Annotated in this window: 36 protein-coding genes, 1 pseudogene and 1 riboswitch (1 of these 38 running past the window's edge); of the genes and pseudogenes, 23 read left to right on the top strand and 14 right to left on the bottom strand. The window is 62.4% G+C overall.

Going from position 1 to position 42,634, the window contains the following annotated elements:
* The 8 genes from EE36_RS08480 to EE36_RS08515 form a co-directional block, all read left to right on the top strand.
* Window positions 1–595: the 3' portion of a carbon-phosphorus lyase complex subunit PhnI gene (locus EE36_RS08480; protein ID WP_005851306.1), read on the top strand. The gene continues 554 nt to the left of window position 1, outside the view; 595 of the gene's 1,149 nt are visible here — the last part of the coding sequence; its start codon lies off the left edge, out of view; the stop codon is at window positions 593–595.
* Complete coding sequence (locus tag EE36_RS08485) at window positions 592–1,461, top strand: alpha-D-ribose 1-methylphosphonate 5-phosphate C-P-lyase PhnJ (RefSeq protein ID WP_005851308.1); 870 nt, start codon at window positions 592–594, stop codon at window positions 1,459–1,461. The genes EE36_RS08480 and EE36_RS08485 overlap by 4 nt, the downstream gene beginning before the upstream one ends.
* Complete coding sequence (phnK, locus tag EE36_RS08490) at window positions 1,458–2,228, top strand: phosphonate C-P lyase system protein PhnK (protein WP_005851310.1); 771 nt, start codon at window positions 1,458–1,460, stop codon at window positions 2,226–2,228. The genes EE36_RS08485 and phnK overlap by 4 nt, the downstream gene beginning before the upstream one ends.
* Window positions 2,229–2,233: 5 nt before the next feature.
* Window positions 2,234–2,917, top strand: a complete 684-nt coding sequence (gene phnL, locus EE36_RS08495; protein WP_005851312.1) for a phosphonate C-P lyase system protein PhnL — start codon at window positions 2,234–2,236, stop codon at window positions 2,915–2,917.
* Window positions 2,914–3,489, top strand: coding sequence for a phosphonate metabolism protein/1,5-bisphosphokinase (PRPP-forming) PhnN (gene phnN / locus EE36_RS08500; protein ID WP_005851314.1), 576 nt, complete (start codon window positions 2,914–2,916; stop codon window positions 3,487–3,489). Before phnL ends, phnN begins: the two co-directional genes overlap by 4 nt.
* Complete coding sequence (locus tag EE36_RS08505; protein WP_005851316.1) at window positions 3,486–4,628, top strand: alpha-D-ribose 1-methylphosphonate 5-triphosphate diphosphatase; 1,143 nt, start codon at window positions 3,486–3,488, stop codon at window positions 4,626–4,628. Before phnN ends, EE36_RS08505 begins: the two co-directional genes overlap by 4 nt.
* A gap of 181 nt (window positions 4,629–4,809) precedes the next feature.
* A complete protein-coding gene (locus EE36_RS08510) occupies window positions 4,810–5,859 on the top strand; it encodes a molybdopterin-synthase adenylyltransferase MoeB (RefSeq protein WP_005851318.1) in 1,050 nt (349 codons plus the stop codon).
* An 87-nt stretch (window positions 5,860–5,946) separates the two neighbouring features.
* The gene (locus tag EE36_RS08515; RefSeq protein ID WP_005851320.1) at window positions 5,947–7,962 is read left to right on the top strand and encodes a M3 family metallopeptidase; all 2,016 of its coding nucleotides are present in this window, start codon (window positions 5,947–5,949) and stop codon (window positions 7,960–7,962) included.
* 114 nt (window positions 7,963–8,076) lie between these two features.
* Here EE36_RS08515 and EE36_RS08520 read toward each other — a convergent pair whose 3' ends face one another.
* The 6 genes from EE36_RS08520 to EE36_RS08545 all read right to left on the bottom strand — a co-directional run bounded on the left by EE36_RS08520 (window position 8,077) and on the right by EE36_RS08545 (window position 14,760).
* The gene (locus EE36_RS08520) at window positions 8,077–9,009 is read right to left on the bottom strand and encodes a glyoxylate/hydroxypyruvate reductase A (RefSeq protein WP_005851322.1); all 933 of its coding nucleotides are present in this window, start codon (window positions 9,007–9,009) and stop codon (window positions 8,077–8,079) included.
* A 7-nt stretch (window positions 9,010–9,016) separates the two neighbouring features.
* Entirely contained in the window at window positions 9,017–10,156 is a 1,140-nt protein-coding gene (gene rodA, locus EE36_RS08525) for a rod shape-determining protein RodA (RefSeq protein ID WP_005851324.1), read from the bottom strand.
* A complete protein-coding gene (gene mrdA, locus EE36_RS08530; protein ID WP_005851326.1) occupies window positions 10,153–12,096 on the bottom strand; it encodes a penicillin-binding protein 2 in 1,944 nt (647 codons plus the stop codon). Before mrdA ends, rodA begins: the two co-directional genes overlap by 4 nt.
* Window positions 12,097–12,106: 10 nt before the next feature.
* Window positions 12,107–12,742, bottom strand: coding sequence for a hypothetical protein (locus EE36_RS08535; protein ID WP_005851327.1), 636 nt, complete (start codon window positions 12,740–12,742; stop codon window positions 12,107–12,109).
* Window positions 12,739–13,644, bottom strand: coding sequence for a rod shape-determining protein MreC (gene mreC / locus EE36_RS08540; RefSeq protein ID WP_005851329.1), 906 nt, complete (start codon window positions 13,642–13,644; stop codon window positions 12,739–12,741). The genes EE36_RS08535 and mreC overlap by 4 nt, the downstream gene beginning before the upstream one ends.
* Before the next feature lie 69 nt (window positions 13,645–13,713).
* On the bottom strand, window positions 13,714–14,760 hold the full coding sequence (locus tag EE36_RS08545; protein WP_037944896.1) for a rod shape-determining protein: 1,047 nt from the start codon (window positions 14,758–14,760) through the stop codon (window positions 13,714–13,716).
* Window positions 14,761–14,934: 174 nt separating this feature from the next.
* Between EE36_RS08545 and EE36_RS08550 the strand changes: the two genes are divergently transcribed.
* Window positions 14,935–15,519 (top strand): VOC family protein, encoded by a 585-nt coding sequence (locus tag EE36_RS08550; protein WP_005851333.1) that lies wholly within the window; start codon window positions 14,935–14,937, stop codon window positions 15,517–15,519.
* 145 nt (window positions 15,520–15,664) lie between these two features.
* The gene (locus tag EE36_RS08555; protein ID WP_005851335.1) at window positions 15,665–16,528 is read left to right on the top strand and encodes a porin; all 864 of its coding nucleotides are present in this window, start codon (window positions 15,665–15,667) and stop codon (window positions 16,526–16,528) included.
* A gap of 82 nt (window positions 16,529–16,610) precedes the next feature.
* On the opposite strand, the gene EE36_RS08560 is transcribed toward EE36_RS08555, so the two are convergent.
* Window positions 16,611–18,182: a 2-isopropylmalate synthase gene (locus EE36_RS08560; RefSeq protein ID WP_005851337.1), complete on the bottom strand. Its 1,572-nt coding sequence runs from the start codon at window positions 18,180–18,182 to the stop codon at window positions 16,611–16,613.
* A 265-nt stretch (window positions 18,183–18,447) separates the two neighbouring features.
* Here EE36_RS08560 and EE36_RS08565 point away from each other — a divergent pair, with 265 nt between their 5' ends.
* Entirely contained in the window at window positions 18,448–19,113 is a 666-nt protein-coding gene (locus tag EE36_RS08565; protein ID WP_039912212.1) for an SDR family NAD(P)-dependent oxidoreductase, read from the top strand.
* The gene (locus EE36_RS08570) at window positions 19,107–20,636 is read left to right on the top strand and encodes a cryptochrome/photolyase family protein (protein ID WP_005851341.1); all 1,530 of its coding nucleotides are present in this window, start codon (window positions 19,107–19,109) and stop codon (window positions 20,634–20,636) included. Before EE36_RS08565 ends, EE36_RS08570 begins: the two co-directional genes overlap by 7 nt.
* Here EE36_RS08570 and EE36_RS08575 read toward each other — a convergent pair.
* A complete protein-coding gene (locus EE36_RS08575) occupies window positions 20,633–22,156 on the bottom strand; it encodes a 2-isopropylmalate synthase (protein WP_005851343.1) in 1,524 nt (507 codons plus the stop codon). The two genes, EE36_RS08570 and EE36_RS08575, sit on opposite strands and share 4 nt — an antisense overlap.
* Window positions 22,157–22,329: 173 nt before the next feature.
* Here EE36_RS08575 and EE36_RS08580 point away from each other — a divergent pair, with 173 nt between their 5' ends.
* The 3 genes from EE36_RS08580 (at window position 22,330) to EE36_RS08590 (ending at window position 26,885) form a co-directional block, all read left to right on the top strand.
* A complete protein-coding gene (locus EE36_RS08580) occupies window positions 22,330–23,988 on the top strand; it encodes an NAD+ synthase (protein WP_005851345.1) in 1,659 nt (552 codons plus the stop codon).
* 77 nt (window positions 23,989–24,065) lie between these two features.
* Window positions 24,066–25,391, top strand: coding sequence for a glutamate--tRNA ligase (gene gltX / locus EE36_RS08585; protein WP_005851347.1), 1,326 nt, complete (start codon window positions 24,066–24,068; stop codon window positions 25,389–25,391).
* Between the two features lie 96 nt (window positions 25,392–25,487).
* Window positions 25,488–26,885 (top strand): MATE family efflux transporter, encoded by a 1,398-nt coding sequence (locus EE36_RS08590; protein WP_005851349.1) that lies wholly within the window; start codon window positions 25,488–25,490, stop codon window positions 26,883–26,885.
* Here EE36_RS08590 and EE36_RS08595 read toward each other — a convergent pair.
* Window positions 26,865–27,464 (bottom strand): gamma-glutamylcyclotransferase family protein, encoded by a 600-nt coding sequence (locus tag EE36_RS08595; RefSeq protein WP_340237532.1) that lies wholly within the window; start codon window positions 27,462–27,464, stop codon window positions 26,865–26,867. The genes EE36_RS08590 and EE36_RS08595 overlap by 21 nt on opposite strands.
* Before the next feature lie 107 nt (window positions 27,465–27,571).
* A riboswitch (glycine riboswitch) is annotated at window positions 27,572–27,658 on the top strand.
* A 153-nt stretch (window positions 27,659–27,811) separates the two neighbouring features.
* On the opposite strand from EE36_RS08595, the gene gcvT reads away from it, so the two are divergent.
* The 3 genes from gcvT (at window position 27,812) to gcvP (ending at window position 32,226) form a co-directional block, all read left to right on the top strand.
* Window positions 27,812–28,936 carry a glycine cleavage system aminomethyltransferase GcvT gene (gcvT, locus tag EE36_RS08600; protein WP_005851352.1) on the top strand — a complete coding sequence of 375 codons (1,125 nt, stop codon included), beginning with the start codon at window positions 27,812–27,814 and terminating at the stop codon, window positions 28,934–28,936.
* A gap of 19 nt (window positions 28,937–28,955) precedes the next feature.
* Window positions 28,956–29,315: a glycine cleavage system protein GcvH gene (gene gcvH, locus EE36_RS08605; RefSeq protein WP_005851355.1), complete on the top strand. Its 360-nt coding sequence runs from the start codon at window positions 28,956–28,958 to the stop codon at window positions 29,313–29,315.
* A gap of 67 nt (window positions 29,316–29,382) precedes the next feature.
* On the top strand, window positions 29,383–32,226 hold the full coding sequence (gcvP, locus tag EE36_RS08610) for an aminomethyl-transferring glycine dehydrogenase (protein WP_005851357.1): 2,844 nt from the start codon (window positions 29,383–29,385) through the stop codon (window positions 32,224–32,226).
* A 66-nt stretch (window positions 32,227–32,292) separates the two neighbouring features.
* Here gcvP and EE36_RS08615 read toward each other — a convergent pair whose 3' ends face one another.
* The 3 genes from EE36_RS08615 to EE36_RS08625 are packed head-to-tail and all read right to left on the bottom strand — an operon-like array spanning window position 32,293 to window position 36,410.
* The gene (locus EE36_RS08615; protein ID WP_005851359.1) at window positions 32,293–33,168 is read right to left on the bottom strand and encodes an inositol monophosphatase; all 876 of its coding nucleotides are present in this window, start codon (window positions 33,166–33,168) and stop codon (window positions 32,293–32,295) included.
* A gap of 33 nt (window positions 33,169–33,201) precedes the next feature.
* Window positions 33,202–35,730, bottom strand: coding sequence for an ABC transporter permease (locus EE36_RS08620; protein WP_005851361.1), 2,529 nt, complete (start codon window positions 35,728–35,730; stop codon window positions 33,202–33,204).
* Complete coding sequence (locus EE36_RS08625) at window positions 35,727–36,410, bottom strand: ABC transporter ATP-binding protein (RefSeq protein ID WP_005851363.1); 684 nt, start codon at window positions 36,408–36,410, stop codon at window positions 35,727–35,729. The genes EE36_RS08620 and EE36_RS08625 overlap by 4 nt, the downstream gene beginning before the upstream one ends.
* A 48-nt stretch (window positions 36,411–36,458) precedes the next feature.
* Here EE36_RS08625 and EE36_RS08630 point away from each other — a divergent pair, with 48 nt between their 5' ends.
* Window positions 36,459–37,109 carry an arylesterase gene (locus EE36_RS08630; RefSeq protein ID WP_005851366.1) on the top strand — a complete coding sequence of 217 codons (651 nt, stop codon included), beginning with the start codon at window positions 36,459–36,461 and terminating at the stop codon, window positions 37,107–37,109.
* 66 nt (window positions 37,110–37,175) lie between these two features.
* On the opposite strand, the gene EE36_RS08635 is transcribed toward EE36_RS08630, so the two are convergent.
* Entirely contained in the window at window positions 37,176–37,382 is a 207-nt protein-coding gene (locus EE36_RS08635; protein WP_005851368.1) for a cold-shock protein, read from the bottom strand.
* 284 nt (window positions 37,383–37,666) lie between these two features.
* Here EE36_RS08635 and EE36_RS08640 point away from each other — a divergent pair, with 284 nt between their 5' ends.
* Window positions 37,667–38,989: an NAD(P)-dependent oxidoreductase gene (locus EE36_RS08640; RefSeq protein ID WP_005851370.1), complete on the top strand. Its 1,323-nt coding sequence runs from the start codon at window positions 37,667–37,669 to the stop codon at window positions 38,987–38,989.
* A 20-nt stretch (window positions 38,990–39,009) separates the two neighbouring features.
* On the top strand, window positions 39,010–40,314 hold the full coding sequence (gene preA / locus EE36_RS08645; RefSeq protein ID WP_005851372.1) for an NAD-dependent dihydropyrimidine dehydrogenase subunit PreA: 1,305 nt from the start codon (window positions 39,010–39,012) through the stop codon (window positions 40,312–40,314).
* Between the two features lie 15 nt (window positions 40,315–40,329).
* On the opposite strand, the gene EE36_RS08650 is transcribed toward preA, so the two are convergent.
* Window positions 40,330–40,965 carry a TetR family transcriptional regulator C-terminal domain-containing protein gene (locus EE36_RS08650; RefSeq protein WP_005851374.1) on the bottom strand — a complete coding sequence of 212 codons (636 nt, stop codon included), beginning with the start codon at window positions 40,963–40,965 and terminating at the stop codon, window positions 40,330–40,332.
* Window positions 40,966–41,134: 169 nt separating this feature from the next.
* Here EE36_RS08650 and EE36_RS08655 point away from each other — a divergent pair, with 169 nt between their 5' ends.
* Complete coding sequence (locus tag EE36_RS08655; protein WP_005851376.1) at window positions 41,135–42,385, top strand: Zn-dependent hydrolase; 1,251 nt, start codon at window positions 41,135–41,137, stop codon at window positions 42,383–42,385.
* 93 nt (window positions 42,386–42,478) lie between these two features.
* Window positions 42,479–42,634, top strand: a pseudogene (locus tag EE36_RS17700) (dihydropyrimidinase); the annotation flags it as partial.

Consider the following 42,634-nt stretch of genomic DNA (forward strand, 5'->3'; position numbering starts at 1 on the left):
TCCGGCGAGCCGTTCCCTGCGTTTGCAGGCTCTAACACGGGGGGATGAGGGGTTTATCCTTGGCATGGCCTATTCCACCCAACGGGGCTATGCGCGCAACCACGCCTTTGTGGCAGAGCTGCGCATCGGTGCGGTCGCCGTGGAAATGGACATTCCGGAGTTGGGATTTGCGATTGAGATCGGCGAGATCACCCTGACCGAATGCGAAACCGTCAACCAGTTCAAGGGCTCGAAAACCGAACCGCCGCAATTCACGCGCGGCTACGGGCTGGTCTTCGGGATGACGGAGCGCAAGGCGATCTCTATGGCGCTGGTCGACCGCGCGTTGCGCTGGAAAGAACTGGGCGAGGATAACCTAGGCGCGCCCGCGCAGGACGAGGAATTCGTGCTGTATCACGCCGACAACATCCAGGCGACGGGGTTTCTGGAGCATATCAAACTGCCTCACTACGTCGACTTCCAATCCGAACTGGAGCTGATCCGCAAACTGCGCCGCGAGGCGCAGGCATCAGAGCAAGCGGCGGGACAGGCCGAGGGGGAGGACCCCTCCGGGGGGAGTTTAAAGGGCAAAATGAAGGAAGGGGTGGCGTCATGAGCGACTATAACTTCGCCTATCTGGACGAGCAGACCAAGCGCATGATCCGCCGCGCTATACTGAAAGGATTGGCGATACCGGGGTATCAGGTGCCTTTTGCCAGCCGCGAGATGCCGATGCCCTACGGCTGGGGCACGGGCGGTGTGCAGGTTTCGGCAGCGGTACTGACGCCCGAGGACCGGTTCAAGGTGATCGATCAGGGCGCCGATGATACGACTAATGCAGTCTCTATCAGGCGGTTTTTCGAGAAAACGGCGGGTGTCGCCGTGACCGAGGCCACCACAGAGGCCAGCGTCATACAGACCCGTCACCGCATCCCCGAAACACCCCTGCGCGAAGACCAGATCCTTGTCTATCAGGTGCCGATCCCCGAACCCCTGCGGTTTCTTGAACCGTCAGAGGTCGAGACACGCAAGATGCACAGCCTTGAGGAATACGGATTGATGCACGTGAAACTTTACGAAGACATCAGCCAGCACGGCGCGATTGCCACGGCCTATGCCTATCCGGTGAAGGTCGAGGGGCGCTATGTCATGGACCCGTCCCCGATCCCCAAGTTCGATAACCCCAAGCTCGAGATGGCCGGTATCCAACTGTTCGGCGCAGGCCGCGAACAGCGCATCTATGCGGTGCCGCCCTATACGCAGGTGGTCAGTCTGGACTTTGACGATTATCCGTTCGAGCCGACCAAGGCGGATCATGCCTGTGACCTATGCGGCGCGACGGACAGCTATCTGGACGAGCTGATCATGGATGACGCCGGCGGGCGGATGTTCATGTGTTCGGATACGGATTACTGCGGCGCGCGGCGTGCGGCGGGGCATCTGGGGGCGCAGGGCGCCCCCTTGGCGGAGGACGCGGCATGACCCCTTTGTTGCAAGTGGAAGGCATCGCCAAGATGTATGGCGCGCGGATCGGCTGCACCGACGTGTCGTTTGATCTTTATCCGGGCGAGGTGATGGGCATCGTCGGGGAAAGCGGGTCGGGCAAGTCGACGCTTCTGAACTGTTTGGCAGGGCATTTGCAGCCCGACGCCGGGGCCGTCCGTTTCGACACCCGCGCCGAGGGCTTGCGCGATACGGTCACGATGAGCGAGCCTGAACGCCGCATGTTGTCGCGCACCGACTGGGCCTTTGTGCATCAGCACGCCCGCGACGGCTTGCGCATGAATGTCAGCGCAGGCGGCAATGTGGGCGAGCGGCTGATGGCCGTGAACGCCCGCCACTATGGCGACATCCGCGACAAGGCGATCGACTGGCTGGGCCGCGTCGAGATCAGCGCCGACCGGATTGATGACCGGCCCACGGCGTTCTCTGGCGGGATGCAACAGCGCTTGCAGATCGCGCGCAATCTGGTGACAGGCCCGCGGTTGGTGTTCATGGATGAACCCACCGGCGGTCTGGATGTCAGCGTGCAGGCGCGATTGCTGGATCTGCTGAGGGGGCTCGTGCGCGAGATGGGGTTGAGCGCCATAATCGTCACCCATGATCTGGCTGTGGTGCGTTTGCTGGCCGACCGGCTGATGGTCATGAAAGACGGCCATGTGATCGAAAGCGGGCTGACCGATCAGGTGCTCGACGATCCGCAGCATGCCTATACGCAGCTTCTTGTTTCCTCTGTCCTACAGGTATGAACCCGATGATTACTGTTGAAAACGTGTCGAAATCTTTTGTGTTGCACAATCAGGGGGCTGCCGAAATCTCTGTTATGGCGGGGGCGTCGCTGTCGGTGGCACAGGGGGAGTGTATTGCTTTGGTCGGGGCGTCAGGCGCAGGTAAATCGACCCTGATGCGGATGATTTACGGCAATTACCTGACCCAGTCGGGGCGCATTATGGTGGGCGATCTGGATGTCGTGACCGCGGCACCAAGGCAGATGATCCAGCTGCGCCGCACCACATTGGGCTATGTCAGCCAGTTCTTGCGGGTTGTGCCACGGGTATCGACGCTGGACGTGGTGGCAGAGCCGCTGATGGCCACCGGATCTGATCGCGCCAGTGCCGAAGCGCAGGCGAAAACCCTTTTGCAGAGACTGAATATACCTGAACGTCTGTGGCAGCTGAGCCCCACGACCTTCTCGGGCGGCGAGCAGCAGCGCGTCAATATCGCACGCGGTTTTGCCTATCCCTATCCCGCGCTATTGCTGGATGAACCGACCGCCAGCCTTGATCCCGTGAACCGCGCCACCGTGTTAAAGATGATCGCCGAGGCGAAGGCGCGTGGCGCTGCCATCATCGGGATTTTCCACGACCACGCCGCGCGCGACGAAATTTGCGACCGGCAGTTTGACGTGACCCGGTTCACCCCGGGGATGGGCGCATGATGGGGCGGTTTATTGCAGTCGTCGGGCCTTCTGGTGTGGGGAAAGACAGCGTGATGGAGGGGCTGGCCGCGGCGGACCCGTCGCTTTGCCTTGCGCGGCGCGTGATCTCGCGGCCCGCAACCCTTGGCGGAGAAGCATTCGACGGCGTGTCGGAACGTGCCTTCAGGAAGGCAGAGGATGACGGTGCGTTTATCCTCAGCTGGCATGCGCATGGTTGGCACTACGGCATCCCGCAGTCCGTCGCGCTTGAGGTGGCGCAGGGGCGTGATGTGCTGGTGAACCTGTCGCGGGCCGTCCTGCCACAGGCACAGGCCCTCTTTGCGCGGTTTTGCGTGATTTTGCTGCGAGCGGATCATGACATCCTCGCCGCCCGTCTGACGGCGCGCAACCGCGAGGACGCCGCCGAGATAGAGCGCCGCCTGGCCCGTGCGGACTTCGCCATGCCCCTCGGTATGCCCCATCAGGTGATCGACAACAGCGGCCCCTTGGCGCAGACCATTGCCACGATACGCCAGCACCTTTCCCAGACAGCCTGCGACGCTGGCCAGTCCAATCAGAAGATGATGCCATGACCCAAGAGACAATTTTCGCCAACGCCCGGCTGATCCTGCGGGATCGCGTCGAAACCGGAACGCTCCGCATCGCAGACGGGGTAATCACCGACATCGATTTCGGCACCGCCGTGCCCAAAGGCGCGCAGGACATGCAGGGTGACTACATCGCGCCCGGTCTGGTCGAACTGCACACCGATAATCTGGAACGGCATATGTCGCCGCGCCCCAAGGTCGACTGGCCGCACCGCGCGGCCATCCTCGCCCATGACCGTGAACTGGCGGGCACCGGCATCACCACCGTGTTCGATGCGATCCGCGTCGGGTCGATGATCTCGGCCGAGCACCAGTACCAGAGATATGCGCGCGGCATGGTCGATACCATTCTGGCGATGCGCGCCGCCGGAGCCCTGCGGATCAGCCACCACATCCACCTGCGGGCCGAGATCTGTTCGGAAACGCTGGCCGAAGAACTGGCCGAATTCGGCCCAGAGGATCGCGTTGGCATCGTCTCGATGATGGACCACACGCCGGGTCAGCGTCAGTTCCGCGATCTGTCGAAATTCGAGGCCTATGTGCGCGGCAAACACAGCTTTGATGCCGCCGCCTTCCAGCGCCATGTGGACACTCTGTACGATGTGCAAAAGCAGTATGGCAAAACCCACGAGGCCGCGACCGTTGCGGCAGCCACCCGATATGGCGCAGCGCTTGCCAGCCACGACGATACCACCGCAGAACAGGTCGAGACGAGCCACCGCTACGGCGTCCGGCTTGCCGAGTTTCCCACCACGATCGAGGCGGCGCATAGCTGTCATGCCAATGGGATCGCGACCATCATGGGCGCGCCCAACGTCATTCGCGGCGGGTCGCATTCGGGCAATGTCGCCGCCCTTGATCTGGCGAAGGCGGACCGGCTGGATATCCTGTCGTCCGACTACGTGCCCGCGGGCCTGTTGATCGCGGCATTGCAACTGGGGGATCTGTGGGGGGATCTGGCGCGCGGGCTCGCGACGGTCACCCACGCGCCTGCACAAAGCGTGGGGCTGACGGACCGCGGCACGATAGAGGTCGGCGCACGCGGCGATGTGATCCGGTTTGCGCGGCTCGATGGCTTGCCGATCCTGCGCGAGACATGGGTCGAAGGGCAGCGCGTCTTTTGACCTGATGCAGCGGCGCGACGCTTGCGGCGCTCTGGCGGGCGGGGCGTAGCTTTGGGGTTGGTGTCGGCGGAAAAATGCTTAGGTTGCCGCTTTAGGGTCTGAACACCCGGAAACAAAGCGGGGGCCTTATGCGCCAATCATTCATGCAACCACATCACTATGTCACCGGCGGAGGCGTCTGATGCTGTTGGTGCTGGGACTGGCCGCGTTGATCTGGGGCGCGGGGGCTGCGTTCGGCCAGCCGCGCGAACGGCGCGTCGTGGTGTTGGGTATGCTGTTTGGTCTGGTGATCGGGTTGAACCTCTTGCTGCCCGAAGCGCACCCCTTGCGCGTAGCGACGGGTGGCGCGGCAGCCCCGTGGCTGCTGCTGACGGGATTTCTGCTGCTGATCTTTGGCTATAGCTGGGTGTTGAACCGCCTGCGCGCCCGCGCCGAACCGGTGGCCGCACCCACGCCCGCCGCGCAAACTGGCACTTTCTCGGAAACGGAGCTGAACCGCTATGCCCGCCACATCGTGCTGCGCGAGGTCGGCGGACCGGGGCAGAAGGCGTTGAAGCAGGCGCGGGTGCTGGTCATTGGCGCGGGTGGGCTTGGCGCGCCGGTGCTGCAATACCTGACGGCGGCCGGTGTCGGCACGATTGGGGTGATCGATGACGATGTGGTCGAGAATGCCAATCTGCAACGGCAAGTGATCCACAAAGACAGCGCCATCGGCACGCCCAAGGTCTTTTCAGCGCAGGCCGAGATGGAGGCGCAGAACCCTTTTGTCTCCGTGCGCCCCTATCACCGCCGCCTGACGGAAGACATCGCGGCAGAGCTTTTCGCCGATTACGATCTGGTGCTGGACGGGACGGATAATTTCGACACGCGCTATCTGGTGAACCGCACCTGTGTCGCGGCCGGTTTGCCGCTGATCTCGGGGGCGCTGTCGCAATGGGAAGGACAGCTGAGCATCTTTGACCCCTCCAAGGGCGCGCCGTGCTACCAGTGCATCTTCCCGCAGGCCCCGGCGGCCCATCTTGCCCCCAGCTGTGCGCAGGCCGGGGTGATCGGGCCCTTGCCCGGCGTGATCGGCGCGATGATGGCATCCGAGGCGATCAAGCTGATCACCGGTGCCGGTGCGCCGCTGCGTGGGCAAATGCTGATGTATGATGCGCTCTACGGCGAGAACCGCGTGATCGGCGTCTCCAAACGGGACGACTGTCCGATCTGCGGGAACGCGGGCGAATAGACGACCCGTCATGGTGGCTTGGTGCGCGGGTATTGCGATTGTATTGCCCCGCCGCAGTGCATAGCTTGATCCTTAAAGGAGACCGCCATGACAAACCCTTTGCTACAGGATTGGGACACCCCGTTTCAGATCGCCCCTTTCGACAAGATTTCCGACGATGATTTCGCCCCCGCACTGGACGAGGCCCTGCAGACGCACCGGATGGAGATCGACGCCATCGCCGACTGCGAATATGATCCGACGTTTTCCAACACGATCGAGGCGCTCGAGGAAGCAGGCAGCCAGCTGGACCGCGTGTTGGGCGTGTTCTTCACCGTCGCAGGGGCCGACAGCAACCCCACGCGCGAAGATCTGCAGCGCAAATTCTCGCCGCTGCTGTCTGCGCATTTCTCTGACATCTCAAGCAACAAGGCGCTGTTTGCGCGCGTGGCCTCCGTCTGGGAAAATCGCGACAGCTTTGATCTGACGCCCGAGCAGGCACGGGTGTTGATGCTGACCCGCCGCGGCTTTGTGCGCGCAGGCGCGGCGCTGGAGGGTGCGGATGATGCGCGGATGAAAGAGATCAAGAACCGGCTGGCGGTGCTGGGGACACAGTTCACCCAGAACCTGCTGGCGGATGAACGCAGCTGGTTCATGCCGTTGGAGGAATCCGATCTGGAAGGGCTACCCGACTTTGTCATCGATGCCGCCCGTGCGGCGGGCGAGGAGAAAGAGGCAGGCGGGCCGGTCATTACCCTTTCGCGGTCTTTGATCACACCGTTCCTGCAATTCTCGCCGCGCCGCGATCTGCGCGAAAAGGCGTTTCTCGCCTGGCAGTCCCGTGGGGCCAATGGCGGCGAGACCGATAACCGCGCCATCGCTGCCGAGATCCTCGCCCTGCGCGAGGAACGGGCCAAGCTTCTGGGCTATGACAATTTCGCGGCTTACAAGCTGGAAACAGAGATGGCGAAAACGCCCAAAGCGGTGCGCCAGCTGCTGATGGATGTCTGGACCCCGGCAAAACGCCAAGCGCAGGCGGACGCCGAGGTGCTGACCCGTATGATGCATGACGATGGCGTGAACGCCGACCTGGCCCCGTGGGACTGGCGCTACTATGCGCAGAAACGGCGCGTGGCAGAGCATGATCTGGATGAAGCCGCGTTGAAACCGTATTTCCAGCTGGATCGGATGATCGACGCGGCCTTTGACTGCGCCACGCGATTGTTCGCTCTCGAATTCAAGCCCCTCGACGTGCCGCTCTATCACCCCGATTGTCGCGCGTGGGAAGTGACCCGCAACGGCGAACATGTGGCCGTGTTCATCGGTGACTACTTTGCACGCGGATCGAAACGGTCGGGCGCGTGGTGCAGCGCCATGCGGTCTCAGGCGAAATTCCCCGACGTGCAGTCGCCCGTCGTGATCAACGTGTGCAACTTTGCCAAAGCCGCGCCTGCGCTGCTGTCCTATGACGATGCGCGCACGCTGTTTCACGAATTTGGCCATGCGCTGCACCAGATGCTGTCAGACGTGACCTACGAATCCGTGAGCGGCACATCGGTCGCGCGTGATTTTGTCGAACTACCGAGCCAGTTGTTCGAACATTGGCTCGAAGTGCCCGACGTGCTCAGCCAATTTGCCACCCATGCCAAAACAGGCGACCCCATGCCGCCCGAGATGCTGGAAAAGGTGCTGGGGGCCGCGAATTTCGACATGGGGTTCTCCACGGTCGAATATGTCGCCTCTGCGCTGGTCGACCTCGAGTTCCACGACGGTGCGGCGCCTGCCGATCCGATGGAGAAACAGGCGCAGGTGCTGGCCGATCTGGGCATGCCGCCGGCAATTACCATGCGCCACGCCACGCCGCAGTTTGCCCATGTCTTTTCCGGCGACGGCTATTCCAGCGGCTACTACAGCTACATGTGGTCCGAGGTGATGGACGCAGACGCCTTCGCCGCCTTTGAAGAGGCCGGCAGCGCCTTTGATCCCGACCGCGCCGCCGCGCTAGAGCAGCACATCCTGTCCACCGGCGGCAGTCAGGACGCGGCGGAACTGTACAAGGCGTTCCGTGGCCGGTTGCCGGGGGTAGAGGCTTTGTTGAAGGGGCGCGGCCTGACAGCAGGCTGAGCGCCCGCGGCCGGCCTGCCTTCGGCGAGAGTTTAAGAGGCAAAATGAAGTGGCGCGCCGCTGCAGCTTCATTTTGCCAAATAAACTCAAATCCCGCCCTCGATACGGGACGGGTCAGTAGCCTTTGGCGCGGTCCACCAGATGCAGGAAATCCTCGCCTGCTTCGCCGCGGCAGATGTTTTCGACGATGGCCTGCGCAGCGGTTGTCGCGCGGGTCTCTGCGGCGATGTGGGGTGTGACGGTCACCTTGGGATGCGCCCAATAGGGGTGGTCTGCGGGCAGGGGCTCGACACGGAACACATCCAGCGTGGCATGGGCGATCTGGCCGCTGTCGAGCGCCGCCAGCAGCGCGTCGTCGTCGATCAGCGCGCCGCGGCCCGGGTTGATGATACAGGCACCAGCGGGCATTTGCGCCAGCGTCTCGGCATTCAGCGTGTTTTCGGTATCGGGCGTGTTGGGCAGCAGCAGCACCGCGATCTCGGCACGGCGCAGGGCATCTGCGCGCCCGGCGTCCCCATGTAAGCAGGTGACGCCCGTGATGTCCTTGGCGCTGCGCGACCAGCCGGTGACGTTGAACCCCAGATAGACCAGAGTTTCCGCCACCGCCGCGCCCAAGGCCCCCAGACCCAGAATAGTGACCTGTCGTTCCTGTGCCAGCGGTGGGGTGCGCGGGGTCCAATCGGTGTCCGTTTTGCGAATATCCGTGTCCAGCCCCAGATGATAGCGCATCACATGGCCCGTGACCCATTCCACCATCCCCTTGGTCAGCCCCGGGTCCACCATCCGCGCCAGAGGGATCTTCAGCGTCGCGTTATTGGTGGTGTTTTCCACCCCCGCCCAGAGGTTCAGCACCGCCTTGGCCCGCGTGTAGGGCGTGAAATCCTGCAAGGGGCTGTTGGGGGCATAGACGATGTAGTCCACGTCCTGCGGGGCGATATCCGTTGATAGGTGAGCCGCGATCCCCGCGGCATCAAGCGCTTGGCGCAGCGGCGTTTCATACGTCACCCAGCGTTCGGGGCGCGCGGCGAAAAGGATATTGAGAGGCATGGGCTTCCTATCTGGGGCGGTGGACATGGGCCGATTGTACAAGGCCAAAAGCCAGCAGCAACACCAGCATCGCCGACCCGCCGTAGCTGACCAGCGGCAAGGGGACACCGACAACGGGTGCCAGCCCCATCACCATCGACATGTTCACCGCGAAGAACAAAAAGAAGTTCAGCGCGATGCCAAGGGTCAGCAGCGACGAGAAACGGTCCTTGTTGATCAGCGCTGCCGCGACACAGAATACGATGATCAGCGCATAGAGACCCAGCAGGGAGAACCCGCCGACAAAGCCGAACTCCTCGGCCAGGGTGGTAAAGATGAAGTCGGTGTGTTTCTCGGGCAGGAAGTTCAGGCGCGACTGGGTGCCTTGCATGAACCCGCGCCCCGTCCAGCCGCCGGAGCCGAGCGCGATCTTGGATTGCGTGATGTGATACCCTGCGCCCAACGGGTCGGTGCTGGGATCGATAAACGTGTCGATGCGCCGGAACTGGTAATCCTTGATCAGCTGCCACGGCGTGCCGCGGGACTGGAACACCGCCGTCACCAGTCCGACGGCGCCGGTGATGACCACGGCGAAATAGCCCCAGTGGACACCGGCCAGAAACATCAGCCCGCCGCCCGCTGCCATCAGCAGGATCGCGGTGCCCAGGTCGGGCTGTTTCAGCACCAGTGCTGTGGGGATCAGGATCAGCAGCACCGGCAGCAACACCCAAAGCGGGCGCGAGGTTTTCTTGGGCGGGAGCCAGTCGTAATAGGCGGCCAGCATCATCACCAGCGTGATCTTCATCAGTTCGGAGGGTTGCAGGCGAAACGATCCGATCTCGATCCAGCGCTGCGCGCCCATGCCGACAGCGCCGAAAAGCTCTACCCCGATCAGCAGGATCACGGTCCCGAAATAGGCCACGCCTGCAAGGTTTCGCCAAAGCCAGATCGGCACCATCCCCGCGGCGATCATCAGCGCGATGCCAAGGGCAAAGCGTTTCATCTGCGGTTCGGCCCAGGGGGTAAAGCTGCCACCGGCCACGGAGTAGAGCATCAGGAACCCCACCCCCGAAACAGCGGCCAGCAGGATGGTCAGCGGCCAGTTCAGGTGCAGGATCTTAGCAAAGCCCGTGGGGACATGTTTGACCGTATATTCAAGGTAGCTCATGCTTGGTCTTTCCCGCTGAAGTCCGCTTGGGGCTGGATCGCGCGCAGGGCTTTTTGCTGCTCGGCGATGCGGCCGCGGTCGGCGGTGGGGTAGGCCTCTAGCGGCGGTTCGCCGCCATAGATCGCTTGCAGTATGACATCGCGGGCGATGGGGGCCGCTGCGGTCGATCCGCCGCCGCCGTGTTCCACCAGCACCGATACCGCATAGCGTGGCTTGTCATAGGGGGCGAAGGCGACAAACAGCGCGTGGTCGCGGCGTTCCCAGGGCAGGTCCTCGTTGCGGCTGACACCGCGCGCGCGTTCGGCCGCGGTGATGTTGCGCACCTGGCTGGTGCCGCTTTTGCCGGCCATGCGCACACCCTCGGCGATGACGCGCGACCGGTAGCCGGTGCCGCGTCGGTCGTTTACCACCGAATACATGCCTTTGCGCACCTGCCGCATGTTGTTTTCGTTCATGCCCAAAGGCTCGCCCGCGCCGCTGGGTTGTTCGACACCGTCAATCGATTTGATCAGCCGCGGGACCACGGCGCGGTTGGTGGCGATCCGCGCGGTCATCACCGCCAGTTGCAGCGGCGAACTGAGGGTGAAGCCTTGCCCGATAGAGGCATTAACCGTGTCGCCGATCACCCATGAATCACCCTTGGTCGCTTGCTTCCATTCTTTCGTGGGGGCCAGACCGGCAGCGACCGAGGACAGCGGCAGGTCGTGTTTCCAGCCCAGACCAAAGCGGTTCGCCATGGCCGAGATTTTCTCGATCCCGACTTTCATCGCCAGATCATAGTAATAGACGTCGCAGGATTGCTTGAGCGAGTTCTCGAGGTCGATCCAGCCGTGACCTGCGCGCTTCCAGCAGTGGAAACGGCGACCACCGACCTCTAGGTGGCCGGGGCAATAGACGGTTTCTTCGGGGCCGACGATGCCCTCTTCGAGGGCGGCCATGGCCACGACCATCTTGTAGGTCGATCCGGGCGGGTAGGTGCCCTGCACGGTCTTGTTGACCAGCGGGCGGTATTCCGATTGCAGCAGCGGGTTATAATCGGCCGAGGATATCCCCCCGATGAACAGGTTCGGGTCGTAGCTGGGCGAAGACGCATTGGCGACCAGATCGCCGTTCTCGCAATCCATGATCACGACGGCGGCGCTTTCACTTCCCAGACGGGCCTGCACAAAGTTCTGCAGCTTGGAATCGATGGTAAGCTGCAGATCCGCCCCCGATTGCCCTTCGCGGCGGGCCAGTTCGCGCATCACACGGCCGGTGGCGTTGACCTCGACCTGTTTAGTGCCGGCAGAGCCGCGCAACAGGGATTCCTGTCGGGCCTCTACGTTGATCTTGCCGATCTGGAATCGGGGGATGCGCAGCACCGCATCGGGGTTTTCCAGCGCATCCAGATCTGCCTGGCTCACGCGGCCCACACGGCCGACGATATGCGCAAAGTCCGACCCGCGGGGATAGACACGGGTCAGGCCGACCTCGGGGCTGACGCCGGGCAGGGCGGGGGCGTTGACCGACACGCGGCTTACCTCGTCCCATGTGACATCATCGGCGACGGTCACCGGCAGGAACGGGGCGGAGCGTTTGATTTCGGCCATCGCGCGGTCGCGCATTTCGGGATCAAGGTCGATGACCTTGCCCAGCCGGTCCATCACCGCATCCACATCATCGGCATCCTCGCGCACGATCACGATCCGGTACGACGGCACGTTTTGCGCCAACCGCACGCCGTTGCGGTCAAAGATTTCGCCTCGTGCAGGCGGGATCAACCGGATGTTGATCCGGTTCTCTTCGGCCAGCAGGCGGAACTGGTCAGCCTGATCGACCTGCAAGTAATTCATCCGCGCGGCCAGACCGCCCATGAACAGCAGTTGCGCGCTGCCCAGCAAAACAGCGCGGCGGCTGAGCTTGGAGTGGCTGGCTTCGCTATCGGCCCTGCTGCGTCTCATCTTGGTCTCCTCATGAGCGGTTGCCCATACTGTCCAGATCGCCGGGGGCGGATTTGCGCACGCCCATCAGCGCATGGGTCACAAACACCACAGCCGGGTAGGTCAGGATCGTGACGGCCAGTTCAAACAGGCTCAGCGACCATTGTGGCGGTGGGACCAGCAGCAACGATAGCACGATCCGGTTCAGCATCAAAATAGCGATCAGCCATACCGAGACCGCCAGCCATTCCGCGCCAAAGGTGCTGTCACGCAGGGTGCGGCCACGGGTTTTCATATTCTCGCATGCCAGCAACGCCAGCAGCGCCCAGAGGCCGGGCGGGCGTTGCAGCAACAGGTCCGTCAGCAGGAAGGCGACGGCAAGCAGCAGGGCGGGGACATAGTCGGGCCGCCGCACAGACCACGCCAGCGCAAAGGCGATCAGCAGGTCGGGGGCGATCCAGATGCGATCGCTACCTTGGTCCAGCAGGGCACGAAGGCGCGCCTCTGCGGGGTCGATGGTGGCCAGCGGGGGCGACAGCTCGGGCGCGAACAGCGCGATCGGCTGGGTATCAAGTGGCAGCAGATGGAAAAACAGCAGGACCACCGTCAGCGCCAGAAACGCCGCGCGCATCAGCCACAATCGCAGGGGCGACAGTTCGTCCATCATTCGGTCGCAGGATCAAAGGGCAGGGGCGCGATCATGCCCGTGGCGTCATCCCGCACCACGGCCGCATCCTCGTTCACTTTTTCGGAGCCGTGGTGGCGCAGCACGCGCAGGAATTCGAGCCGCTCGAAATCCGCCGCAAGACGCACGCGCAGCCGCCCGCCGGGGTCGGCGGCGACCTGACCGATCAGGATACCCGCAGGAAACACCCCGCCATCGCCAGAGCTGCTGACCCGATCACCGGGACGCACGAGGTCGGGGTTCTCGAGAAAATCAATCGGTGGCGCGGCAGAGTTGTCGCCCGCAATAATCGCCCGCTGTCCCGACGGCTGGATCACCGCCGGTATGCGGCTAGAGGTATCGGTCACCAGAATGACGCGCGCGGTGTTTTCGCCCACGCCGGAAATACGCCCGACCAGCCCGATGCCGTCCACCGTGGCCCAGCCATCGACAATGCCGTCACGGGCCCCGACGTTCAGCAGCACAGATTGGCGGAAGGGCGAACCGGAGTCTGCCTGCACCACACCGGTAATATGGGTCAAACGCGGATCAAGCCGCACCTTGTTCAGGTCCAGCAAACGGGCGTTTTCCTGTTCAAGCTGTAGCGCGGCCTCTTTCCAGGTCTGCATCTTGCGCAGCTCGGACCGCAGTTCTTGGTTCTGCACGGTCAGACGTTGATAGCTTTGGAAATCGCGGAACAGGTTTACCGTGCCGGTAACAGGAGCCATCGCCCAATCCAGATTGGGGACGATCCGGTCGGTGATCTGCGCGCGAAACCGTTCGACACGGGGGCTGTCGATCCGCCACAGCAGAAAGATGCCCGCCAGCACCAGCACGATGACGGCCAGCAGCAAGCGGCGCAGCGGGCGCCCAAAATCGTTCGAAGAGGATCGGTCGATGGCCATGCGTTATACGTTTCCCACCGCGAGGGCAGCGCCGTCCTGCCGCATCACGGGCTGTTATAGCTGCGCTGATTAGCTGTCGTAGTCGATGGCGTGGCGCAGCTGCTTTTCATACTCCAGCGCTTTGCCGGTGCCCAAGGCCACGCAGTTCAACGGTTCATCCGCCACGGAAATGGCCAGCCCGGTCTGTTCGCGCAGCGCCAGATCCAGATCGCCCAGCAAAGCACCGCCACCGGTCAGCATGACGCCACGGTCCACGATGTCAGCCGCCAGATCGGGCGGGGTGGTCTCCAACGCGGTCATCACCGCCTCGCAGATCTGCTGCACAGGCTCGGCCAGCGCTTCGGCGATCTGCGCCTGGGTCACTTCGATCTCTTTGGGGACACCGTTCAGCAGGTCGCGCCCGCGGATCTGCATCGAGGTGCCGCGCCCGTCGTCGGGCATCCGTGCGGTCCCGATAGAGGTTTTCACCCGCTCGGCGGTTGTTTCACCGATCAGCAGGTTCTGCTGGCGACGCAGGTAGCTGATGATCGCCTCGTCCATACGGTCGCCGCCCACACGGACAGAGCGCGCATAGACGATATCGCCCAAGGACAGCACCGCGACCTCGGTTGTGCCACCCCCTATATCGACAACCATGTTCCCGGTCGGATCGGTGATCGGCATGCCCGCCCCGATGGCCGCTGCAATCGGTTCGGCAATCAGGCCGGCGCGGCGTGCGCCCGCAGACAGCACCGACTGACGGATCGCGCGTTTTTCAACAGGCGTCGCCCCATGCGGCACGCAGACGATGATCTTGGGCTTCGAGAAGGTCGACCGTTTGTGCACCTTGCGGATGAAATGCTTGATCATCTCTTCGGCGGTGTCAAAGTCGGCAATCACGCCCTCGCGCATGGGGCGGATCGCTTCGATGCTGCCGGGGGTCCGGCCCAGCATCAACTTTGCGTCTTCGCCCACGGCCAGCACCTTTTTGACGCCGTCCTTGACGTGATAGGCGACAACCGAAGGTTCGGACAGGACGATGCCCTTGCCTTTGACATAAACCAAGGTGTTCGCGGTCCCGAGGTCGATGGCCATATCGGACGAGAACAAACCACGGAATTGATCAAAAACGGACATGGGCAGCAGGACCTTGCAAAAATTCATTTTGGCCCGTCGACTCTGACAAGTCACGGGCTAAACGGCTTATAGGCCGATGAGGTCAAAGACGAAAGGGGGGTTGACCTTTGTGGTGGCATGATGCCGCCACCGCGCTATGGTTTGCGGCAAGCCGGACAATAGAGGGAGAGAGAAATGCAGAAGATTCAAGTTATTGGTGTGCATCACATTACGCTGATGGGCGCGGACCGTCAGACCAGTATCGACTTCTGGGAGGGTCTGCTGGGCATGCCGTTCATCTTCGACCAGCCAAATCTGGACGATCCCGACGAAGGGCACCTGTATTTCGATCCCGGCGACGGCCGGTTGATCACCATCTTTACCAATGAAAACCGCAAACCCGTCTACAGTCGCACGCCGATGGACGCGGGCTGCGTGCACCATCTTGCGTTCGAGGTCGACCGCGCCATGTTTGATCAAGTGCTCGACCGGCTCAAGGAGCGGGGGATCGGCAATTCGGGCGTGAAGGATCGCGGTTTCATGCATTCGATCTACTTCAAGGATCCGCTGGGATTCCTGATCGAACTGGCCTGCTACACCTTTATCCCGCCGCGCGGATCGTCCCACGCGGAAGTGATGCTAGAGGCGCATAAGCTGCGCGTCGCACGCGGAGATCACCATATCGAACGCCAACATCTGGCCGATGCCACAGTGATGATCGTCGAACGCTCGCAACGGTCGCTGTCAGAGGATCGCAGCCCCAAGGACCCCTATCGCTAAGGGGCGGCGGGCACCGGTTCAGGCGGGTCAAAAATACCACAAGTAAACGGATCGTAACGGCGGTTTCGCTTGGGTGTTGCGGGCGGATTCCGCTGCGCCTAAGAGCCATGGTACGAGCAACCGTAAATTGTGCGAAGGAACCAGCATGATCCGTAATATTTTTGTCGCCTCGCTTCTGAGCGTGACCGCAACCGCAGCTGCTGCCGAACTGACCTATGGCACGGCTTTCGCGAAATTCCACGACTTCGACGTTGACGGCGCAGGCACGATCGACGTGAAATCCTTTGGCGGCGGCATCGAATACCGCTACGACAACTTCATCTTCTCGGGTGAGCTGTCGAACATCTCTATCGAGGGCGTCGATATCGATCTGGGCACAGTGGGCGTTGAATACGCTCTGGCCAACGGCTTTAACATCGGCCTCGACTATTCGCGTTTTGACATCGAAGGCTTCGACGCGGATGTCACCAGCCTGTTCGGGTCCTATCAGTCCGGCGCGCATACTTTTGGTGCCGCGATCGGTGATTCCTCCGATCTGGACGACATGACCTTCAGCATCTTCGCCGCTTGGGATGTTACCCCAACTGGCACCGTCGGTCTGGACCTCGTTCACATCGAAGACGAGACGCTTTACGCCGCTTATGCCGATTATGATGTCGCGCAATACAACGTACAGGCAGACCTGCTAAAACTGGATGATCTGAGCGTTGTCGCTGTCGCAGGCGGCTATGAATTCGCCAACGGCTTCTCTGCTATCGGTTCTGTCGGGTTCCTGGATCTGGGGCCCGAAGACGTCCGGTCGATCACCATCGGCGGTAAGTATGAATTCACCCCCGGTGCGAACGTAGAGCTGGCCTTGGGCCGTCTGGACTTTGACAGTGGCGAGGACGTGGACCAGCTGACTTTCGGCGTGAACTATGAACTGGGTCGCCGTACCTCTAAGCGTCGTTCGCTGGGTAACATCTTTTCAAGCGCGACCGGTACTTTTGCGGGTCTGACCGATTTTTAATCTGCGCTGACAGAACACTAGATACAGAAAAGGCCCCCGACTTCGGGGGCCTTTTTGCGTTCGTTGGAGAAGAGCGGGCGGGTTAGCCCACCACATCCTTATAGCTGATCTCGCGCTTGTCGGTGCCGCCCTTCTCGCGGCGCACCAACAGACGGTTGAGCGCGTGGATATAGGCGCGGACCGATGCGACCACGGTGTCTGTATCCGCCGACTGACCGGTCACGATGCGCCCGTCTTCCTCAAGCCGGACAGAAACGGTGGCCTGCGCGTCGGTGCCTTCGGTCACGGCGTGCACCTGATACAATTGCAAGCGCGCGCTGTGATCGACCAGTGCCTTGATGCAGTTGAACGCGGCATCCACAGGCCCGTCACCGGTTTGCGAGGTAGAGGTTTCCGCACCATCCACCGTCAGCGACATCTCTGCCTTCTGCGGGCCTTCGGTGCCGCAGACGACGGTCATGCTACCCAGCACAATGCGGTCGCTTTCAGGATCGGTGGCGGTGCGCATCAGGGCGATCAGATCGTCGTCGTAGATCTCTTTCTTGCGGTCGGCCAGTTCCTTGAAGCGGACAAACACATCCTTGAGCTGGTTATCCCCCAATTCATAGCCGAGGTTTTCCAGCTTCGAGCGCAACGCCGCACGGCCCGAGTGTTTGCCCATGACGATGTTGGTCTCGGTCAGGCCCACGTCTTCGGGGCGCATGATCTCGAATGTTTCGGCGTTCTTCAGCATGCCGTCCTGATGGATGCCGCTTTCATGCGCAAAGGCGTTCTTGCCGACGATGGCCTTGTTGAACTGCACGGCGAAGCCCGAAACAGCGGCAACGCGGCGCGAGATATTCATGATCTTGGTGCTGTCGATCTTGGTCTGGAACGGCATGATGTCATTGCGCACTTTCAGCGCCATCACGACCTCTTCCAACGCGGTGTTGCCCGCGCGTTCGCCCAAGCCGTTGATCGTACATTCGATCTGGCGCGCACCCGCTTCGACGGCGGCAAGGCTGTTGGCTGTCGCCATGCCAAGGTCGTTGTGACAATGCGTGGCAAAGACGATCTCGTCCGCGCCGGGCACGTTTTCCAAGAGCTTGCGGATCAGATCGGCGCTTTCGCGGGGGGCGGTATAGCCGACGGTATCGGGGATGTTGATCGTGGTCGCACCCGCCTTGATCGCGATTTCGACGACACGGTAGAGGTAGTCAAGCTCGGTCCGCGTGGCGTCCATCGGCGACCATTGCACATTGTCGCACAGGTTGCGCGCATGGGTCACCGTTTCGTGGATGCGGTCGGCCATTTCGTCCATCGTGAGGTTCGGAATGGCACGGTGCAGCGGCGAGGTGCCGATAAACGTGTGAATGCGGGGCTGGGCCGCGTGTTTGATCGCCTCGTAACAACGATCGATGTCGCCGAATTGGGCGCGGGCCAGCCCGCAGATGACCGAGTTCTTCGACAGCTTCGCGATTTCGCTGACGGCGGCGAAATCCCCTTCGGACGCGATAGGGAAACCGGCCTCGATAATGTCGACGCCCATCTCGTCCAGCAGGCCCGCGATCTCGATCTTTTCGGCGTGGGTCATGGTGGCGCCGGGGGATTGTTCGCCGTCGCGCAATGTCGTGTCGAAAATCAAGACGCGGTCTTGTTGTGTGGTATCTGTCATCGTTTGGGTTCTTTCATTCTGCTGTATAAATCCGTGGCGCGCGGCACATCCCTCTGAGCGGGCGCGCCGGATGGCACGCTCAGAGGCGGATTAGCAGCAGTAGGTTGGCACGCAGGAAAGTCGCGCAGCGGCGCGGCAGGATCGCAATATGATCGGCGTGTGTCATGGCGACAAGTTATACCCGTGCATTCGCAAATGGGAAGGGTTTTTCTGCGCCCTTTTTTCCGCGCTTGAACGGGGGCTGTTTCCCGCTACTTCCCCTTGCATGAAACAGGTTTTGATCATCGGGGCGTCGGGCGGTGTGGGTGCCGCCCTGGCCGCCGCTTACGAGGCGCGGGGCGACGCGGTCACGCGGCTGTCACGGTCGGTGGACGGGTTCGACATCACGGACGAACGCAGTGTGGACCAGCACTTGACCGCGCTGAATGGGCCGTTTGATGTGGTGCTGGTGGCCACAGGCGCGCTTGAGATTGACGGGGCGGTGCCGGAAAAGACGATCAAATCCATCAGCCAAAAGGCGATGTTGGACCAATTCGCGTTGAATGCCGTGGGTCCTGCACTGGTGCTGCGCCACGCGGGCGACCTGCTGCGGCGGGACGCGCCTTGTGTCTTTGCCGTATTCTCTGCGCGGGTGGGGTCGACCGGTGACAATCGGATCGGCGGCTGGATCAGCTATCGCAGCGCCAAGGCGGCGGTGAACCAGATCGTGCACACCGCCGCGATCGAACTGACGCGCAGTCACAAGAACAGCATCTGCGTCGCCCTGCACCCCGGCACGGTCAAGACCGCGTTTACCGCGAAATACCTTGCCCGCCATCCCGCTGTCGCACCGTCGGAGGCGGCGGAAAATCTGCTGGCTGTGATCGACGGGCTGACGCCTGCGGACACGGGGCAGTTCTTTGACTGGGCCGGAAAGCCGGTGCCATGGTAGGGCGCTTGGTGCTGGTTCTGGGCGACCAACTGACAGAAACGCTCAGCGCCTTGGCGCAGGCGGATAAGGCGCGCGATACCGTCGTGATGGCCGAGGTCGCGGACGAGGCGGCTTATGTCCGGCATCACCCCAAGAAAATCGCCCTGATCTTTGCCGCGATGCGCAAGTTTGCCCATGCGTTGGAACAGGACGGCTGGACGGTCGCCTATACGCAACTGGACGATACGGATAACGCGGGCTCTATCGTGGGGGAATTGCTGCGCCGGGCCGCGCAGACGGGGGCAAGCCAGGTGCTGGCGACAGAGCCGGGGGAGTGGCGCTTGATCGACAAGCTGAAATACGCGCCGCTGAAGGTGCATCTGCTGCCCGACGACCGATTTCTTGCCACTCATGCCGAATTCGAGGCATGGGCCGAAGGCCGCAATGCGCTGCGGATGGAGTATTTCTACCGCGAGATGCGCCGCAAGACCGGCCTACTGATGGAAGGGGACCAACCCGCTGGCGGCAAGTGGAACTTCGACCATGACAACCGCAAAGCCGCGCCCGAGGATGTCACCGTAGATGGCCCCCTGCGGTTCGACCCCGATGCCACGACGCGCGAAGTGCTGGAGCTGGTTCAAGCGCGTTTCGGCGATAATTTCGGCGCGTTAGAGCCGTTCTGGTTCGCCACCACCCGCGCCGAGGCGCTGCAGGCGCTGGACCATTTCATCGCGAATGCCCTGCCGCGGTTTGGGGACTATCAAGACGCGATGCTGAACGAGAATGAATTCCTGTATCACGCGATCCTGTCGCCCTACCTCAACATCGGGTTGCTGAACGTGACCGAGATTTGCGAGGCCGCCGCCGACGCCTATGCCGCAGGACACGCGCCGATCAATGCCGCCGAAGGGTTCATCCGGCAGATCATCGGCTGGCGCGAGTATGTGCGGGGCATCTATTTCATCGAGGGGCCGGACTATACCGCCCGCAATATTCTGGGGCACGACCGCGACCTGCCGTGGTTCTACTGGGGTGGCGAAACGCGGATGAACTGTGTGGCCAAGGCCGTGGGGCAGACTAGGACCCAAGCCTATGCGCATCATATCCAACGGCTGATGGTGACGGGCAACTTTGCCCTGTTGGCCGGGATTGATCCGGCGCAGGTGCATGAATGGTATCTGGCGGTCTATGCCGACGCCTTTGAATGGGTAGAGGCCCCCAATACCATCGGCATGAGCCAATTCGCCGACGGCGGCGTCATCGCGTCCAAGCCCTATGTCTCGTCCGGGGCCTATATCAACCGTATGTCGGATCACTGCAAAAGCTGCCACTATTCAGTCAGCGCAAAGACGGGTGATACCGCCTGCCCGTTCAACCTGCTTTACTGGCACTTTCTGGACCGCCATCGCGACCGGTTCTCGAACAATCCGCGCATGGGCAATATGTACCGCACGTGGGACCGGATGGACGCCGACAAACGCAAGACAGTTCTGGCCGAAGGCGATGCTTTGCTCGCCCGTCTGGACGCGGGCGAGGTGATCTAGCCGTCGTTGCTTTTGGCCTCATCCGTACTGTCGGCGGGTGCCTCTGACGGAGTGTCGGCCTCTGCCGGGGCCTCATCTGTGGCGTCGGGCGTGGGCGCCGCACCAGCATCTTCGGCAGGGGCTGTGCCTGCTTCTTGCAGCGCGCCGTTTACCCACTGGCCCGAGACTTCCTCGCCCGATTTATAGCGCATGGTGCCCTGACCCTGACGTTTGCCGCCCTCGAACGCGCCTTCGTAGATATCGCCGTTGGGGTAGGTGGCGGTGCCGGTGCCTTCGATCTCTCCGCCGGACCACTGGCCGTCATAGGTGAACCCATCGGGCATGGTGATCTTGCCGGTGCCGTCGCGTAGCCCGTCGACAAAGCTGCCGGTATAGACGGTGCCATCGGGATAGGTCGCGGTGCCCATGCCGTTGCGTTGGCCGTCTTTCCAGCTGCCGTCATACTTATAGCCGTCGGCATAGGTCATCACGCCCTGACCGTCGTTGCGCGCGTTCTTGAACCCGCCCTCATAGACGATACCGTTGGGATAGGTCGCGCGGCCTTCGCCTTCGATCACGCCCGCGACCCATGACCCTTCGTAGGTTGATCCGTCGGGATAGGTGATCTTGCCCTCCCCATCGGCCAGATCATCGCGGAAACTTCCCTCGTAGACAGAGCCGTCGGGGTAGGTCACCTTGCCTGTGCCTTCGATCTGCCCGGCAACCCATGATCCGGTGTAGACATAGCCATCTGTGCCGGTGAACGTGCCCTGACCCTCGCGGCGGTCGTCCTCGAAGCCGCCCTCGTAAGTGTCGCCATTGGCATAGGTCACCTTGCCCGTGCCCTGGCGCTGACCGGCGACCAGATCGCCTTCGTAGACATCGCCATTGGGTTGGGTCAGCGTGCCGATGCCGTCGATCTGCCCGTCTTTCCACTGGCCGGTATAGGTCAGCCCGTCGGGCATGGTCAGCGTGCCCGTGCCATTGCGTTCGCCATCGGCGATGTCACCGTCATAGAGCGCGCCATCGGGATAGGTGATCTTGCCCACGCCCTGCTTGACGCCATCGACCCAGTCGCCCTGATATTCATACCCGCCGGGGGATTGCATGACGCCCTTGCCGTGGTGGTTGGCATTGCGGAACGACCCTTCGTAGCGCACCCCGTTGGCATAAAGCGCGATGCCCTGACCGGTGATCGCACCGGCCTCCCATTCGCCCTCATAGGTGCCGCCATCGGCAAAGGTGATCTTGCCGAAACCGTCCGGTTTGCCCTTTTCAAAGTTGCCCTCGTAGACGGACCCGTTGGGGAAACGCGCGACGCCTTTGCCCTTGATCTCTCCGTCCACCCAGGCACCTTCGTATTCATAGCCGTTGGGCAGCGTATAGGTGCCGGTCCCGTGCTGTACGCCGTCCTTGAACGTCCCCTCATAGACGCCGCCATCGTCGTATTGCTTGCTTTGAACCTCTCCGTCCTGCGCAAGCGCGGGGAAGGGCAGCAGCCCAAGGCAAAGGATCAGCGGGGTCAGGGTCAATTTCGTCATACAGCAACTTTCAAAAGAGAGTGCGGCCAAGAGCGGCGGGCGAGTTTGTTAACGCTTAGCCTATTCAATGGCCTGCAAGGGGGCAATCGTCTTTTGCCCGGCGGTGCGCCTTGGCCTTTCACTTGGCGCGTGATCTGCTACATCACTTGCGTAGATTATCGAAGGACCGCCCTATGACATCGCGTTTTCGCATCACGCTTGGCCAGCTGAACCCCACCGTCGGGGATCTGGCCGGAAACGCAGACCTCGCGCGGGAGGCCTGGGCGCAGGGCAAAGAGGCAGGCGCCGATCTGGTTGCTTTGCCCGAGATGTTCCTGGCCGGGTATAACGCGCAAGATCTGGTGATGAAGCAGGCGTTCCAGCTGGATGTGATGACCCACCTCGAAGCGCTGGCGGCTGATTGTGCTGATGGGCCCGCGCTGGCCATCGGTGCGCCCTGGGTCGAAGGGGCCAAGCTCTATAATGCCTATCTGATCCTCAGAAACGGCAAGATCGCCAGCCGTGTCTTCAAGCACAACCTGCCGAACGAGACCGTGTTCGACGAGGTGCGCATTTTCGACAGCGCGCCTTTGGGTGGGCCGTACGCCGTTGGCGATACCCGCATCGGCAGCCCGATCTGCGAAGACGCATGGCACCCCGATGTGGCCGAAACGCTGGCCGAAACCGGGGCGGAGTTTCTGTTGGTGCCCAACGGATCGCCCTATTATCGCGGCAAATTCGAGACGCGGTTGAACCATATGGTCGCCCGCGTGGTCGAAACTGAACTGCCGCTGATCTACCTCAATATGGTGGGCGGTCAGGATGATCAGGTCTTTGACGGGGCGAGCTTTGCGCTGAACCCCGGCGGCAAGCTGGCGTTCCAGATGCCCGCCTTTGACGCGCAGATCGCGCATGTCGATCTTGAACAGACCCCCGAAGGCTGGCGCGTGGTCGAGGGCGAGAAGGCGCATATGCCGTCGGACCTCGAGCAGGACTACCGCGTCATGGTGCAGGGCTTGCGCGACTACATGGGCAAGACCGGGTTCAAGAAAGTGTTGCTGGGTCTGTCGGGCGGGATCGATTCGGCGATTGTGGCGACGATCGCGGTAGATGCGCTTGGCGCTGACAATGTGCGCTGTGTGATGCTGCCCTCCGAATATACCTCCCAAGCCTCGCTGGACGATGCTGAATCCGTCGCCAAGGCGCTTGGCTGCCGCTACGACTATGTGCCGATCGCGCAGGGCCGTGCCGCGATCACCAACACGCTGGCCCCGCTGTTTGACGGCACCAAGCCAGACCTGACCGAGGAAAACATCCAGTCGCGCCTGCGCGGTTTGCTGTTGATGGCGGTGAGCAACAAGTTCGGTGAGATGCTTTTGACCACGGGCAACAAGTCAGAGGTGGCGGTGGGCTACGCCACGATCTATGGCGACATGGCGGGGGGCTATAACCCCATAAAGGATATGTATAAAACCCGCGTTTTCGACAGCTGCCGCTGGCGCAACGAGAACCACCGCGACTGGATGATGGGCCCGGAGGGAGAGGTGATCGCACCGCGCATCATCGACAAGCCGCCCTCGGCCGAGCTGCGCGAGGATCAGAAAGACAGCGACAGCCTGCCCGACTATCCCGATCTGGACGCGATGCTGACGATCCTTGTGGATGATGACGGGTCCATCGCCGATTGCGTGGCAGCGGGCTTTGACCGCGAGGTTGCCAAAAAGGTCGAACACCTGCTCTATATCAGTGAATACAAACGGTTCCAGTCCGCCCCCGGTCCGCGTTTGACCAAGGGCGCGTTCTGGTTGGACCGCCGCTATCCCATCGTGAACCGCTGGCGCGACCCCAGTTGACCGCGCGGGCGACGCTGCACGTTATCTAGACAATGGCGCCGCGCTGTGACAAGCCAGCGGCCAATCAGGAGAACCCAATGACCATCACCCGCTTCGCCCCGTCCCCGACCGGCTATATCCACGTAGGCAACCTGCGCACGGCGCTGATGAACTATCTGATCGCCCGCAAGAACGGCGGAGAGTTCATCCTACGGATCGACGACACCGATCCGGTGCGCAGCAAGGAAGAATACGTCGACGGTCTGAAAGAAGACCTGACATGGCTGGGCCTGCATTGGGACCGCGTTGAGCGTCAGTCCGAGCGGTTGGACAAATACCACGCCGCTGCGGACGAGCTGCGCAAGATCGGGCGGTTCTATGAAGCCTGGGAAACCCCGACCGAGCTGGACCTCAAGCGCAAGAAACAGCTGAACATGGGCAAGCCGCCGGTCTATGACCGCGCCGCGCTGAACCTGTCGGACGCGGAAAAAGCCAAGCTGCGCGACGAACGCGGCCCCGGTGTGTGGCGTTTCAAGCTGGATCAGGAACGGATCGAGTGGAAAGACGGTATCCTGGGCGATATCTCGATCGATGCGGCATCGGTCTCCGACCCCGTGTTGATCCGCGGCGACGGGCAGATCTTGTATACTCTGGCGTCTGTGGTCGATGACACGGAAATGGGTGTGACCAATGTTGTGCGCGGGTCCGACCATGTGACCAACACGGCGACGCAAATCCAGATCATGCAAGCGCTTGGCGGCACTGTTCCGACCTTTGCGCACCATTCGCTGCTCACCGGTCCGCAGGGCGAGGCGCTGTCGAAACGTCTGGGCGTGCTGGCGCTGCGCGACCTGCGCGAGCGCGGTGTGCATCCTTTCGCGCTGCTGTCGACAATGGCGCGCCTGGGCTCTTCGGACCCGATTGAACTGCGCACCGATATGGAGAGCCTGATCGACGGTTTCGACATCGAACGCTTCGGTTCAGCGCCGACCAAATTCGACGTCGAGGACCTGTTCCCCATGACCGGCCGCTATCTGCAGACCCTCCCGCTTGAGGCCGTCGCAAGCGACATCGCCGCCCTCGGTGTGCCCGAGGATAAAGCCGCGCTGTTCTGGCAGGTCACCCGCGAAAACATCACCACACTGCACGATCTGAAAGGCTGGTGGCAGATGTTCAGCGAAGGCGCGGAGCCTGTGATCGCCGACGAGGATAAAGAATTCGTCGCCGAAGCCTTGGCGCTTCTGCCCGAGGGCGAGTTTGACGAAAGCACCTGGGGCACATGGACGGCCGCCGTGAAAGAGCAGACCGGCCGCAAGGGCAAAGGGCTGTTCATGCCGCTGCGTCTGGCGCTGACTGGTAAACCCCACGGCCCCGACATGGGGGCGGTGTTGCCGTTGCTGCAAGTCGTGAAGGCGCGCGGGTGAAACGGGCCGGGTTCACGGGCGCAAGTTCGGGAGCCTTCGGCGAGAGTTTATCTGGCAAAATGAAGCCGCTGTCGGCTGACATAGGGCGCGTCCATCATGGTTGATGGGCGCGCCAAATTTTTGTCGGGCAATCTGTTCGGGCATGTCGCCAATATGTCTTTGCTGGCCTCTGTCGGGCTGGTGGCGGTGTTTCTTGTAGATTTCGTCGACATGATTTTCATCTCTATGTTGGGCAAGGCAGAGCTGGCGGCGGCCATCGGCTATGCCGGTGCGATCCTGTTTTTCACAACCTCCTTCGGGATCGGATTGGGCATCGCGGCGGGGGCCTTGGTCGCGCGGGCCTTGGGGCAGGACAACGCGCAGCTCGCACGGGAGAGGACGACCCATGCGCTGTGCTATGGCGCGGTCTTTGGTGTGATCTTTGCGCTTTGTGTGTTTCTGTCGCTGGATGTGCTGGTCGGCTGGGTTGGCGCAGGCGGTGAGACGGCGGCGCTGGCGGTGGATTTCCTGCAGATCGTCGTGCCGTCGGTGCCATTTTTGATGGTCGGTATGATGGGCAGCGCGATCCTGCGGGCCCATGGGGATGCGCGGCGGGCGATGATGGCGACCATCGCGGGGGGCATCGTGAATGCCATTCTCGATCCGATCCTGATCTTTACCTTTGATCTGGGCCTGACCGGTGCGGCCTGGGCGTCTTTCGTGGCGCGGGTGGTGATTGCCTATACCGCCCTGATGCCGATTGTGCGCCACTATGGCGGGATCGCGATGCCGCGCCCCGCGGGGCTATGGCGCGATCTGATGCCCGTCTTGTCCATCGCGGTGCCCGCCATTCTGACGCAGGTCGCCACGCCGGTGGGGCAGGCCTATGTGACCCGTGCAATGGCGGCCTATGGAGAGGATGCTGTCGCAGGCATGGCGATTGTCAGCCGCATGATGCCCGTTGCCTTTGCCGTGATCTTTGCCCTGTCGGGGGCGGTAGGGCCGATCATCGGGCAGAACTTTGGCGCGGGCGATCTGGGGCGGGTCAAGCGGACCTATGCCGCGGGGGTCAGCTTTGCCGCTTTGGTGATCGTCGTCATCTCGGCCGCGCTGTTTACGTTCCGCGCGCCGCTGGCGGCGATGTTTGATGCGCAGGGGATCACCTTGACGTTGATCTATCTGTTCTGCGGGCCGCTATCCCTGGCGTTCTTCTTCAACGGCATGTTGTTCGTGTCGAATGCGGCGTTCAACAATATGGGCCACCCCTATTATTCGACCGTGACCAACTGGGGCCGCAACACGCTGGGGATGATCCCGCTGGTCTGGGGTGGCAGCCTGCTGTTCGGGGCCCCCGGTGTACTGATCGGGCAGGCGGCGGCGGGGGTGCTCTTCGGGGCGCTGGCCTGGGTGCTCGCGCGGCGGATGATCGCGCAAGGGGGGCAGCGCAAACGCGCCAAGCCCGAAGCTTTCGCCCGCGACGGGCGGTTGATGTCGCTACTGCACCTGCGCCGATAGGCGGGTCAGATGCTGGTCGACCAGCGCGGTTTCCTGCGCGGTAAGCTCTTGCGCGCGCGGGTATTTCGGCGCGGCGCGGTCGTTCAGGATCGGCGTATCCCAGCCCCGCGTCGTGTCAAAGAAGCGCTGCACCCCGTCGATGCCATATTCGCGCAGGAACCCCTGTACCACCACATCAAGATAGCTGAGCAAGATGGTATGGTCGCCCGATGTCACATGGGTGTCTGTGGGCACAGAATAATGCGCCATATCGGGGGCCGGGATGATGTCATGCACCACCGCCCCGTTCGACCCGATGCGATCATAGTTGGTTTCGCGCGTATCCAGCGCCACCCAATCGGCACCGGGGACTGCCGCGATCAACCCGTCGATCACGGTGCCCTCTTCGGGCAGCACGCTCAGGAACACATGCGCGGCGCCTTCGATGCGCACCCAAAGCCGGTGCCAGCCGCGAAGCTGCGCCGGACGGGCGTCTGGATAGGCGTGGGTATTGCGGTTTACGAGGCTGCCGTAGCCGAAGAAATATGGTGTCATGCGGGTGTTTTGGCGCCGCTGCGCGATGATGTCCACATCTTGCACGCGCAGCACCCGACGTGCTGCCCAATATCGCGGCGCCGGACGAAAGTTTTCGCGCCGCCCTGTCAACTTTGCTTGACGCAGCGCCGCGTTCCGGCATAGCACTTGCCCACACCGTTACGGGAGAACTGGCGCAAGCCGGTGCCGAAGGAGCAACCGCCCCGGAAACTCTCAGGCCAAAGGACCGCAACGGGACCTAACAACTCTGGAGAGTGACGCGACAGCGTCCGCCGAAGGGATAACGATCTCAGGCGAAAGGACAGAGGGGGCATTTGACAGGCTGCATTCCCGCGGTCTGCTGGGTGCCAGTATGGTCGATGGCCTTCTGGATTGGGAAAGGCCGCGTGACCATGAGCGATTTGCAACAGACACCGCTATACGATCTTCATCTGGAACTGGGGGGCAAGATGGTGCCCTTTGCGGGCTATTCCATGCCTGTGCAATATCCGATGGGCGTGATGAAAGAGCACCTGCACACCCGCGCCGCGGCGGGCGTCTTTGATGTCAGCCACATGGGGCAGGTGATGGTGACCGGTCCGTCGTGGGACGCCGTGGCGCTGGCGTTCGAGACATTGGTGCCGATGAATGTGCTGGGGCTGGAAGACGGGCGGCAGCGCTATGGGTTCTTCACCAATGACGCCGGCGGGATCGAGGATGACCTGATGTTCGCGCGCCGTGGGGATGACCTGTTCGTCGTGGTCAACGCCGCCTGCAAGGATGCCGATATCGCACGCATGAAAGCCGCGTTGGAGCCCGAGATCACCGTGACCCCGATCACCGACCGCGCGCTGGTGGCTGTGCAGGGCCCTGCGGCGGGGGCGGCTGTGGCGTCGCTTGATGCCGCTTCGGACAAAATGCGGTTCATGGATTTCGGCACATTGACGCTGGACGGGGTAGAGGTCTGGGCCTCGCGGTCGGGCTATACCGGCGAGGATGGCTTCGAGATTTCGGTGCCGGAGGCCCACGCCGAAGCGCTGGTCCGCCGGCTGCTGGAGATCGAGGGTGTGGAACCCATCGGTCTGGGCGCGCGGGATTCGCTGCGGCTTGAGGCGGGCTTGTGTCTTTATGGCAATGACATCGACGCAGGCACCAATCCGGTAGAGGCCAGCCTGACCTGGGCGATCCAGAAAGCGCGCCGCGCCGGTGGTGAACGCGCGGGCGGCTACCCCGGTGCCGATGCCGTTCAAGCGGCGTTTGACGATGGTGTCGGCCGCAAGCGTGTCGGTCTGGCCCCCGAAGGCCGTGCGCCGATGCGCGACGGGACACCGCTGTTTGACGCGGCGACAGGGGGCACGCAGGTGGGCGAGGTCACCTCGGGCAGTTTCGGGCCGACGGTAGGCGGGCCTGTTGCAATGGGCTATGTCAGTGAAGCGCAGGCGGGTATTGATACGATGCTGTGGGGCGAAGTCCGTGGCAAGCGTCTGCCGGTGACCGTGGCCAAGCTGCCCTTTGTTGCGGCGAATTTTAAAAGATAATCTAGCGAAGGATGAAAGAATGAAGTTTACCGAAGAGCACGAATGGCTGCGGGTTGAAGGCGACGAGATCGTTGTTGGCATCACCATTCACGCCGCCGAACAACTGGGTGACGTGGTGTTTGTCGAACTGCCCGACGAAGGCACGACCGTCAGCAAGGACGACGAGGTCGTCGTGATCGAATCCGTCAAAGCCGCGTCTGATATTCTGGCACCGATCGATGGCGAGATCATCGAGGTCAACAGCACGCTGTCCGACAACCCCGCGATGGTGAATGACGATCCGCAGGGCGAGGCGTGGTTCTTCAAGATGAAGGCGTCCGATCCAAGCCAGATGGACGAGTTCATGGACGAAGCCGCCTATCAGAAGTTCATCGGGTAAATCCCGCTGCCCCCGTCGGAGCCTCCGGCGGGGATTTTTATACCATTTGGAAGAGGGGCCCCGCGCCATGGTTTTCAAACCGACCGAATATTTGCCGTATGATTTTGCCAATCGCAGACATATCGGGCCGTCCCCGGCAGAGATGTCGGACATGTTGAAAACCGTCGGCGCACAAAGCCTTGGCGCGTTGATCGATGACACGATGCCCGCGCAGATCCGCCAGAAAGAGCCGCTGGATTTCGGCAAGCCCATGTCAGAGCGCGAAGTGCTGGAATACATGCGCGTGGTGGCGGGTAAGAACAAGGTGCTCACCTCGCTGATCGGGCAGGGCTATCACGGCACGGTGACGCCGCCTGCGATCCAGCGCAATATTTTTGAAAACCCCGCATGGTACACGGCCTACACCCCCTACCAGCCCGAGATCAGCCAGGGGCGTCTTGAGGCATTGCTGAACTTCCAGACCATGGTCAGCGATCTGACCGGGCTTGAGGTCGCCAATGCGTCACTGCTGGACGAGGCGACGGCCTGTGCCGAGGCGATGACCATGGCGATGCGCCTATCGAAGTCAAAGGCCAAGGCGTTCTTTGTCGACCGCGATTGCCACCCCCAGAACATCGCCGTGATCCAGACTCGGGCAGCCCCGCTGGATATCGAGGTGATCATCGGCGACCCTGACAAAATGGACGCGAGCGCTGTCTTCGGGGCGCTATTCCAGTACCCTGGCACCTACGGCCATGTGCGCGACTTTACCGACCATATGGCCGCGCTGCATGAGGCAGGTGCCTTGGGTGTCGTATCCGCTGATCCGATGGCGCTGACGTTGCTGAAAGAACCCGGTGCCATGGGGGCTGATATCGCCGTCGGGTCCACCCAGCGGTTTGGCGTGCCCGAAGGCTATGGCGGTCCGCATGCGGCCTATATGGCATGCAAGGATGCCTATAAGCGCGCAATGCCGGGGCGGATTGTCGGTGTCTCGATTGATGCGCATGGCAACCGCGCCTACCGTCTGTCCCTGCAGACCCGCGAGCAGCACATCCGCCGCGAAAAGGCGACCTCTAACGTGTGCACGGCGCAGGCTTTGCTGGCGGTGATGGCGTCCATGTATGCGGTGTTCCACGGGCCCGAGGGGCTGAAGGCCATCGCGCAGCGCATCCATCGCAAGGCGGTGCGTTTGGCGAACGGGCTGGAGGAGGCCGGCTTTAAGGTCGATCCCAAATCCTTCTTCGACACGGTGACGGTTGACGTCGGCCCCTTGCAGGCCGCAGTCATGAAATCCGCGGTGGACGAAGGCATCAACCTGCGCCGCGTCGGTGAAACACGTGTCGGCATCACGCTGGACGAACGTACGGTGCCCGAGACGATCGAAGCCGTCTGGCGCGCCTTTGGCATCCGCCGCAGCGACGAGACATTCGAGGCGCAGTATCGGTTCCCCGATGATATGCTACGTGAGAGCGCCTATCTCACCCATCCGATCTTCCACATGAACCGCGCCGAGACCGAGATGATGCGCTACATGCGCCGTCTGGCCGACCGTGATCTGGCACTGGACCGTGCGATGATCCCGCTGGGGTCCTGCACGATGAAGCTGAACTCCGCCGCGGAGATGATGCCCGTTAGCTGGCGCGAGTTCTCGATGATCCACCCGTTTGTGCCGCAGGATCAGGCGCTTGGTTACAAGCATATGATCGACGACCTGTCGGCCAAGCTTTGTGACATCACCGGGTATGATGCGATTTCCATGCAGCCGAATTCCGGCGCGCAGGGCGAATATGCGGGCCTGCTGGCGATTGCGTCCTATCACCGTGCCAACGGGCAGGGGCATCGCAACATCTGCCTGATCCCCATGTCGGCCCATGGCACCAACCCCGCCAGCGCCAATATGGTGGGTTGGAAGGTGGTCGTGATCAAGACGGCGGCCAATGGTGACATCGATCTGGATGACTTCCGCGCCAAGGCGGAAAAGCACAGCGAGAACCTTGCCGGTTGCATGATCACCTATCCCTCGACCCACGGCGTTTTCGAGGAAACCGTGACCGAGGTGACCAAGATCACCCATGATCACGGTGGGCAGGTCTATATCGACGGGGCGAATATGAACGCGATGGTCGGTCTGGCGCGTCCGGGCGATGTGGGCGGGGATGTCAGCCACCTGAACCTGCACAAGACCTTCTGCATCCCGCATGGGGGCGGCGGTCCCGGCATGGGGCCGATCGGCGTGAAATCACATCTCATCCCCCATGTGCCCGGCCATCCGAACGGCGGTGAAGGCGCTGTTTCGGCGGCACCTTACGGGTCGCCATCGTTGCTGCCGATCTCGTGGTCGTATTGCTTGATGATGGGCGGTGACGGGCTGACGCAGGCGACGCGGGTGGCGATCCTGAACGCCAACTACATTGCCAAACGGCTCGAAGGGGCGTTCGAGGTGCTGTACAAAGGGCCGACAGGGCGCGTTGCACATGAATGTATCTTTGACGTGCGCCCGTTCGAGGACAGCGCAGGCGTGACGGTGGATGACATTGCGAAACGTCTGATCGACGCCGGCTTCCATGCGCCAACGATGAGCTTCCCTGTCGCAGGCACGCTGATGGTGGAACCGACGGAGTCGGAAACCAAGGCCGAGCTGGACCGTTTCTGTGATGCGATGCTCGCGATCCGTGACGAGATCCGCGCAATCGAGAACGGCGATATGCCGCGCGAGAACAACGCGCTGAAGAACGCGCCGCACACGGTCGAGGATCTGGTTGGCGAGTGGGATCGCCCCTACACGCGCGAGCAGGGCTGCTTCCCCCCCGGTGCGTTCCGCGTCGACAAATACTGGCCTCCGGTCAACCGTGTCGACAACGTGCATGGCGACCGTAACCTGATCTGCACCTGCCCCCCGATGGAGGAATACGCAGAGGCGGCTGAGTAAGCTGTTCCCTATATATGTGATCGAACGGGCGCGGGGGAAACCTCGCGCCCGTTTTGCATTGGGGGCTCAGACGTCGGCGAGGAAGGCAAAGACCTTGCGCAGGCGGTTCCATGTCGTTTTGTCCGGTGCCACCAGAATATGCCCTGTGCGCAGCGTCGCGTCATAGGGGCCGCCCGACAGCATCTCGACATGGGCACCGGCTTGGGCGCAGATCAACGCGCCGGCAGCGTGGTCCCAAGGGTGCAGCGTCCCGCTGAGCACGAAATCGGCGTGCCCCTGGGCGACGGTGCGGTATTCATGCGCCGAGCAACGAAGCGAGTTTACCTTGGCAAAGCTGGGCAGGGTGGCCGCAACTTTGACCCGCAGCTCTTTGCTGAAGTTCCCCAGCGGGACGAAACCGCTGAGGTCCTCGATCTGTTTGCCCATGCTGACCCGCAGCGGCCGCGACTGCCCAAGGGCGCGTTCGAAGCGCGGGGTGCTGGTGTCGTCGCTGATCACCCAGTCGTCATTGACCGGGTCATAGATGACGCCGAAGGCCGGTTTGCCAAAGCGCGTGACCGCAAGGATCATGCCGAAGGTGGACAGCCCGTGGGCGAAATTCGATGTGCCGTCGATGGGATCAAGGATAAAGGCCAGCGGGGCGTCGGCGATCTTGTCCTGCAGGGCGGGGTCGGCCGATACCGCCTCTTCGCCGATGATCAGCGCATCCGGATAGGCCGTGGCGAGGGCGCGGGTGATCATTGCCTCGGCCGCCAGATCGGCAGCGGTGACCAGATCATGGGGGCCGGATTTGGTGTCGATGTCAGCGGGGGCGAGGTTGCGGAAACGCGGCAGTACCTCGGCGCGTGCGGCACGGCGCAGGACATTCACCACATGCGTTTGCTGGGCTGCCGTCAGAACGGGTGGCAGGGGGGCGGGCAGTGTCTGGGTGGTCTGCGTCATTGTTGTATCCCTCTTTCGGTCTATCGGTTCCATCTATTCGCGGGCGCGCAGCACCTGCGCGGGTCTGGCGTTCAAGGCTTTGATCGCAAAGCCAAGCGAGGCAAGGATCGACGCCAGCGCGCCACCGGTGACGATCAACAGCGCGGAAGGCCATACCACGGCAAAGCTGGTGTCCATCACAAAGCGGCTCACGGCCCATCCGCCCAAAATACCTGCCAGCAGGGCAACGGTACCGGCGAAGAGCCCCAGCAGAGCGGCACGCATCAGAAAGCTGGCGGCGATGCTGCGGCGCGAGGCCCCCAGCGTTTTCAGCAAGGCGGCTTCATAGCGGCGGGCATCCGCGCCGGCAGCGGCTGCCCCGATCAATACCAGAAACCCGGTCAGAAGAGTAGCCGCCGCGCCGTAGGATGTCGCCGCTGCCAACCCGCTAAGCACCGCCGCCACGCGGTCGATCGCATCGCGCACGCGGATCGCGGTGATGTTAGGGTAGGCGGTGGCCAGATCACGCAGGATAGGTGCTTCGGCCTCTGCATCGGCGTAGACGGTCGAGATATAGGTATGCGGCGCGCCGGTCAGGGCGGCGGGGTTCATGGTCAGGATAAACCCGATCCCCGCGGTCGAGAAGTCGACCTCTTGGAAGCTGGCGATGGTGCCGGTGATGTCGCGCCCCAGCACGTTGATGGTCAGCGTATCGCCAAGCTCTAACCCGATCTCCTCGGCCTCTTCGGCGGCAAAGCTAATGAGCGGCGGGCCGTCATAGTCAGGTGCCCACCATTCGCCCGCGGTGATCACCGTGTCGTCATCGGGGGCCTCGGCATAGGTCAGCCCTCGGTCGCCGCGCACCACCCAGTGATCGCCCGCGACCTCTTTGGCGGGTCTGCCGTTGATCTGTGTCACGACGCCGCGAAGCATTGGCGCGCTGTCGATGCGGCGCACCGCGGGGTCGTCGGTCAGCCGTTTGGTATAGCCGTCGATCTGGTCTTTCTGGATGTCGACAAAGAAATACGACGGGGCCACATCGGGCAGGTTGCCCGAGATCGCCTGCCGCAGGTTGCCGTCGATCTGCCCCACGGCGGCCAGCACCGACAGGCCGAGCCCCAGCGAGAGCACCACGGCCCCGGCACCTTCGCCGCTGCCGCCAATCGCGGCCAGGGCCCAACGCAGCCGCGGGCGCCCGCGTGCCAGAACCGCGGCGCGTTGTGCGAGGAACCGCACCAGCAGTGCCGCCAGCGTGAGTATCCCGAGCGCGCCTGCGATGCCGCCCAAAGTCCAGAGCGTCAGCCACCAACTGCCGTTGAACCACCCCGCCAGCGCGACCAGCAGCGCCACGGTCATCACGATAATCGCCACATAGCGCGGTGCCGGAAAACGCGCGGCCCCGTCCCATGCATCGCGAAACAGGGTCGCTGCACGGATATTCTCGCTGCGGGCCAGCGGCCACAGCGTGAAGGCAAAGGCGGTCAGCAACCCGTAAATCGCCGCCTCGGCCAAGGGTGCGGGATAGATGGCAAAGGCCGCAGGGATCGGCAGCCGCGCAGAGATCAGCGGCGCAAAGATCAGCGGGGCCACCGCCCCAAGCACCACGCCGATGGCGACCCCCAGAAGCGATAGGGCACCGATCTGCATGAAATATGTCTGGAAGATCGTCGCGCGGTCTGCCCCTAGCGCGCGAAGCACGGCGATGACTTCGGTCTTGCCGGTGAGGTAAGATCGCACCGCAGCCGATACGCCCACACCGCCCACAGCCAGACCGGACAGGCCCACAAGGATCAGAAACGCCGTCAACCGTTCGACAAAGCGCGACACCCCCGGTGCCCCGTTGCGCGCATCGGTCCAGCGCATCCCGCTGTTTTCGAACCGCGCACGGGCGGCAGAGCGCAGTTGATCAAGGTCGGTATCGGCAGGCAGCAGCATCCGGTACTTGGAGTTGAACAGCGTCCCTTCCGCCAGCAGGCCGGCCCCATCCAGCGCCTCGGTCCGGAGCAGGGTGCGGGGCCCAAGCGCAAAGCCGCTGGCGGCGCTGTCGGGTTCGCGCACGATCAGGGCGGAGAGGCGGAATTCCTTGACGCCAAGCTTGAAGCTGTCGCCGGGGGACAGGCCCAGACGGTCGGACAAGGCGCGCTCCATCACCGCGCCGGACAGGCCGTTTTCCAGCCCGAGCGCCTGTTCCAGCGGCATCGCCGGTTCCAGCACCATCTCGCCCACCAGCGGATAAAGATCATCGACCGCTTTCACCTGCGTCAGCGCACGGTCAGCGGCGGCCCCATCACCCGCGACAGCCATGGACCGGAACTCGACAACCTCAGACACAGCGCTGGCTTGGCTCTCGATCCAGTCGCGTTCGGCATCGGTGGCGAAACGATAGGTGAAATCAATCTCGGCCGCGCCACCAAGCAGGGCCGCACCTTCGCGCTGCAAGCCGCCCTCGATCGCTGAGCGGACAGAGCCGACGGCAGCGATTGCCGCGACGCCAAGGGCGAGGCAGGCCAGAAACAGACGGAACCCCCGCAGCCCCCCGCGCATCTCGCGGCGGGCAAAGCGGCCGGCCAGACGCAGGCTCATGCGCCCATCCCGCTGACGATCCGCCCGTCGGTCAGGGTGACGATCCGGTCACAGCGCGCGGCCAATTCATCGGCGTGGGTCACCAACACCAAAGTCGCGCCATGTTTTTCGCGCAGATCGAACAACAGCTCCATGATCGCGGCACCATTGGCACTGTCGAGGTTCCCTGTCGGCTCATCCGCCAGCAGGATCGCCGGACGCGGGGCAGAGGCGCGGGCCAATGCAACCCGCTGCTGTTCGCCGCCCGACATCTGCGCGGGATAGTGGTTGAGCCGGTGCCCCAGACCCACCGCGTGCAATTCCGCCTCGGCCCGGTCAAAGGCGTCAGCGACGCCGTTCAGTTCCAGCGGGGTGGCGACGTTTTCCAGCGCGGTCATGGTGGGGATGAGGTGGAAGGACTGGAACACGATGCCCATCCGCCCGCGGCGAAATTTGGCCAGCCCATCTTCGGACAGGGTGCTCAGGTCTTCGCCCAAGGCGCGCACCGATCCGCCGGTCGCACGCTCCAGCCCGCCCATGACCATCAGCAACGAAGACTTGCCCGACCCCGATGGACCGGTAAAGGCGACCGTCTCTCCTTGTGCGACGTCCAGGGTGATCCCATGTAGGATGTCGACCTTTCCGGCGTTGCCATTCAGTTTCAGGGATGCATCTTGAAGCTGGAACACCGGGTCGGTCATAGGGCTGCCTTTTGAAATACGGTCCCTGTTGGATATGGAGGTTCGACCATGATGCGCAAGGTTACGACGGCACTTGTTCTGGTATTATCAGGCCCCGCACTGGCGGAACCGCTTGTTATTGCAGCATTGGGCGACAGTCTGACGCAGGGCTACGGCCTGCCCGCCGAGGACGGGTTCGTGCCACAGTTGCAAAACTGGCTGGATCAGAACGGTGCGGATGTGACGGTGATCAACGCAGGCGTGTCTGGTGACACGACCGCTGGCGGGTTGGCGCGGGTCGCCTGGACCATGACGCCCGAGGTCGATGGCATGATCGTGACGCTTGGCGGGAATGACCTGTTGCGCGGGATCGACCCCGCGGTCAGCCGCGCCAATCTGGATGGAATCATGAAGGCCGCCCAAGACGCCGAGGTAGAGGTGCTGCTGGTCGGCATGACCGCGCCGGGCAACTTTGGCCCTGAATATAAAACCGCCTTTGACAGCATCTATCCCGATCTTGCCGCGCAATATGACGCGAGCCTGATGGGCAGCTTCTTTGACGGCCTGTCCGACAATGGCGAGACGCCCGATCTGGCGCAGGCACGCGGGTTTTTCCAGGCCGACGGGGTGCATCCGAACGCGCAAGGCGTCACGAGAATCGTTGATGCTTTGGGCCCGAAAGTGCTGACGCTGATCGATCAGATCAACGAAAACGAGTAGTTTTGCACAAAAAACGGGCACCGAAGCGCCCGTCGTCAAAAATATTATGAACCGGTTTTGGGCCGGTTAGGCCAATGCGATATTCGCGGCGCTTTCGCGGCCATCACGGCCCGCTTCTACGTCGAATGTCACCTTCTGGTTGTCGGCAAGCCCGGTCAGGCCAGCGCGTTCAACCGCCGAGATGTGAACAAAGATATCTTTGCCGCCACCATCAGGCGCGATAAAGCCGTATCCCTTTGTGGTATTGAACCATTTTACGGTGCCAGTCGCCATGCCCCGTTTCTCCTCGTGTTTGTCCTGCCCACATTATGCGGCAGCGTGGCTCGGTCAGAACTTGATCGCACCAGCGCCGGAGGGCTGAGGGGTCGAAAGTCTTTCGCGTCGCACCTCTGACTTTGGCGCCAAATAGGACAAAATCAAGAGTTTTTGCCCCGAAACGCGTAACCGGCGGGCATTTGCGCAAGAAATTTCACAGTTATGAAATAATTTTACCAGTTGATAAAAAAATCATTCCGTGGGAGCGTTTCAGCATAAATAGTGACAGCAGGGATAAAAAAATGTCGCAGAAAATCTTTGAACCGGGGGTGGCTGCCGGACGGCTGGACGCCGACGCCTATGCCGCGCAGTTTTCCGATTTGCACCCGCCACTGGATGTGCACGAAGCGCTTGTCGCGGCGGACCGATGCTACTTCTGTCACGACGCGCCGTGCATCACGGCCTGCCCGACGGATATCGATATTCCGCTCTTCATCCGGCAGATCGCCACGGGCACACCCGATGCCGCCGCCAAAACGATCCTGAGCCAGAATATCATGGGCGGTATGTGCGCCCGCGTTTGTCCGACCGAACAGCTTTGTGAACAGGCCTGCGTGCGCGAAGTGGCCGAGGGCAAGCCCGTCAAGATCGGCGAGCTTCAGCGCTATGCCACCGACCATCTGCAAGCACAGGGCGCGCATCCGTTTGAACGCGCGGCCTCGACGGGCAAGCGCGTGGCCGTGGTCGGTGCAGGTCCGGCGGGGCTGTCTTGTGCGCACCGTTTGGCGATGATGGGGCATGATGTCACCGTCTTTGACGCGCGGCCCAAGCCCGGCGGTCTGAATGAATACGGGATCGCCACCTACAAGACACCCGACGGCTTCGCGCAGGCAGAGGTGGACTGGCTGCTCAAGATCGGCGGCATCACCGTGCAGAACAACGCAGCCCTTGGGGCGGCGATGACGCTGGACAGTTTGCGGGCCGACTATAACGCCGTGTTCCTTGGTATGGGCCTTGGCGGTGTGAACGCCTTGGGGGCCGAGGGCGAGGATAAGACCGGCGTGCTCGATGCGGTCGATTTCATCTCTCACCTGCGTCAGGCGAGCGATGTGGCTGCGGTCCCGATCGGTCGTGACGTGGTGGTGATCGGCGGCGGGATGACCGCGATCGATGCCGCCATTCAGGCGAAACTGCTGGGCGCGCTCAATGTGACGCTGGTCTATCGTCGCGGGCGCGACCGGATGAACGCCAGCGTGTTTGAACAGGATCTCGCGGCCTCTAAGGGCGTGCGGATCGTGACCCATGCCACGCCGGTCGCCGTGATCGGCAACGGTGCGGTGCGCGAGATCGAATTCGAATATGTCGACGACCAGATGAATGGCACGGGTCAGACCCTGCGCCTGCCCGCGGATCAGGTGTTCAAGGCCATCGGCCAGACCCTTCAGGGCGACGCGCTGCCGATGCTAGAGGCGCGCAAGATCAAGGTGGATGGCACCGGACGCACCAGTGTCGACGGGGTCTGGGCCGGTGGCGATTGCGCGAGCGGCGGCGATGACCTGACCGTGACCGCTGTCGCCGAAGGGCGCGACGCGGCGATGGACATTCACATGGTATTGATGGGCTAAGCCCCTACAGGAGAACGCAAATGGCTGATCTAAGAAGCGACTTCGTGGGCATCAAAAGCCCTAACCCGTTCTGGCTGGCATCCGCGCCACCCACGGACAAGGAATACAACGTCCGCCGCGCCTACGAGGCAGGCTGGGGCGGTGTCGTGTGGAAGACCCTCGGCATGGAGGGCCCGCCCGTCGTCAATGTCAACGGCCCGCGTTATGGCGCGATCTGGGGCGCGGACCGGCGGCTGTTGGGGCTCAACAACATCGAGCTGATTACCGATCGCCCGCTGGAGGTGAACCTGCGCGAGATGAAAGCGGTGAAACGCGACTACCCCGACCGCGCACTGATCGCGTCGATCATGGTCCCGTGCGAGGAGGAAGCGTGGAAAGCGATCCTGCCGCATGTGGAGGAAACCGGTGCCGACGGGATCGAGCTGAACTTCGGCTGCCCGCATGGCATGGCCGAGCGCGGCATGGGATCGGCTGTGGGGCAGGTGCCGGAATACATTGAAATGGTCACCCGCTGGTGCAAGCAATACACGCGCATGCCGGTGATCGTGAAGCTGACGCCGAACATCACCAATGTGCTCTACCCCGCCGAGGCCGCCAAACGCGGCGGCGCGGATGCGGTGAGCCTGATCAACACGATCAACTCCATCACCTCGGTTGATCTGGACCTGTTCGCGCCGGAGCCGATGATCGATGGGAAAGGCACCCACGGCGGCTATTGCGGCCCGGCGGTAAAGCCGATTGCCTTGAACATGGTGGCGGAAATCGCGCGCAACCCCGAGACGGCGGATATGCCGATCAGCGGCATCGGCGGCGTGACCACATGGCGCGACGCGGCAGAGTTTCTGGCCCTTGGCGCGGGCAATGTGCAGGTCTGCACGGCGGCGATGACCTATGGTTTCAAGGTTGTGCAAGAGATGATCTCGGGCCTGTCGGAATATATGGACGACAAGGGGATGACTTCGGTCGATCAACTGGTGCGCCGTGCGGTGCCGAATGTGACCGACTGGAACCAGCTGAACCTGAACTATGTCGCCAAGGCCAAGATCGATCAGGATCTGTGTATCTCCTGCGGGCGCTGCTTTGCCGCCTGCGAAGACACGTCGCATCAGGCGATTGCCATGTCCGAAGATCGCACCTTCAGCGTGATCGACGACGAATGCGTCGCCTGCAACCTCTGCGTCAATGTTTGCCCGGTCGAGGATTGTATCTCGATGGTGGAGCTGGCCCCCGGCACCACGGACCCGCGCACGGGCAAGCCCGTCGATCCGAATTACGCCAACTGGACGACGCACCCCAACAACCCCTCCGCCACAGCGGCCGAGTGACCCTTGCCCCCGCCGCTACTGTTGCGGCGCGGCGGGGGTCAACAACGTCGAGAACATCAGTCGCAGATGGTCCGACGCCTGCTGGTGTTGATCGGCATCGCCGTCCAGCAGCAGCACGACTTGCGGCGCGAAATCGGCATAGTGTTGCGTGGTCGACCAGATCGAGAAAATCAGATGGCGCGGGTCCATCCGCGCGATCTTTCCCGCCGCCATCCAATCGGAAATAACGGCGCATTTCTCGTCGAACAGCGGTTTCAGATCGCTTTGCAAGCGCGGCTCCATATGGGGCGCACCGCGTAAAATTTCACCGGCAAACAAGCGGCTTTCACGGGGCAGATCCCGCGCCATATCCAGTTTGCGCTGCACATAATCCAACAGCTCTGTGCGCGGGTCACCATCGGCGTCCAACTCGACCAGCGGGTCGAGCCACGTCTCCATCAGCTGGCTCAGCAGGGTCGTGTGGATCTCTTCCTTCCCGCTGAAATAATACAATATATTCGGTTTGCTCAGCCCCGCCTCGCTGGCGATCTGATCCAGCGTGGCCCCGCGAAACCCGTAGGTCGAAAACACATCAAGCGCCGCATCCAGGATCACACGGCGGTTGCGCCTTTGGATTCGGCTGGGCTTTTTCTTGGCGGTTGGCTCGGGCATGGCGCGTCCCCTTTCGGTGTAAGTGCCTGAAAATGCGGCACCCCACTTCGGACGGGTGGCCCGATGGGAAAGCATTTCTTGACAGACTTAACCCTAGCCGCAATCGTGGATTTACCAAATGGTAAAAATTTACGCCTTGCACAAGGTAGAAAACGCAAAGGAAACCGCTATGGCCGCGCCCGGTGAAAACCTGAAGATCAACCCGGATCGTTTGTGGGACAGTCTGATGGAGATGGCCAAGATCGGCCCCGGTGTGGCGGGTGGCAACAATCGCCAGACGCTGACCGACGAAGACGCCGAAGGTCGCGCCCTGTTCCAGAAATGGTGCGAGGAGGCGGGCTGCACCATGGGCCTTGATACGATGGGCAACATGTTCGCGCAGCGCGATGGCACCGACCCCGATGCGCTGCCGGTCTACGTCGGGTCGCATCTGGATACGCAGCCCACGGGCGGCAAGTATGACGGCGTGCTGGGTGTGCTGGGCGGGCTGGAACTGCTGCGCACGATGAACGATCTGGGGATCAAGACGAAACACCCCGTGGTCGTGACCAACTGGACCAACGAAGAGGGCACCCGCTATGCCCCCGCGATGCTGTCGTCTGGCGTTTTTGCCGGCATCCACACGCAGGAATGGGCCTATGCCAAGACCGATGCCGAGGGCTTGCGCTTTGGTGACGAGCTCAAGCGGATCGGCTGGCAGGGCGACGAAGAGGTCGGCGCGCGCAAGATGCATGCGTTTTTCGAACTGCACATCGAACAGGGCCCGATCCTGGAGGCCGAAGGCAAGGACATTGGCGTCGTGACCCACGGGCAGGGGCTGTCGTGGACCCAAGTCACTGTGACCGGCAAGGATGCGCATACCGGATCAACACCGATGCCGATGCGCAAGAACGCAGGCCTCGGCATGGCGCGTATGCTTGAAGCGGTGGACCAGATCGCATGGTCCCACGCGCCGCATGCGGTTGGTGCCGCGGGGCATATCGAGGTCTACCCGAACTCGCGCAACGTGATCCCGGGGCAGGTGATCTTTACCGTCGATTTCCGGTCGCCCGATCTGAGCGTGATCGAGGATATGGAAAAGCGTCTGCGCGTCGAGGGTCAGAAGATCGCCGATGACATGGGGCTTGAGGTCGCTTTTGAAAAGGTCGGTGGCTTTGATCCTGTCGCCTTTGACGAAGGCTGCGTCTCGGCCATCCGTTCCGCGGCAGAGCGGTTGGGGTACAGCCATATGGACGTCATCTCGGGGGCGGGTCACGATGCCTGCTGGATCAACGGGGTGGCCCCGACCGCGATGGTCATGTGCCCCTGCGTGGATGGGCTGAGCCATAACGAGGCCGAAGAGATCACCAAGGAATGGGCCAAGGCCGGTGCCGATGTTTTGCTGCATGCGGTGCTGGAAACGGCTGAGATTGTGGGCTGAACCCGTCGGGGGCCTGAGCGGGCGTGGCCTGGGGGCCAGCCCCCAGACCCCCGGGATTTGGACCATTTGGATGACAGATAGGGGAGAGGACAGATGAGCAAGGTTATCAAGGGCGGCATGGTCTGCACGGCGGATCGCACCTGGAAAGCGGATGTGTTGATCGAGGGCGAGATCATCAAGCAGATCGGCGAGGATCTGGTGGGCGACGAATATATCGACGCCGAAGGGGCCTATGTCATCCCCGGCGGG

This window comes from Sulfitobacter sp. EE-36 (assembly GCF_000152605.1).
GTDB lineage: Bacteria > Pseudomonadota > Alphaproteobacteria > Rhodobacterales > Rhodobacteraceae > Sulfitobacter > Sulfitobacter pontiacus.

Excerpts from the sequence above, each read along its gene's own strand:
- mreC (WP_005851329.1), bottom strand. The coding sequence starts at position 13,644 with ATGGCCATCGACCGATCCTCTTCGAACGATTTTGGGCGCCCGCTGCGC.
- mrdA (WP_005851326.1), bottom strand. The coding sequence starts at position 12,096 with ATGAGACGCAGCAGGGCCGATAGCGAAGCCAGCCACTCCAAGCTCAGC.
- EE36_RS08625 (WP_005851363.1), bottom strand. The coding sequence starts at position 36,410 with ATGACCGACCCGGTGTTCCAGCTTCAAGATGCATCCCTGAAACTGAAT.
- EE36_RS08590 (WP_005851349.1), top strand. The coding sequence starts at position 25,488 with ATGGTTGATGGGCGCGCCAAATTTTTGTCGGGCAATCTGTTCGGGCAT.
- rodA (WP_005851324.1), bottom strand. The coding sequence starts at position 10,156 with ATGAGCTACCTTGAATATACGGTCAAACATGTCCCCACGGGCTTTGCT.
- EE36_RS08630 (WP_005851366.1), top strand. The coding sequence starts at position 36,459 with ATGATGCGCAAGGTTACGACGGCACTTGTTCTGGTATTATCAGGCCCC.
- EE36_RS08560 (WP_005851337.1), bottom strand. The coding sequence starts at position 18,182 with ATGACAGATACCACACAACAAGACCGCGTCTTGATTTTCGACACGACA.
- phnN (WP_005851314.1), top strand. The coding sequence starts at position 2,914 with ATGATGGGGCGGTTTATTGCAGTCGTCGGGCCTTCTGGTGTGGGGAAA.
- gcvT (WP_005851352.1), top strand. The coding sequence starts at position 27,812 with ATGAGCGATTTGCAACAGACACCGCTATACGATCTTCATCTGGAACTG.
- EE36_RS08615 (WP_005851359.1), bottom strand. The coding sequence starts at position 33,168 with ATGACGCAGACCACCCAGACACTGCCCGCCCCCCTGCCACCCGTTCTG.
- EE36_RS08640 (WP_005851370.1), top strand. The coding sequence starts at position 37,667 with ATGTCGCAGAAAATCTTTGAACCGGGGGTGGCTGCCGGACGGCTGGAC.
- gcvP (WP_005851357.1), top strand. The coding sequence starts at position 29,383 with ATGGTTTTCAAACCGACCGAATATTTGCCGTATGATTTTGCCAATCGC.
- phnL (WP_005851312.1), top strand. The coding sequence starts at position 2,234 with ATGATTACTGTTGAAAACGTGTCGAAATCTTTTGTGTTGCACAATCAG.
- EE36_RS08555 (WP_005851335.1), top strand. The coding sequence starts at position 15,665 with ATGATCCGTAATATTTTTGTCGCCTCGCTTCTGAGCGTGACCGCAACC.
- EE36_RS08505 (WP_005851316.1), top strand. The coding sequence starts at position 3,486 with ATGACCCAAGAGACAATTTTCGCCAACGCCCGGCTGATCCTGCGGGAT.
- EE36_RS08565 (WP_039912212.1), top strand. The coding sequence starts at position 18,448 with ATGAAACAGGTTTTGATCATCGGGGCGTCGGGCGGTGTGGGTGCCGCC.
- EE36_RS08545 (WP_037944896.1), bottom strand. The coding sequence starts at position 14,760 with ATGTCCGTTTTTGATCAATTCCGTGGTTTGTTCTCGTCCGATATGGCC.
- EE36_RS08575 (WP_005851343.1), bottom strand. The coding sequence starts at position 22,156 with ATGACGAAATTGACCCTGACCCCGCTGATCCTTTGCCTTGGGCTGCTG.
- EE36_RS08620 (WP_005851361.1), bottom strand. The coding sequence starts at position 35,730 with ATGAGCCTGCGTCTGGCCGGCCGCTTTGCCCGCCGCGAGATGCGCGGG.
- EE36_RS08520 (WP_005851322.1), bottom strand. The coding sequence starts at position 9,009 with ATGCCTCTCAATATCCTTTTCGCCGCGCGCCCCGAACGCTGGGTGACG.
- EE36_RS08550 (WP_005851333.1), top strand. The coding sequence starts at position 14,935 with ATGCAGAAGATTCAAGTTATTGGTGTGCATCACATTACGCTGATGGGC.
- EE36_RS08535 (WP_005851327.1), bottom strand. The coding sequence starts at position 12,742 with ATGATGGACGAACTGTCGCCCCTGCGATTGTGGCTGATGCGCGCGGCG.
- EE36_RS08485 (WP_005851308.1), top strand. The coding sequence starts at position 592 with ATGAGCGACTATAACTTCGCCTATCTGGACGAGCAGACCAAGCGCATG.
- gltX (WP_005851347.1), top strand. The coding sequence starts at position 24,066 with ATGACCATCACCCGCTTCGCCCCGTCCCCGACCGGCTATATCCACGTA.
- EE36_RS08655 (WP_005851376.1), top strand. The coding sequence starts at position 41,135 with ATGGCCGCGCCCGGTGAAAACCTGAAGATCAACCCGGATCGTTTGTGG.
- EE36_RS08650 (WP_005851374.1), bottom strand. The coding sequence starts at position 40,965 with ATGCCCGAGCCAACCGCCAAGAAAAAGCCCAGCCGAATCCAAAGGCGC.
- EE36_RS08515 (WP_005851320.1), top strand. The coding sequence starts at position 5,947 with ATGACAAACCCTTTGCTACAGGATTGGGACACCCCGTTTCAGATCGCC.
- EE36_RS08510 (WP_005851318.1), top strand. The coding sequence starts at position 4,810 with ATGCTGTTGGTGCTGGGACTGGCCGCGTTGATCTGGGGCGCGGGGGCT.
- EE36_RS08570 (WP_005851341.1), top strand. The coding sequence starts at position 19,107 with ATGGTAGGGCGCTTGGTGCTGGTTCTGGGCGACCAACTGACAGAAACG.
- gcvH (WP_005851355.1), top strand. The coding sequence starts at position 28,956 with ATGAAGTTTACCGAAGAGCACGAATGGCTGCGGGTTGAAGGCGACGAG.
- phnK (WP_005851310.1), top strand. The coding sequence starts at position 1,458 with ATGACCCCTTTGTTGCAAGTGGAAGGCATCGCCAAGATGTATGGCGCG.
- preA (WP_005851372.1), top strand. The coding sequence starts at position 39,010 with ATGGCTGATCTAAGAAGCGACTTCGTGGGCATCAAAAGCCCTAACCCG.
- EE36_RS08635 (WP_005851368.1), bottom strand. The coding sequence starts at position 37,382 with ATGGCGACTGGCACCGTAAAATGGTTCAATACCACAAAGGGATACGGC.
- EE36_RS08580 (WP_005851345.1), top strand. The coding sequence starts at position 22,330 with ATGACATCGCGTTTTCGCATCACGCTTGGCCAGCTGAACCCCACCGTC.